Origin of the sequence: Phytomonospora endophytica (genome assembly GCF_014202425.1) — a bacterium.
GTDB lineage: Bacteria > Actinomycetota > Actinomycetes > Mycobacteriales > Micromonosporaceae > Phytomonospora > Phytomonospora endophytica.
In genome coordinates this window covers 283,064-338,848 of the sequence record NZ_JACHGT010000002.1, presented here as the reverse complement: position 1 = coordinate 338,848, position 55,785 = coordinate 283,064, and the positions used below count along the sequence as shown (strand labels likewise).

At 70.9% G+C, this 55,785-nt stretch carries 55 protein-coding genes (1 of these 55 running past the window's edge); 35 read left to right on the top strand and 20 right to left on the bottom strand.

The annotated features are described in order from the left end of the window. On the bottom strand, positions 1-427 hold the 5' portion of the coding sequence (gene ehuC, locus HNR73_RS04790) for an ectoine/hydroxyectoine ABC transporter permease subunit EhuC (RefSeq protein ID WP_184786038.1). 302 nt of this gene lie to the left of the window's left edge; only the first 427 of its 729 coding nucleotides appear in the window; its start codon is at positions 425-427; its stop codon lies beyond the left edge, outside the window. Between the two features lie 5 nt (positions 428-432). Continuing rightward, on the bottom strand, positions 433-1,329 hold the full coding sequence (gene ehuB, locus HNR73_RS04785) for an ectoine/hydroxyectoine ABC transporter substrate-binding protein EhuB (RefSeq protein ID WP_184786037.1): 897 nt from the start codon (positions 1,327-1,329) through the stop codon (positions 433-435). 287 nt (positions 1,330-1,616) lie between these two features. Here ehuB and HNR73_RS04780 point away from each other — a divergent pair, with 287 nt between their 5' ends. From HNR73_RS04780 to HNR73_RS04765, 4 genes are all read left to right on the top strand, one after another. Next, positions 1,617-2,429: a GntR family transcriptional regulator gene (locus tag HNR73_RS04780; protein WP_184786036.1), complete on the top strand. Its 813-nt coding sequence runs from the start codon at positions 1,617-1,619 to the stop codon at positions 2,427-2,429. Between the two features lie 1,142 nt (positions 2,430-3,571). Then, a complete protein-coding gene (locus tag HNR73_RS04775; protein WP_184786035.1) occupies positions 3,572-4,969 on the top strand; it encodes a gamma-glutamyltransferase in 1,398 nt (465 codons plus the stop codon). A 62-nt stretch (positions 4,970-5,031) separates the two neighbouring features. Then, positions 5,032-8,259, top strand: a complete 3,228-nt coding sequence (locus HNR73_RS04770; protein WP_239122021.1) for an ATP-dependent helicase — start codon at positions 5,032-5,034, stop codon at positions 8,257-8,259. 74 nt (positions 8,260-8,333) lie between these two features. Beyond that, the gene (locus HNR73_RS04765) at positions 8,334-11,441 is read left to right on the top strand and encodes an ATP-dependent helicase (RefSeq protein ID WP_184786034.1); all 3,108 of its coding nucleotides are present in this window, start codon (positions 8,334-8,336) and stop codon (positions 11,439-11,441) included. A gap of 719 nt (positions 11,442-12,160) precedes the next feature. On the opposite strand, the gene HNR73_RS04760 is transcribed toward HNR73_RS04765, so the two are convergent. Then, entirely contained in the window at positions 12,161-12,394 is a 234-nt protein-coding gene (locus HNR73_RS04760) for a DUF397 domain-containing protein (RefSeq protein ID WP_184786033.1), read from the bottom strand. Continuing rightward, positions 12,394-13,260, bottom strand: coding sequence for a helix-turn-helix domain-containing protein (locus tag HNR73_RS04755; RefSeq protein ID WP_184786032.1), 867 nt, complete (start codon positions 13,258-13,260; stop codon positions 12,394-12,396). Before HNR73_RS04755 ends, HNR73_RS04760 begins: the two co-directional genes overlap by 1 nt. Positions 13,261-13,381: 121 nt before the next feature. Here HNR73_RS04755 and HNR73_RS04750 point away from each other — a divergent pair, with 121 nt between their 5' ends. Next, entirely contained in the window at positions 13,382-13,804 is a 423-nt protein-coding gene (locus HNR73_RS04750) for a hypothetical protein (RefSeq protein WP_184786031.1), read from the top strand. Further along, the gene (locus HNR73_RS04745) at positions 13,713-14,171 is read left to right on the top strand and encodes a hypothetical protein (RefSeq protein WP_184786030.1); all 459 of its coding nucleotides are present in this window, start codon (positions 13,713-13,715) and stop codon (positions 14,169-14,171) included. The genes HNR73_RS04750 and HNR73_RS04745 overlap by 92 nt, the downstream gene beginning before the upstream one ends. On the opposite strand, the gene HNR73_RS04740 is transcribed toward HNR73_RS04745, so the two are convergent. After that, a complete protein-coding gene (locus HNR73_RS04740; protein WP_184786029.1) occupies positions 14,134-14,649 on the bottom strand; it encodes a hypothetical protein in 516 nt (171 codons plus the stop codon). The genes HNR73_RS04745 and HNR73_RS04740 overlap by 38 nt on opposite strands. A 76-nt stretch (positions 14,650-14,725) precedes the next feature. After that, positions 14,726-15,448: a hypothetical protein gene (locus HNR73_RS04735; protein WP_184786028.1), complete on the bottom strand. Its 723-nt coding sequence runs from the start codon at positions 15,446-15,448 to the stop codon at positions 14,726-14,728. Positions 15,449-15,532: 84 nt separating this feature from the next. Between HNR73_RS04735 and HNR73_RS04730 the strand changes: the two genes are divergently transcribed. The 4 genes from HNR73_RS04730 to HNR73_RS04715 all read left to right on the top strand — a co-directional run bounded on the left by HNR73_RS04730 (position 15,533) and on the right by HNR73_RS04715 (position 18,208). Further along, the gene (locus HNR73_RS04730) at positions 15,533-16,336 is read left to right on the top strand and encodes an SGNH/GDSL hydrolase family protein (RefSeq protein ID WP_184786027.1); all 804 of its coding nucleotides are present in this window, start codon (positions 15,533-15,535) and stop codon (positions 16,334-16,336) included. A 98-nt stretch (positions 16,337-16,434) separates the two neighbouring features. Beyond that, positions 16,435-17,217 (top strand): SGNH/GDSL hydrolase family protein, encoded by a 783-nt coding sequence (locus HNR73_RS04725; protein WP_184786026.1) that lies wholly within the window; start codon positions 16,435-16,437, stop codon positions 17,215-17,217. An 83-nt stretch (positions 17,218-17,300) separates the two neighbouring features. Beyond that, positions 17,301-17,690 carry a hypothetical protein gene (locus HNR73_RS04720; RefSeq protein WP_184786025.1) on the top strand — a complete coding sequence of 130 codons (390 nt, stop codon included), beginning with the start codon at positions 17,301-17,303 and terminating at the stop codon, positions 17,688-17,690. After that, a complete protein-coding gene (locus tag HNR73_RS04715; RefSeq protein WP_184786024.1) occupies positions 17,687-18,208 on the top strand; it encodes a hypothetical protein in 522 nt (173 codons plus the stop codon). The genes HNR73_RS04720 and HNR73_RS04715 overlap by 4 nt, the downstream gene beginning before the upstream one ends. Here the strand turns inward: HNR73_RS04715 and HNR73_RS04710 are convergent. Then, positions 18,192-18,965 carry a carbon-nitrogen hydrolase family protein gene (locus HNR73_RS04710; protein WP_184786023.1) on the bottom strand — a complete coding sequence of 258 codons (774 nt, stop codon included), beginning with the start codon at positions 18,963-18,965 and terminating at the stop codon, positions 18,192-18,194. The two genes, HNR73_RS04715 and HNR73_RS04710, sit on opposite strands and share 17 nt — an antisense overlap. Before the next feature lie 73 nt (positions 18,966-19,038). On the opposite strand from HNR73_RS04710, the gene HNR73_RS04705 reads away from it, so the two are divergent. From HNR73_RS04705 to HNR73_RS04670, 8 genes are all read left to right on the top strand, one after another. Further along, positions 19,039-19,836 carry a hypothetical protein gene (locus tag HNR73_RS04705; RefSeq protein WP_184786022.1) on the top strand — a complete coding sequence of 266 codons (798 nt, stop codon included), beginning with the start codon at positions 19,039-19,041 and terminating at the stop codon, positions 19,834-19,836. 50 nt (positions 19,837-19,886) lie between these two features. Continuing rightward, a complete protein-coding gene (locus HNR73_RS04700) occupies positions 19,887-21,197 on the top strand; it encodes a M16 family metallopeptidase (protein WP_184786021.1) in 1,311 nt (436 codons plus the stop codon). Then, positions 21,194-22,519, top strand: coding sequence for a M16 family metallopeptidase (locus HNR73_RS04695; protein WP_184786020.1), 1,326 nt, complete (start codon positions 21,194-21,196; stop codon positions 22,517-22,519). The genes HNR73_RS04700 and HNR73_RS04695 overlap by 4 nt, the downstream gene beginning before the upstream one ends. A gap of 33 nt (positions 22,520-22,552) precedes the next feature. Next, complete coding sequence (nudC, locus tag HNR73_RS04690; RefSeq protein WP_184786019.1) at positions 22,553-23,407, top strand: NAD(+) diphosphatase; 855 nt, start codon at positions 22,553-22,555, stop codon at positions 23,405-23,407. A gap of 149 nt (positions 23,408-23,556) precedes the next feature. Beyond that, positions 23,557-24,018: a hypothetical protein gene (locus HNR73_RS04685; RefSeq protein ID WP_184786018.1), complete on the top strand. Its 462-nt coding sequence runs from the start codon at positions 23,557-23,559 to the stop codon at positions 24,016-24,018. A 447-nt stretch (positions 24,019-24,465) separates the two neighbouring features. Continuing rightward, the gene (locus HNR73_RS04680) at positions 24,466-25,224 is read left to right on the top strand and encodes a hypothetical protein (protein WP_184786017.1); all 759 of its coding nucleotides are present in this window, start codon (positions 24,466-24,468) and stop codon (positions 25,222-25,224) included. Positions 25,225-25,313: 89 nt separating this feature from the next. Further along, positions 25,314-26,072, top strand: coding sequence for an SAM-dependent methyltransferase (locus HNR73_RS04675; RefSeq protein ID WP_184786016.1), 759 nt, complete (start codon positions 25,314-25,316; stop codon positions 26,070-26,072). A gap of 75 nt (positions 26,073-26,147) precedes the next feature. After that, positions 26,148-26,618 (top strand): carboxymuconolactone decarboxylase family protein, encoded by a 471-nt coding sequence (locus HNR73_RS04670; protein ID WP_184786015.1) that lies wholly within the window; start codon positions 26,148-26,150, stop codon positions 26,616-26,618. A gap of 57 nt (positions 26,619-26,675) precedes the next feature. On the opposite strand, the gene HNR73_RS04665 is transcribed toward HNR73_RS04670, so the two are convergent. Further along, positions 26,676-26,909 carry a mycoredoxin gene (locus HNR73_RS04665; protein WP_184786014.1) on the bottom strand — a complete coding sequence of 78 codons (234 nt, stop codon included), beginning with the start codon at positions 26,907-26,909 and terminating at the stop codon, positions 26,676-26,678. Positions 26,910-26,995: 86 nt separating this feature from the next. Here HNR73_RS04665 and HNR73_RS04660 point away from each other — a divergent pair, with 86 nt between their 5' ends. From HNR73_RS04660 to HNR73_RS04640, 5 genes are all read left to right on the top strand, one after another. Further along, positions 26,996-29,113 carry an ATP-dependent DNA helicase UvrD2 gene (locus tag HNR73_RS04660; RefSeq protein WP_184786013.1) on the top strand — a complete coding sequence of 706 codons (2,118 nt, stop codon included), beginning with the start codon at positions 26,996-26,998 and terminating at the stop codon, positions 29,111-29,113. 169 nt (positions 29,114-29,282) lie between these two features. Next, entirely contained in the window at positions 29,283-29,771 is a 489-nt protein-coding gene (locus tag HNR73_RS04655) for a hypothetical protein (protein ID WP_184786012.1), read from the top strand. Between the two features lie 175 nt (positions 29,772-29,946). Next, a complete protein-coding gene (locus tag HNR73_RS04650) occupies positions 29,947-30,285 on the top strand; it encodes a WhiB family transcriptional regulator (RefSeq protein ID WP_184786315.1) in 339 nt (112 codons plus the stop codon). Between the two features lies 1 nt (position 30,286). Beyond that, the gene (locus tag HNR73_RS04645; RefSeq protein ID WP_184786011.1) at positions 30,287-30,541 is read left to right on the top strand and encodes a hypothetical protein; all 255 of its coding nucleotides are present in this window, start codon (positions 30,287-30,289) and stop codon (positions 30,539-30,541) included. 199 nt (positions 30,542-30,740) lie between these two features. After that, on the top strand, positions 30,741-30,965 hold the full coding sequence (locus HNR73_RS04640; protein ID WP_184786010.1) for a hypothetical protein: 225 nt from the start codon (positions 30,741-30,743) through the stop codon (positions 30,963-30,965). Positions 30,966-31,218: 253 nt separating this feature from the next. On the opposite strand, the gene HNR73_RS04635 is transcribed toward HNR73_RS04640, so the two are convergent. Further along, on the bottom strand, positions 31,219-32,529 hold the full coding sequence (locus HNR73_RS04635) for an ABC1 kinase family protein (RefSeq protein ID WP_184786009.1): 1,311 nt from the start codon (positions 32,527-32,529) through the stop codon (positions 31,219-31,221). A 238-nt stretch (positions 32,530-32,767) separates the two neighbouring features. Here HNR73_RS04635 and HNR73_RS04630 point away from each other — a divergent pair, with 238 nt between their 5' ends. Both HNR73_RS04630 and HNR73_RS04625 read left to right on the top strand, forming a co-directional pair. Beyond that, positions 32,768-32,929: a DUF5679 domain-containing protein gene (locus HNR73_RS04630; protein ID WP_184786008.1), complete on the top strand. Its 162-nt coding sequence runs from the start codon at positions 32,768-32,770 to the stop codon at positions 32,927-32,929. 355 nt (positions 32,930-33,284) lie between these two features. Next, positions 33,285-33,821: a M48 metallopeptidase family protein gene (locus HNR73_RS04625; RefSeq protein WP_184786007.1), complete on the top strand. Its 537-nt coding sequence runs from the start codon at positions 33,285-33,287 to the stop codon at positions 33,819-33,821. A 68-nt stretch (positions 33,822-33,889) separates the two neighbouring features. Here HNR73_RS04625 and HNR73_RS04620 read toward each other — a convergent pair whose 3' ends face one another. Beyond that, a complete protein-coding gene (locus tag HNR73_RS04620) occupies positions 33,890-34,855 on the bottom strand; it encodes a hypothetical protein (protein ID WP_184786006.1) in 966 nt (321 codons plus the stop codon). 53 nt (positions 34,856-34,908) lie between these two features. Then, entirely contained in the window at positions 34,909-36,168 is a 1,260-nt protein-coding gene (locus HNR73_RS04615; protein WP_203685941.1) for a zinc-dependent metalloprotease, read from the bottom strand. Positions 36,169-36,285: 117 nt separating this feature from the next. Between HNR73_RS04615 and HNR73_RS04610 the strand changes: the two genes are divergently transcribed. The 7 genes from HNR73_RS04610 to HNR73_RS04585 all read left to right on the top strand — a co-directional run bounded on the left by HNR73_RS04610 (position 36,286) and on the right by HNR73_RS04585 (position 44,549). Continuing rightward, positions 36,286-37,320 carry a YlbL family protein gene (locus tag HNR73_RS04610; RefSeq protein ID WP_184786005.1) on the top strand — a complete coding sequence of 345 codons (1,035 nt, stop codon included), beginning with the start codon at positions 36,286-36,288 and terminating at the stop codon, positions 37,318-37,320. Between the two features lie 42 nt (positions 37,321-37,362). Then, positions 37,363-40,266, top strand: a complete 2,904-nt coding sequence (locus HNR73_RS04605; RefSeq protein ID WP_184786313.1) for a UPF0182 family membrane protein — start codon at positions 37,363-37,365, stop codon at positions 40,264-40,266. Positions 40,267-40,406: 140 nt separating this feature from the next. Beyond that, positions 40,407-41,534: an RICIN domain-containing protein gene (locus tag HNR73_RS04600; RefSeq protein WP_184786004.1), complete on the top strand. Its 1,128-nt coding sequence runs from the start codon at positions 40,407-40,409 to the stop codon at positions 41,532-41,534. A 58-nt stretch (positions 41,535-41,592) separates the two neighbouring features. Next, positions 41,593-42,216 (top strand): DUF1707 SHOCT-like domain-containing protein, encoded by a 624-nt coding sequence (locus tag HNR73_RS04595; RefSeq protein ID WP_184786003.1) that lies wholly within the window; start codon positions 41,593-41,595, stop codon positions 42,214-42,216. 80 nt (positions 42,217-42,296) lie between these two features. Further along, on the top strand, positions 42,297-42,425 hold the full coding sequence (locus tag HNR73_RS39470) for a hypothetical protein (RefSeq protein ID WP_260336934.1): 129 nt from the start codon (positions 42,297-42,299) through the stop codon (positions 42,423-42,425). Between the two features lie 115 nt (positions 42,426-42,540). Next, positions 42,541-43,878, top strand: coding sequence for an FAD/NAD(P)-binding protein (locus HNR73_RS04590; protein WP_184786002.1), 1,338 nt, complete (start codon positions 42,541-42,543; stop codon positions 43,876-43,878). A 74-nt stretch (positions 43,879-43,952) separates the two neighbouring features. After that, a complete protein-coding gene (locus tag HNR73_RS04585; protein WP_184786001.1) occupies positions 43,953-44,549 on the top strand; it encodes a hypothetical protein in 597 nt (198 codons plus the stop codon). On the opposite strand, the gene HNR73_RS04580 is transcribed toward HNR73_RS04585, so the two are convergent. From HNR73_RS04580 to HNR73_RS04565, 4 genes are all read right to left on the bottom strand, one after another. Next, positions 44,500-44,904: a hypothetical protein gene (locus HNR73_RS04580; protein WP_184786000.1), complete on the bottom strand. Its 405-nt coding sequence runs from the start codon at positions 44,902-44,904 to the stop codon at positions 44,500-44,502. The genes HNR73_RS04585 and HNR73_RS04580 overlap by 50 nt on opposite strands. A gap of 239 nt (positions 44,905-45,143) precedes the next feature. Next, the gene (locus HNR73_RS04575; RefSeq protein WP_203685937.1) at positions 45,144-46,082 is read right to left on the bottom strand and encodes a TolB family protein; all 939 of its coding nucleotides are present in this window, start codon (positions 46,080-46,082) and stop codon (positions 45,144-45,146) included. Then, complete coding sequence (locus tag HNR73_RS04570; RefSeq protein WP_184785999.1) at positions 46,079-47,317, bottom strand: MFS transporter; 1,239 nt, start codon at positions 47,315-47,317, stop codon at positions 46,079-46,081. Before HNR73_RS04570 ends, HNR73_RS04575 begins: the two co-directional genes overlap by 4 nt. Before the next feature lie 82 nt (positions 47,318-47,399). Continuing rightward, entirely contained in the window at positions 47,400-49,610 is a 2,211-nt protein-coding gene (locus tag HNR73_RS04565) for a metallophosphoesterase (protein WP_184785998.1), read from the bottom strand. Between the two features lie 144 nt (positions 49,611-49,754). Between HNR73_RS04565 and HNR73_RS04560 the strand changes: the two genes are divergently transcribed. Continuing rightward, a complete protein-coding gene (locus HNR73_RS04560) occupies positions 49,755-50,648 on the top strand; it encodes an XRE family transcriptional regulator (RefSeq protein WP_184785997.1) in 894 nt (297 codons plus the stop codon). Here HNR73_RS04560 and HNR73_RS04555 read toward each other — a convergent pair. The 4 genes from HNR73_RS04555 to HNR73_RS04540 form a co-directional block, all read right to left on the bottom strand. After that, entirely contained in the window at positions 50,624-51,811 is a 1,188-nt protein-coding gene (locus HNR73_RS04555) for an MFS transporter (RefSeq protein WP_184785996.1), read from the bottom strand. The two genes, HNR73_RS04560 and HNR73_RS04555, sit on opposite strands and share 25 nt — an antisense overlap. 123 nt (positions 51,812-51,934) lie before the next feature. Next, positions 51,935-52,165 (bottom strand): hypothetical protein, encoded by a 231-nt coding sequence (locus HNR73_RS04550; RefSeq protein WP_184785995.1) that lies wholly within the window; start codon positions 52,163-52,165, stop codon positions 51,935-51,937. Positions 52,166-52,263: 98 nt separating this feature from the next. Then, positions 52,264-53,574 carry an NAD(P)/FAD-dependent oxidoreductase gene (locus HNR73_RS04545; RefSeq protein ID WP_184785994.1) on the bottom strand — a complete coding sequence of 437 codons (1,311 nt, stop codon included), beginning with the start codon at positions 53,572-53,574 and terminating at the stop codon, positions 52,264-52,266. Positions 53,575-53,649: 75 nt separating this feature from the next. Continuing rightward, a complete protein-coding gene (locus tag HNR73_RS04540; protein WP_184785993.1) occupies positions 53,650-54,561 on the bottom strand; it encodes a DUF6292 family protein in 912 nt (303 codons plus the stop codon). Between the two features lie 81 nt (positions 54,562-54,642). On the opposite strand from HNR73_RS04540, the gene HNR73_RS04535 reads away from it, so the two are divergent. Then, positions 54,643-55,002 (top strand): hypothetical protein, encoded by a 360-nt coding sequence (locus HNR73_RS04535; protein WP_184785992.1) that lies wholly within the window; start codon positions 54,643-54,645, stop codon positions 55,000-55,002. Continuing rightward, complete coding sequence (locus HNR73_RS41350) at positions 54,920-55,234, top strand: putative DNA-mimic protein (protein ID WP_505862633.1); 315 nt, start codon at positions 54,920-54,922, stop codon at positions 55,232-55,234. Before HNR73_RS04535 ends, HNR73_RS41350 begins: the two co-directional genes overlap by 83 nt. On the opposite strand, the gene HNR73_RS04525 is transcribed toward HNR73_RS41350, so the two are convergent. Beyond that, positions 55,231-55,779, bottom strand: coding sequence for a GNAT family protein (locus tag HNR73_RS04525; protein ID WP_184785990.1), 549 nt, complete (start codon positions 55,777-55,779; stop codon positions 55,231-55,233). The genes HNR73_RS41350 and HNR73_RS04525 overlap by 4 nt on opposite strands. Positions 55,780-55,785: the final 6 nt, after the last annotated feature.

Sequence of the window (55,785 nt, the reverse complement as noted above, 5' to 3'; positions counted from 1 at the left end):
CCTGCGGGACGATGACCAGGCGCAGCCGCTGGAGCGGCGTCATGTTCAGCGCGATCGTGGCCTCCCACTGCGCCTGCGGGACGGCGTTGAGGCCGCCGCGCACCACCTCGGCGCCGTAGGCGCCGTAGTTGAGGCCGAGCGCGATGATGCCGGCGTAGACCGGGTCGTCGAGCTGGAAGCCGGTCACGATCGGCATCGCGTAGACGAACCAGAACAGCTGCACCACGAGCGAGGTGCCGCGGAAGAACTCGACGATGACGCGAGAGGTGCCGCGGACCATGATCGAGCGCGAGCGGGACATCAGCCCGAACAGGAACGACAGCACGAGCGCCAGCACCGCCCCGCTCGCGGTCAGGATCAGCGTGATCCTGATGCCGCTGAGCAGCTGGGGGAGGGCGTCGGCGAAAGTCGTGAAGAAGTCACCCATGTCAGTCAGCCCTTGCAGAGCTCCGCGGTGGTCAGGTCCGCGGGCGGGATCTCGGCCTGCGTGAACCCGAAGGGTTCGATCAGCGCCAGGTAACGGGCCGAGTCGGCCTTGAGCTTGGCGAGTTCGGCGTTGAAGGCTTCGAGCAGCGAGGTGTCGGCCGAGCGGAACACCGCCGCGCCCGCGCCGGTCTGCGGCACGCCCTTCAAGGTCGGGACGAAGCCCTCGGTGACCTCCACGTCGGCGCTGTCCTTGGCCATCCAGCGCAGCGACGGGGTGGTGAGGGTGAACGCGTCGGCGTCGCCGGCGAGGATCGCCGACAGGCCGTCGGGCTGCTTGTCGACGGTGACGAGGTTGTCCTCGGACACGCCAGCGTCCTTGGCGTTGGCGGCCTCGGCGGCACCGCTCATCACGGCGAGCTTGATCCCCGCCTCGGCGACCGACTTGTAGTCGGTGAGGCCCTTCGGGTTGCCCTTGGGCACCAGCAGGCCGGCGGTGGAGATGTACTCGGGCTCGGCGAAGGCCGCCTGGCCGCAGCGCTCGGGCGTGATGAACATGCCGGCGGCGACCGCGTCGAACTGGCCCGAGGTCAGCGCCGGGATGAGCTGGCCGAATTCGACGAGTACGCCTTCCATCTCGCCGACGCCGAGGGCCTTGTACACCTCGGCGGCGATCGCGGGAGCCTCGCCGGCGAGCTTGCCGTCCTGCTCGAAGCCGTACGGGGCCTCGGCGGCGAAGCCGACCTTGACCTTGCCGTCCTTCTTGATGCGATCCAGCGTGTTGCCCGCGCCGGTGTCGGGGGTCTTGCTGCAGGCCGCGAGCAGGCCGGGCACGGCCAGCGCGCCGCCGGCCAGGAGCGTGCCGCGAAGAAGATCGCGACGGGACCAGTTCTTCTGGGCGGTCATGGTGCCGTCCTTCCAATCCTTCAGCGCCCTGCATGGGGGATATGTCAGGGCTCGTCACACTTGGCATGGGCCGTTGTGTCAAGAGACCGTATCAGGCATCGTATGTTTGTCGACAATACGATGATCTAACTTTGGTAACAACCGGCCCCGGTGCCGTCGGCCCGTCGAATCCACCGCCGCGTCATCGCCGACGGAACGCGGAACCGGGAGTCGCGCAGGGTAAATTTTCGGCTCGGGGCGCTGCCGCGCCCCCGAGATCGTCTTGCGTTCATAGGAGGTGTTGAGGTGTGACCCGGCCATCACCGCCGAGCCTGACCTCGGCTGAGCGTGCGCTCCCCAACCGGCTCGCGCCCGTGAGCCGTTACTCGACGGTCGATCTGATCGCCGAGCGCATTCGCGAGGCGATCGTGCAGGGCGATCTGCCGCCCGGTTCGCCGCTCGGCGAGGCCGAGATGGCCGAGCAGCTCGGTGTCAGCCGTGGGCCGCTCCGCGAGGGCATGCAGCGCCTCGTGCAGGAGGGCCTGCTCACGACCGTGCGCCGCCGCGGGCTCGGTGTCGCCAGCATGAGCGCCGCCGACGTCGCCGACGTCTATCAGATGCGGGCCGCCGTGGAACGGTCCGCGTGTCTGCGTCTGCTCCGTTTGGGCGCTCCCGCGCTGGCCGCGACCGTTCGGGCGCTGACCGGCGAGGTGCGCAAGATGTCGCGTGCCGCGAAGAAGGGCGCCGCCCGCCAGCTCGGCGACGCCGACCTGGCCTTCCACCGCATGCTCGTCGACTCGGCGGGCAGCCACCGGCTCAGCCGCAGCATGCGGACGCTGCTGATCGAGACGCGCCTGTCGACGTTCTCGATGCAGCACGGCCCGAGTGCCGGCTTCGTCGTCCGCGCCGACCTGGCCGAGGACCACGAGGCGATCGTCGACGCCCTCCGCGACCGCGACGAGACGCGCCTGCTGGCGCTGATCGAGTCGCACATGGAGGGGGCCGTGCGCCGCCTGACCGGGCAGAGCGTGCTCGGCCCGGACATCGAGACGCTTCAGGCACCGGTGCCCGACGAGCCGCGCGAACTCGACCCCCTCGAACTGCCCGAGGGCGTGGTCTAGGGGGCCTGCGCGTCGTCTCGTGCCAGGGCACTGTGTTGTCCGTGGGTGTGCGTGGGTGTGCGTGGGTGCGCGTGGGTGTGCGTGGGTGTGCGTGGGTGTGCGTGGGTGCGCGTGGGTGCGCGTGGGTGCGCGGGTGCGGGGACCTGTGTCCTACTCGGAGCTTTTCGCCATCTGTGTTGCCCGTGCGAGCGTGGGTGCAGGGGCGAGCGCGCCGAGCTGACGCACGCGGAGGAGGTACTGCCCGTGCGAGCGTGGGTGCAGGGGCGAGCGCGCCGAGCTGACGCACGCGGAGGAGGTACTGCCCGTGCGCGCGTGGGTGCAGGGGCGAGCGCGCCGAGCTGACGCACGCGGAGGAGGTACTGCGCGCGCGGGTGCGGGGTGGCTGCGCGATTTCCACACCCTCGGGTAACCGGCACTGCCCGTGCGAGCGCGGGTGCGGGGGCGTCCCCGGGCGAAGCCGTGCCGGTTCAGCGGTCGAGGTGACGTCCGCCCGGCGGGACGGACGCCCGTGGCGCTTCTCGCCCGTCGGCCGCGACACGCGCCCGCCGGGCGTTTCCGGGCGGGTGCCCACCGCCGTGATGGCTGTATATCGCTGCACCGGAGGGTCGCCGGGTGTCGCCGCCGACCGCCGAGGCCTGCCGGGGGTGCAGCGGACGGTGGCAACGCCGCGTCGCCCGATCGCGCACGTGGGTTCCCGTCGCGCCCCGCCGGCCAGCCGCGCCGAGCTTTCGCCATGCCGCCATTCGCCCGGGCAGGACTCTCGCCGCGACTCCCGGCGCTCGTGCCGGCCAGCTTTGCGAGCGATCCTCGCGTAGCCGTTTTTGTCGTACTCAGCCCGTATCGTGATTTTTGGGGCCCCTTTGGGGCGAGCGGGGGAGTGCGTTTTTCGCACGGCCGTCCGCCGCCGCATGTTGCCCTCAACAGCCCGAGCCTGCTCCCGCACCCACCCGGGCAAGCTCGACTTCGCCCGTTCGTTCGCTTGCTTGCCCGCTTGCCCACCCCGGGCCCCCGCACCGGCACCGGCACCGGCACCGGCGGCCGAGCCCGCCCCCACCCCTCAGGCGGTTTCGTTCGCGCCGCCCAAACCCACACAGTCCTACACCTGACAGCCTCCCCCGTCTCGGCTGGTTACGCTGCCGCTCATGGGCCGCTTTGGGGGTATTGCCGCTGGTCATCCGGCCACTGTGGATGCGGGTGCCGATGTTCTCGCTGCTGGGGGCAACGCCGCTGATGCCGCGGTCGCGGCGGTGTTCGCGTCGTGTGTCGGGGAGACGATCATGACGGGGCTGGGTGGTGGCGGGTTCGCCACGTATTTCGATGCCGCGTCGGGCGTGGTGACCTGCCTGGACTTCTTCACGGCGATTCCCGGTGTCGAGGGCGGTGTGGCGTCGTCGATGACGGCGATCGATGTCGCGTTCGGGGGTGTCCCGATGCGTTTCTCGATCGGTGGCGCGAGTGTCGGCGTCCCGGGCGTCGTCGCGGGGGCGGCCGAGTTGCATCGCCGGTGGGGTCGCACGCCGTGGACGCGGCTGCTGGAACCGGCGACGTCGCTCGCCGAGCGCGGTGTCCCGTTGCCCGACGAGCACGCGTCGACGCTCCCGTCGGTGGCTCCGGCGCTCGTCTCGGGTGAGGGCCGCGCGGCCTATGCCCCCAACGGCGAGTTGTTACGCGGCGGCCAGATCCTCTATCACCCGGGCCTCGTCGACGCTCTCGACCGCATCGCCCAGGCGGGCCCCGGCGACTTCTACACCGGCGTCCTCGGCGCGCAGCTCGTCAACGACGTTCGTGCCGCCGGCGGCGCTCTCGGCCCTGGCGACCTCGCCGCCTACCGTGTCCTGTCTGTCCCGGTGCGGCGGACGGTCTTCACCGGCCGTGTCGTCTGCGGCCGCGACGACCTCAACCACACCATTGGCACACTCGCCGCCCTGCCCGAACTGTCGCGTCTCGACGAGGGCGACCGGGCGGTCGCGGTCGCCGACGCCCTCGCCGGTCCCGACCCGGGCGGCCCCGGCGACACCACGAACATCTCGGTCATCGACCGGCACGGCAACGCCTGCGTCGTCACCACGACCCTCGGCATCGGCTCGTCGGTGTGGATCGGCGGCTACGGCGTGCACCTCAACTCGATGCTCGGCGAGGGTGAGCTCCTGCGCGGCCCGCTGACCCCGGGCCACCGCATGGGCAGCATGATGTGCCCGCTCGTGGTCCTCGACGGCCGCGGTGTCACGGTCGCGGCGGGTTCGGCGGGCGCGTCGCGGATCCGCACGGCGCTGCTGCACGTCCTGGTCAACCACCTCGTCCGCGGCGATTCGCTCGACGATGCCTTGTCGCGGCCGCGCTTCCATGTCGCCGGGCCGCTCGTGCACACTGAGCCCGGTGTCTCGACGGACGCGCTGACCTCGCTGGTCAAGGCCGGTTACGACCTCAACGAGTGGTCGACCGACCGGCACTACTTCGGTGGTGCCAGCGCGGTGACGCCGACGCAGGCCGCGGGCGATCCGCGCCGGGCGGGCGCGGGGAGGGTCGTCGCCGGCGTGTGATCAACCCCCATTCGTACGTGTCGCGGCTCGCCTATGTCGGACGGCCGTGGTTGGCTGGCGCGGTGAGTTCGCGCTTCGCCTTCCGGCGGCGGATCGAACAGGGGTCGGACCTTCCCTTCGAGCCGGATGAGACGCAGCGGGCCGTCATCGCGCATGATGCCGGTCCGCTCCTCGTGCTCGGCGGGCCCGGGACGGGCAAGACGGCGACGCTGGTCGAGTCGGTCGCCGCGCGGGTCGCGTCGGGTGTCGCGCCGGAGCGGATCCTGGTGTTCACCTTCGGGCGGCGTGGCGCGCAGCGTCTGCGCCGGGCGGTGTCCGCGCGGGTCGCGGGGCAGGCGGGCGGCACGGTCGGCGAGGTCAACGTGCACACCTTCCACGGTTACGCCTTCGCGGTGCTGCGCATGGCGGGCGGCCCCCCGCCGCGGCTGCTGACCGGTCCCGAGCAGGACCTGGTGATCCGCGAGATGCTGGCCGAGGCCGATCCCGCCGACTGGCCGGAGTCGCTGCGCGCGGCCGTCCCGACACGCGGTTTCGCCACCCAGCTGCGCGACCTGCTGCTGCGCTGTTCCGAGCGCGGTATCGGCCCGTCGCGGCTGGCGGCGCACGGGCAGGCCGAGAACCGTCCTGAGTGGACGGCCGCGGCGGCCTTCTACCACTCCTACATCGACCAGCTCGCGCTGCGCGAAGGCGGCGCCCGCTACGACACCGCCGAGATCGTGCGGGCCGCCGCGGCGCGGCTGCGCGTCGACCCGGAGCTCGCGGCGGCGAACCGTCCCGACTACGTCTACGTCGACGAACTCCACGACACCGACCCGGGCCAGCTGACGCTCCTGCGCGAGATCACCGGTCCGGGCGCGCATCTGGTCGCCTTCGGCGACCCGGACTCGGCGACCTTCGCCTTCCGCGGCGCCGACCCCGAGGGCGTGCGGCGCTTCCCCGACCAGTTCCCGGCCGTCCACGGTGACTCGGTTCTTTCGAGGAGCGCGCCGAGCGCGATCCTGTCGACCTGCCATCGTGCCGGGCCGTCGCTGATCGGCGCGGCACGCCGGGTCTCGCGTCGCCTCGCCGGTACCGGCCCGCACCGGGCGCGCGGCGCCGGACCGTCCACCGTGGACGGCGGGGTCGCGGTCCGGATGTTCGCCAGCGGCAGCGCCGAGGCCGCGCACATCGCCGACGCCCTGCGCGTCGCCCACCTCCGCGACGGCGTGCCCTGGTCGCGGATGGCGGTCCTGGTCAAGTCGACCGCCGGGCACCTGCCGGTCCTGTCCCGTGCGCTGCGGCAGGCGCAGGTTCCGATGACCGTCTCCAGCGAGGACCTGCCACTGTCGGCGCAGCCGCTCGTCCGTCCACTGTTGACGCTCATCCGTTGCGGTCTCGACCCCAAGCGCCTCGACGAGGAGACCGCCGTCGGGCTCCTCCACTCTCCCTACGGCGGTGCGGATCCGCTCGGGGAACGCAGGTTGCGTCAGGGATTGCGGGCCCTCGCCGCCCAGACCGGTGACCGCCGCGGCTCCGGCGAACTGCTCGTCGAAGCGCTGCGCGAACCGGGCCTTCTCGCCGCCCTCGACACCGAGCTTCTTCTGGCGGCGCGAACGAAACCGCCAGAGGGGCATGGGATCGGGCTCGGCCCGCCGCCGGGGCTGAAGGCTCTTGACCAACCCGAGTGGGTCCGTCCCTTGAGGACACTCGCCGACCTGCTCGCCCTGGTCCGCGACAACCAGGGCACCGTCGAGGAACTGCTCTGGATCCTCTGGGAGCACTCCGGTCTGGCCGCGACCTTGAGCGAGCTGGCCATGGGCGGTGGGCCGCGCGCCGCCGCCGCCGACGCCGACCTCGATGCCATGATGACCCTCTTCGACGGCGCCGCGAGCTTCTGCGACCGTCTGCCCGGCGCCGGTCCGGAGATCTTCGTCGAGCACGTCCTCGGCCAAGACCTCGCCGCCGACACCCTCGCCGCCCACGCCGAACGCGGCGAGGCCGTCCGCGTCGTCACCGCCCACGCCGCCAAAGGCCTGGAATGGGACCTCGTGGTCATCGCCGGTCTCCAGGAGGGCGTCTGGCCGAACCTGCGACGTCGTGACGGCCTGCTCGCCGCCGACGCCCTCGTCGACACCGACGCGGGCCGCGCCGCCAAGGCCGTCAACCGCGCGTCCGTTCTCCTGGCGGAGGAACGGCGCCTGTTCTACGTCGCGGTAGGCCGCGCTTCCCGCCGCCTGCTGGTCACCGCCGTCGACGACGAAGAGGAGAACGTGCCCAGCCGCTTCGTCGAGGAGCTGGGCGTCGCGGTCGAGGAGGCCGGTGCCCCCGACCGCCCGCTGACCCTGCCCGCTCTGGTGGCACGACTGCGATCCGCCGCCGTCGACGAGGCCGAACCGCCCGCCCGGCGCCGGGCCGCCGCCGCGCAGCTGGCGAAACTGGCCGCCGCGGGTGTCGCCGGCGCCGACCCGGAAAGCTGGTGGGGCCTGGCGCCCCTGTCCGACGAACGTCCCCTCGCCGTGGCGGGGGAGACCGTGCGGGTCTCGCCGTCGACGGCCGAGAACGTCCTCGAATGCGGCCTGCGCTGGGTCCTGGAACGCCACGGCGGATCCGAGGCGTCCGGTGCGGCACAACAGATCGGGAACCTCGTCCACGCCGCCGCCGAAGACTCCGTGGCCGCCGCCGACGTCGGCGAGGCCATGCACACCTACGTCGGCGCCAACATGGAGTCGATGCCCGTCGACGCCCCCTGGCTGACCGCGAAGCAGCGCGAACGCGTCGCGAAGATGGTCGACAAGTTCGCCGACTGGGTGCGCGACAACCCACGCGAACTCGTCGCCGCCGAACAGGGCTTCAAGGTCCGTCTGTCGGAGGGCGACGTGACGGTCGAGTTGACCGGAACCGTTGACCGCCTTGAGAAGGACGCGCAGGGCAAGCTCTACGTCGTCGACATCAAGACCGGCGCCGGGGCACCGCCCAGCGCCACCGACACCGAGCAGAACCCGCAGCTCGCCGCCTACCAGGTGGCCGCCGAGAACGGCGCCTTCGCCGAGGTCGAAGGCGTCGGCGAGGGAGCCGAGTCGGCGGGCGCGGCCCTGCTGCACATCGGCAACGACGCCAAGAGCGCCAGTGTCCGCGAACAGGGCGCACTGTCCTCTTCGGACGATCCGCGCTGGGCCGAGGGCCTCGTCCTCAACGTCGCCGAGAAGATGGCGGCGTCGACGTTCCAGGCCCGCCACACCGGCAAGTGCTCGCACTGCAAGGTCAAGGACGCGTGTCCGATCAGTGGCAAGGGAAGGCAGGTGACGGATTGAGTGGGTCTCCCGGTTTGACGGAACAGCCTCAGCCTTCCCCGGCCCCCCGGTACTCCGCCGTCGAACTGGCCCGCATGCTCGGTGACACCGACCTGCCCACCGAGCAGCAGGCCGCCGTCATCGAAGCACCGCTCACGCCGACGATCGTCGTCGCCGGCGCCGGGTCGGGCAAAACCGCGACCATGGCCGCGCGCGTGGTCTGGTTGATCGCCAACGGTTTCACCCGCCCCGAACACGTCCTCGGGCTGACCTTCACCCGCAAGGCCGCCGCCGAGCTGGGCCTGCGCGTCCGCCGCCGCCTCGCGCGCCTGGCCGGACTGTCGATCCTGCCCGACATCGAAGGCGACGACGCCGGCGAACCCACCGTCGCCACCTACCACTCCTACGCCGCCAGGGTCGTCGGCGAACACGGCCTGCGCGCCGGGATCGACGCCCAGACCAGGATGCTGTCGGAATCGGCCGCCTGGCAGCTCGCCGACTCCGTCGTGCGCGCCTACGGCGGGGACATGAGCCACGTCGACCTCGAACTGTCCACAGTGGTCGACCGCGTGCGCTCGCTGGCCGGTGAACTCGCCGAGCACCTGTGCACCTCCGACGAGCTGCGCCGCTTCACCGACGACATCGTCGAGAGCATCGAGGAGACCGTCGGCACACGATCCAATGAGGACATTCGCAACACACTGGCCGCCCAGCACGCGCGGGTGCAGCTGCTCCCACTCGTCGAGGCCTACCACGACCGCAAACGCGAACTCGGCGCCTCCGACTTCGCCGACGTCATGGAACACGCCGCCCGGCTCGCCGTCAGCGTGCCGGAAGTCGGGGAAGCCGAACGCGACAAGCACCGCGTCGTCCTGCTCGACGAGTACCAGGACACCAGCCACGCGCAGGTCGTGCTGCTGCGATCCCTGTTCGGCGACGGGCACCCGGTCACCGCCGTCGGCGACCCCTGCCAGTCCATCTACGGCTGGCGAGGTGCCAGTTCGGGGACCCTCAACCGCTTCAACGACTCCTTCCCACCCGCCGAAGGCGCCGCCGCGTCACGTTTCGAGCTCACCGTCTCCTGGCGCAACCGCGCGCGAATCCTCACCGTCGCCAACGCGATCTCGCGGCCCCTGCGCGACGGCGGGCACTCCGTCGCGGCCCTCTCACCGGGCGCCCCCGGCGCCGGAGACGTGCGCTGTGCCCTGCTGCCGACGGTTCTCGACGAGGCCGAGTACCTCGCCGACGCCGTCGAGGAGCTGTGGGGCGCGGACTGGCCCTCCGTGCCGCCCACCGAGCTGCCGAGCACCGCGTTCCTGGTCCGCAAACGCAGCCAGATCCCGCTGCTGGAACGGTCCCTGCGCGACCGGGGCCTGCCCGTCGAGATCGTCGGCGTCGGCGGACTCCTCGACGTCCCCGAAGTCCGCGAGGTCTACTGCACCCTGCGGGTTCTCGCCGACCCCGGCGCCGGTGGGCAGCTCATCCGCCTGCTCACGGGACCTCGTTGGCGCCTCGGTCCGCGAGACCTCGTCGCTCTGTACCGCAGGGCCACCGAACTCGCGGAGGAGCGCGGCTTCAACAAGAGGAGCCGCAACACCGACCGCGCCGAGGAGACCGCGCTCGCCGAGGCGATCGCCGATCCGGGCGACGAGGAGAACTACACCGAGGTCGCTTACGAGCGCATCACGGCGCTGCGGGACGAGATCGCGGCACTCAGGTCGCGATTGTCCCAGCCGCTGCCCGAGCTGATCGCCGACATCGAACGCACGACGGGACTCGACGTCGAGGTGTCGTTGCATCGCGGCGACCGGACCCAGCTCGACGCCTTCGCCGACCTGGCGGCGAAGTACTCGTCGGATTCCCAGATCGCGTCCCTGACAGGCTTTCTGGCGTATCTGGCCGCCGCCGAGGACACCGAGCGCGGCCTTGAGACCGCGCCTGCCAAACCCCAGCCGGGCGCCGTGCAGATCCTCACCGTCCACGCCGCGAAGGGCCTGGAGTGGGACCTGGTCGCCGTCGCCGGGCTCGCCAAGGGCGTGTTCCCCAGCGACAGGGCCCGATCCAGCTGGCTCACCTCGGCCGGTGAACTCCCCATCCCGCTGAGGGGCGACGCCGACGACCTGCCGGAGCTGGAACTGTCGGGAACGACTGCCGCCAAAGCGATCAAGGCCTTCAAGGCGGCCTGGCGCGAACACGACTTGGCCGAGGACAGAAGGCTGGCGTACGTCGCCTTCACCCGCGCCCGGCACACTCTGCTGGCCAGTGGTTTCTGGTGGAGCGAGACCGGCGCGAGGGCCTGTGGTCCGTCGGTGTTCCTGGAGGAGCTGAGGTCCGCAGAGGCCACCGTCGATCAGTGGGCCGAGCGCCCGACCGACGAGCGCAACCCCATGTTGGACAACCCGGTCAGTGCGACGTGGCCCGTGGCGGCGCCCCTGGGCGAGCGGCAGTCGGCGGTTGCCGAGGCGGCCGCGCTCGTTCGGGCCGCCGCCACCGAGTCCTCCGACCCCGCGCCGGAGGAATCAGAGGAAGACGAGGTCGCCACGGCCTGGGCACTGGAAGCGGAGTTGCTGCTGGCCGAGCGCGACAAGGCCGCGTCGGGAACGACGGAGCTGTTCCTGCCGGGACAGCTGTCGGTGTCGCAGCTGGTGGCGATGCGCAAAGACCTCGACGGCTTCGCGGAGAAGCTGCGCCGGCCGCTGCCCGAGCAGCCCGAACCCAGGACGCGTCGGGGGACGGCGTTCCATGCGTGGGTCGAGGAGTACTACGGCGTGCGGCCGTTGCTGGATCTGGACGATCTGCCGGGAGCGTCCGATGAGGACGGAGCGCCCGACGCCGAACTCGAACGCCTGAAGGAACGCTTCGGGGTGAGCCGGTGGGCCTCGCGCCTGCCGGTGGCGGTCGAGGTGCCGTTCGTGACGCTGGTCGGTGGTGTGCCTGTTCGGGGGCGGATCGACGCGGTGTTCAAGGCTGCGGATTCGGAGCAGTACGACTATGAGGTAGTGGATTGGAAGACCGGCCGCGCGCCCAGGGGGTTGGAACCGAGGCGGGTTGCGGCGGTGCAGTTGGCGGCCTACCGGCAGGCGTGGGCTGGGCTGAGGGGTGTGGAGCCCGAGCGCGTGCGGGCGTGCTTCTACTACGTCGGCGAGGGGCGGACGGTCGAGGTGGGGGAGCTGCCGGAGCTGGAGGGCTTGCTGCCGGGGTAGGGGTCTCGCAGGCCTCACTTCCGTTTCCTGGCTGGTGTTGCGTGTGTCCTCGTGTCTCGCGCTCGTTTCTTGTGGCTTGTGGCTCGCGTGTGTGGAGGCCCGCCTTCGTTCCTCGTTGTTCGCCGAGAACTGTCGCAGCCTCGTGCGATCGTTGTAGACGGGGCGATTCGAGCTGGCCGCATATATGGCGCCACCTAGCCCACCCCTCCCGTGGTCTCCCGTCTCTTGGTCGCAACCCCAACCCGATCGTCGGCCGCGGATTGCGTTGTGTCCGGCGTTAGTGCAAACCCGGTGAATAGCAGCTGCGCTGCGTAGGGTTCCCGACCAAGGTGGGGACTCTGTCCCCAGTCCCCTGCTGGGGACTCCGTCCCCAGACCCCGGGCCTCCCTCAAGAGACTCGAAAGACCGGGGCTCTTCCGGGTGGGTGCGTGGTGGCGGTTTAGGGCAGAGAAGTGGCCGGAGTGATTCCTTACCGGTGTCTCCGTCTTACGGCCCTTTCAAGGGCACATGAAGAACCTGTCGGGGTCAAGGGAAAGAGCGCCCTTGACCCCGACAGAACCTCCATGTCGTCCAATCAACGGCCGACCGACGGAGACACACCTAGAAGGAGGGGAGTATGTCGCGCTGACGCGCGACCAAAAGGGCCATCCCGGGCGGTGAGGGGTGGTCCTGCTGACGCTCCCACCGGTACGCGAAGAGAGGTGCCCGGCGTTCGGAACTCAGGCGAGGCCCGTGATGAAGCCGCGCCAGGTCTCGCGGTCCACCGTGAGGACCGGGCAGGTGGGGAAGGCCGCCAGCTTGGAGTCGCGGATGAGGACGGCGGAGGGGGCGGCGACTTCGACGCAGTTCCCGCCGTTACCGTGGCTGTGGCTGGACTTGCGCCAGGCCGCCTCAAGGCACGCGCCCCCGTTGCCGGTGCTGTGGCTCGATTTACGCCATACAAACTGTGTCATCAGAGTTCCCTTGCGAGCTTTCGGATCATCGACACGGATTTCGCCGGCGAAAGTGCAGCCTCTGCGAGTCCTTCGAAGAGCGAGTCGTACACCGCAACCTCATTGTCCTCTTCCAGGTACAAACCACCTACGTGCGTTTCCAGGTACACCACACCGGCGTCCCCTGGCGCTGAGAATTCCAGGACGTGGAAGCTGCCTTCGAGTCCTGGTTCAGCTCCGCTACTGAAGGGGAGAACCTGCACTGTGGTGCCGTGATCAGAGTGCAGCCTTGCAAGGAATTCGAGCTGTTCACGCATGACCAGTCGCCCGCCGATCCTGCGGTGAAGGCAGGCTTCGTCAACGATCGCGTGCAGGAAGAGCGGGTTTTCAGGGCTGTGCAGGCGTCCCTGGCGGCGCAGCCGGTTCTCCACATACTCGTTGACGAGGCGTTCATCGCGTTGCGGATCCTCACGGAAGATCGCCTCCATGTAGCCGCGCGTCTGGAGCAGGCCCGGCACTACGCCGAGCTCGAAATTCCGGACAGCAGTGGCGCCCCACTCCAGCCCGATGAAGGCCGAGAACCAGCCCGGCACCCCTGCAGCCCCGTCCCACCACCCCTTCTCCTTGGCTTTCGCCGCCAGGTCCAGGTACCAGACCTGCCGTTCGGCTGGCACCTTGTACATCTGGAGCATCACCAGCAGGTCCGAACGGCGCGGCAGGTTTCGCCGCGTCTCCATGTGCCCCACGCGTCCCGGCGTGCAGCCGAGTTCGCGGGCGACGTCGGCCTGGCTCAGGCCCGCTCGGGTTCGCAGTTGCCGCAGTTCATTCGCGAGCAGGCGGGCGGCGACCGTCGGGCTGCCTTCTTGCGCTTGCTTACGCCGTGGCATCTGTCGGGTTCCTGTCAGTAGACGCGTGGTCGTGACACGCACGAAGGCTAGGTACTTGTTCGCTAGGTGGCCTAAAACTATCGTCTACTGATAGCACTCGGCAACCGTAGAGGAGCACACGGTGATCAACGAAGAGCCGTCCCAAGAGGTCACGTACGAATACCTCCTCTGGGAGATCTGCAAGTCCCCCGAGGACGCGTCCATCCACTTCATCCTCCGGGATTCCAAGACCCTCCCCGTCGCGTCCCTCCGCCCCCTGCGCGCGAACCTCGTCCCGTGGGCCATCTCCTCCCTCTCCGCCACCTTCCACGACCTCGGCCTCTTCTACGCCGTCCTCGCCCCCGCCGACCCCGAAGGCGAACACACCGCCCTCCCCGTCGACTCCCACTACCTCACCTGGGGCACCGGCACGATCGCCGCCTTACTTGGACACCGCGCACTAGCCTCGCGGAATGCCCAAACCCCAGCCCAAGCCCGCCACCACACTCGTCTTCCCGCCCCTCTACATCGCGCTGGCCGTCGCGACCGTCGTCCTGTCGCTTGAGTCCCCGTACCGTCCACGCGCCACCGAGACCGGCCCCTACGACTACGGCTCGGTCTGGACCATCTCCGGCCGTGTCACCGGCGCCACGAGTCTCTCGGCCATGGCGATCCTGTTCCTCGTCAGCCTGGCCGGCGTCGCGGCGTTCGCTCACCGGAGTCGTCACGCGGCCGCGCCCGTGCCCGTCATCCTCGCGGGGCTGCTGTTCGCGGCCCTGCTCCCCGCCCACCCCGGCATCGTGTCCGACGACCCGCCGCTGACCACCCCCGGCCGCTACCTCGTCGCCGTCGCCTGCGCGTCGATCGCGGTGGCAGCCGTACACATCGCGGTCCTCAGGCGCTCGCCGCGTCCCGCACGCTCTTCGCCGTGACCTCCACCGACGCACCCCCGTCCACGACCAGCCCGCACGCCGCCCGCAGCGGTTCCACGTGCTGTTCGTGCTGTGCGCGCCTGCGCGGGTAGTTCCGCAGCAGCACCTCCAGGGGGAAGCCGCCGCGTACGCACTTCCGCTCGATCTTGCGCGCCAGTCGCAGGTCCGCGGCCAGGTCCACGAACACGTCCAGGCGGCGGCACTCGACCGCCACCATCCGCGCGAACATCCCTTCGACGACGACCACCCGGCCTGTCCCGAGCGCCGCCGCCGTGTCCTCGTTCAGCCGCGCGAAGTCCACCGACGCCGGGTCGCCGACGTCGATCCACGGCCCGCTGCCATCGGGGTCGTGGGACCAGATCCCGCCTTCCGCAGGTGATCCGAAGTAGTAGTCGTCGCCGTGCAGCACGGTCGCCGTGAGCGCGGCCGCGAGCGTCGTCTTCCCCGAACCCGCTCCGCCGGTCAGCGTGATCAGCATGCACCGAACCTAGGGGCGCCCAGGTGCTCGTGCGCGGCGGGCGCGATGAGGTCGGCCGCAGTCGCCTGACCGGTGCTCACAGCACCCGCACCGACTCGAACACCTCGTGCAGCACCCCGTCGAGGTCTCCCCGCGCGTCGGGCACCGTCACGTACACGACTCCCACGCCCCGGTCGGTGTCGACGAGCAGCGTCCCCTGCAGCTCGCTCTTCGACTCGAAGCGGTCGTCGATGACCTTGTAGCGCGTGATGTTGAGCCAGGCGGCGCGTCCGTCGATCTCGCGGTCGCCCTGTTCGACGACGTCGGTCCCGGCGGCGCCGTCGCGGTAGCCGGTCATCGCGATGATGTCGGCGACGGCGAGCGCGCCCAGGCAGCCGAGGTCGGTGACGAGGGCGTCGCCCACGACGTTGGGCATGCGCGTCGAGGAGATGACGGCCCAGTTCTGGGTTCCGTCATCGCCGGTTTCGGCGAGGAGCATCTGCCCGCCGTCGAAGGCGAGCTGCAGTTCGGGCGTCGACCACTGCAGGTCGAAGGGCTGCCAGGGGTCGCCGAAGGTGCGGTAGGCCAGCCCGGCTTCGGGGTCTGTGGTGACGGCGTCGCCGGGTTCGCCGGTCAGGGGTTCACCCGTCGCGGCCGGGTCCACTGTGGTCAGACACTGCGAGATCTTCTCGGTGTAGGCGTCGATCTCGACGGGCTCGTCGTCGGGGCTGCCCGAACCGGTCGAGGTGCAGGCCGACAGCAGCAGCGCAAGCACCGATATGACGGCTGAAATTCGGGCGCGTTCACTGTTCCAGGACACTTGATCACCCTTATGCTAAGTGGCGACCGTCACAGATCATCTACTGTGGACGGTCTTCGCGCCCCCGCGACGAAGGAGCCCTCCATGCCCGGCGTCACCCACCGGCTGAGACTGGCCGGCACGACTTTAATCACCGCGCTCGCCGTCCTCGCGGCGATCCTCACCGCCTCCCCGGCACAGGCGGCCGCCGCGAAGTACGTCGCCCTCGGCGACTCGTACTCCTCGGGTGTCGGCACCCGTGAGTACCTCGCCGACGACGGTTGCTACCGCTCGCGGCACGCCTATCCCTATAAGGCCGCCGCCGAGATCGGCGCGACGTTGAGCTTCCAGGCCTGCTCGGGCGCCAAGACCGCCGACGTGCTCAGCAAGCAGCTGGGCACCCTGGCGGCCGACACCGATCTGGTCACGATATCCATCGGCGGCAACGACGCCGGGTTCTCCTCGGTGATCACGCAGTGCGCCAAGCCGTGGCCGTACACGTGCACCAAGGAGATCAACGCCGCCAACGCCTTCATCCGCGACACCCTGCCCGGCCGACTGAACAACGTCTACGACCAGATCCGGGCGAAGGCGCCCAACGCCCGCGTGGTCGTCGTCGGGTACCCGAGGCTCTTCAACGGCGAGACCTGCAACGCCCTCGCCCGCATCAGCGCCGGGGAGCAGTCCTCCCTCAACGCGACCGCCGATCTGCTGGCCACGACGACGAAGGCGCGCGCCTCCGCGCACGGCTTCTCCTTTGTGGACCCTCGCGATCCCTTCGAGGGGCACCAGGTCTGCGACGACTCCGAGTGGGTCAACGGACTGTCGAACCCGATCGTGGAGTCCTACCACCCGAACCGCAACGGCCAGACCGCCTACACCGGCCTGGTCAAACCGCTTCTCGTCTGAGGATTCCCTGGGACCTGAACTTCCACTAACCTGGCGTCGACCTGTATTACCAACCGGTAACAGGTCGACGCTTTTCCCTCGCCCCCAAGGAGACCGCAATGGCAAGACGCCTCCCGCGCCTGCTGGCTTTAACGGCCGCGCTGGCCACGGCACTCACGGTTTTGGCCGCCGCCCCGGCACAGGCGGCCGCCCAGGACTACGTCGCCCTCGGCGACTCGTATTCCTCGGGAACCGGTACCGGCTCGTACATCGAGACCGGTTGCTACACCTCGACGCACGCCTACCCGTACCAGCTCGCGCAGCAGATCGGCGCGAACTTCTCGTTCAAGGCGTGCTCCGGCGCCCGGACCGGGGACGTGCTGAACAACCAGGTGTCGGCGCTCAACGCCAACACCGACCTGGTCACCATCTCCATCGGTGGCAACGACGCCGGCTTCGCCGATGTGGTCACGCAGTGCAACATCCCCTTCAGCAACTGCAATGACGACATCGCCAACGCCAACAGCTACATCGCCAACACGCTGCCGGGCAAGCTCGACGCCGTGTACGACCAGATCAGTTCCCGGGCGCCGAACGCGCGAGTCATCGTCGTCGGCTACCCGAAGCTGTTCAAGGGCAACAACTGCTCGGTCATCAACGGCATCAGCGCCGCCGAGCGCACCGCCTTGAACGACACCGCCGACCGGCTGTCGGGCACGATCGGCAACCGCGCGGCCGCGCACGGCTTCACCTACGCCGACGCGAGGTCGACGTTCGGCGGGCACGCCATCTGCGACTCGCCGTCGTGGATCAACGGGCTCAGCTGGCCGATCATCGAGTCGTACCACCCGAACCGCCTCGGGCACGACGGGTACACCTCGCTGGTGGCGGGGAAGCTGTAGCCGCGAGCGAGAACCGAGAGGTCGAAGCCGCGTCCCGGGTTGTTCGGGGCGCGGCTTTTCGGTGCGGACGGCAAGATGGACGGATGCACGCCTACGACGGGCCCGCGACCCTCAGGTGGTTCGCGAACAGCACGTTCGACATCGCCGAAGCCGTCGACGCCCGCGTCGACGAGACGCCCGACGGCTGGGACGCCAGGGTCCGCGCTGACGCGGAGGCCCTCACCCTGTTCCACGCACTCGGAGCCCCGGTGACGCTGGAGTTCCCCGACGGCAGCGCGTTCGACGTCGAACTGGCCCCGAGCCGCCCGACGGGGGCCGACGTTCTGCCGAGCGACGCCGAACCGCGCGGGTACGGCGGGTGGGTGGAGGTCGCGGCCTTCACCGGCGCACCGACCACCGTCGACGTCACCTTCACCTGCGGCACCGGCTCCGCGCCCGCAATACGGCGAGCGACCAAGCCGGGGAACCCATGACCCGCTTCGGCATCCCCGGCTACCGCCCCGAGTGGCTCGAAGGCCGCACCGCCCTCACCGCCGCTCACGGGCGAAGACTCGCCGCTCTGGCGGGACGCGTGCTCGCACACGTCTGGCTGCTGTGGGATCTCGACGACGGCACGTGGTTCGCCGACGCGCCGGTCCTGCTCGACTTCGGGAGCGAGCGGGTCGCCGTCGACCACCAGAAGTTCGGCGACCTCTGCATCACATGGAACGTGATCGACCCCGCCGCGCCGGTCGACTATCCCGACTTCCGCTTGGCCTGGCGCCCCGAGCCGCTGCCCGGCCTCGCCGAACTGCGCGGCCGAGGGCTGAAGGCCGTCGAGTTCTTGGAGTGGTGGCCGCCGGAACGGCCCGCCGCCGCGCCCTGGGGAACGGTCGACGTCGGTTTCGACCTCTCGCCGGGCTGGCTGACGGTCTTCAACGCGCTGGACGAGAACGGGATCCGCCACGAGCCGCCCGGGCCGGAGTGGCGGCGGTTCAAGGTCGACGGCTGAGCCGCGACGCACCGGACCGTTCCCCCACCTCCGCGACCGCCATGCCCACCGTCCCCAACGCCACCCGCGCCACGACCTCCCCGTCGGGCGCGATCACGCTCGTCGGCCCCCAGCCCACGTGGGTGTCGCCGCGCTCGCCGGTGACGTCGGCCGAGGCCAGCCACATGCCGGTCTCGCGGACGCGCTCGGCGCGGATGGCGTGGTGCCGGTCCTTCCAGTAAGGCGCGACTTCGCGGCGCATCATGTTCTGCGCGGGGACGAGCAGCAACCGTGCGCCCTGGGCCGCGACGGGAGCCGCGGCCTCGGCGAACCGCGAGTCGTAGCAGATGTTGACGCCGAAGCGCACGTCCCGGGCGACGAAGGTCGGGTAGGCCTCGCCCGCCTCGAAGAGAGCCTCGCCCGGAACGAGGTGCGTCTTGCGGTAGACACCGCGCGACCTTCCCCGCTCGACGACCACCGCCGAGTTGAAGTAGCCGCCGCGGCCTCGCTCGATGACGCCGAAGACGAGCGTCGGCGTGACGGGCGTGAGCCGCCGCAGGACCGCGGCGAATCCATCGGAGTCGAGGGCGAGGGCGTGTTCGCGCAGGTGCGGCTCCTCGACGAGGTAGCCCTGCAGGAAGCCCTCGGGGAACAGCAGCAGGTCCACGTCCCGCTCGACGGCCTGCACGGCGAAGTCCTCCAGGCACGACAGGGCTCCGTCGACGTCGCCGACGATCTCCGGGGTCTGGCACGCGCCGATCCGCAGGCTTCCGCGCATGCCACCACCTTAGGTCGCTGTGACCTCCCCCACGCCCCCACGCCGACTGGCCGTCACCGGTAACACTGTCTGTGTGCACGTCACCCTCAACCCGCCGCCCCCGCCACCGTCGAAGCCGCCCGCCGGCATCGACCGGCGCATGCTGCGCTGGTTCCTCGGCGCGGGCATCGCCATCGTCGCCGTCGGCCTCGTCGTCGTGATCGCGATGGCGAGCCAGGGCGCGTTGCCGGGCAAGGCCCCCACCTCCGCCGACGACTACGAGGCCCCCGACGAGGACCTCCCGCCCCTCGCCGCGATGTGCCCGCCCCTGGCCGAGGCCCCCGAGCTGGGCGAGGAGCCCCCGCCGCCCGAGGGCGAGCGCACCGTCGACGAGTCCTCCGGCATCTCCTACAACGCCTACGGCGACCCCTGGCTCCCCTGGAACCAGAACTGGGACGCCGGTGAGCTGGAGGTCGCCTACACGACCGGCCAGTACTTCGTCACCGAGAACTACTCCGGCGGCGAATACCTCGCCTCGATCCTGTCGGGCTCGGTCGCCGCCCGCGTCAACGACGGCTCCGACCTCGACCTGGAGTGCACGGCCCACCAGGTCGCCGCCGACGTCCGCGTCTCCTACTACCCGCAGCCCAACGAGATGGAGGTCCTGCGCGACGAGATGGTCGACATCGGCGGCCGCGCGGCCTGGGTGATGCGGATGCGCTTCACCTTCGACGAGCCCGGCCTGTCCGCCAAGGACGAGCTGGTCGGCCTCGCCCTCATCGACGTCGGCCGTCCCGAGGCGGCCGTCCTCTACGTCTCCATCCCCGGCAGCCACGGCGAGGAGTTCGACTGGGTCGTCGACGACGTCCTCGACTCCGTGCGCGCCTCCTGAACGTCGCGCCGGGTCACCCCGGCGCCACGCCTCCGAGATAGGGTCATCGCGTGGCTTCTCCCCAGATTCGCATCCCCGCGACCGCCTACCCCGTGGAGCGTTTCACGCTCCCGAACGGGCTGCGGGTGGTCTTGAGCCCGGATCGCAGCGCGCCCGTCGTGGGCGTCTCGGTCGTCTACGACGTGGGCATCCGTAGCGAGCCGGAGGGGCGCACCGGCTTCGCGCACCTCTTCGAGCACCTCATGTTCCAGGGCTCGCAGAACCTGGAGAAGCTCGCGCACTTCCGCTACGTCCAGGGTTCGGGCGGCACCTTCAACGGGTCCACCCACCTCGACTACACCGACTACTACGAGCAGCTGCCCTCCAACGCCCTGGAGCGCGCGCTCTTCCTCGAAGCCGACCGGATGCGCAGCCCGCGCATCACCGAGGAGAACCTGGCCAACCAGATCGCGGTGGTCAAGGAGGAGATCCGCGTCCGTGTGATGAACCAGCCCTACGGCGGGTTCCCGTGGATCAAGCTCCCCCCGGTCATGTTCGACACCTTCCCCAACGCCCACGACGGCTACGGGTCCTTCACCGACCTCGAAGCGGCGACCGTCGACAACGCCACCGCCTTCTTCGAGAAGTACTACGCGGCGGGCAACGCCGTCCTGTCGGTCTCCGGCGACTTCGACGTCGCCGAGGCGACGCGCCTGGTCGAGCGGCACTTCTCCGACGTGCCCGCGCGCCCGGCGCCCGACCGCCCGGACTTCTCCGAGCCGGACCTGACCGCCGAGCGCCGCGACTCCTACACCGACGAGCGCGCGCCTCTCCCGGCGATCGCCGCGGCCTGGCGGGTCCCGAACCCGATCACCGACCTGACCGGCTACCTCCCCTACGTGGTCCTCGCCGAGGTCCTCACCGACGGCGACGCCTCCCGCCTCGTCGAGCGGCTCGTCTCGCGCGACCGGATCGCCACCAGCATCGGCGGCTACCTCGGCTTCATGGGCGAGCCCTTCGCCGTCCGGGACCCCACGGCCCTCGTCCTGTCGGCGCACCTGCCGCCCGGCGGGGACGTCGACAAGCTCCTCACCACCGTCGACGAGGAGCTTTCGCGCCTCGCCAACGACGGCCTGTCCGCCGAGGAGCTCGCCCGCGTCCAGGCCCGCATCGCCACGCACCTCCTGCGCGACGACGACTCGGTCCTCAACCGCGCCCTGCACCTGGCGACCTACGAGATCCAGCGCGGCGACGCCGGACTCGCCGGTGAACTGCCCCGCCAGCTCGGCGAGGTCACCCCCGAGCAGGTCGTTTCGGCGGCCGCCACCCTGCGGCCGCAGCGCCGCGCCGCGATCGAGGTCATCCCGGGAGGAGACCAGTGAGCATCACCGAGGTTCCGGACCTGGCGCCGGAGACCACCCTCACGCTGCCCGAGACCGCCGAGCGCGTCCTGGGCAACGGCCTGACCGTCATCGCCGTGCACCGCCCGAGCGTGCCGCTGGTCGAGCTGCGTTTGCGGATTCCCTTCGCGAAGGCCGACGTGGCCACCGCCTCGGTCCTGTCGCAGACGCTGCTGGCCGGTACCGCCGACAAGTCGATGGTCGACATCGCCGCCGAGCTCCAGGCCGTCGGCGGAGGGCTGTCGGCCGGGGCGGACCCCGACCGGCTCCTCATCGCCGGCAACAGCCTCGCCGAGGGGCTCCCGTACGTCCTCGACCTCCTCGCGGAGGTTCTGACGGGCGCGACGTACCCGTCGGTCGAGGTCACCACCGAGCGCGAGCGCATCGCCGACCGTCTCAAGGTCGCCGCGCAGCAGCCCGCGCACCTGGTGGCCCGCGCGGTCAACAAGCGCGTCTACGGCGACCACCCCTACGCCGTGCAGACCCCCGAGGCCGAGGACGTCCTGGCCGTCGGCACGCCCGAGCTGGCCGCGCTGCACGGGGGCCGTCTGCATCCGCGCGGCGCCACGCTGGTCATCGTCGGCGACGTCGAGCCGCAGGCCGCGCTCGACGCCTGCGAGCGGGCTCTGGCGGGCTGGAACGGCGGCGGTGACGAGATCACGCTGCCCCCGATCCCGAAGCTGGTCACCGGCCCGCTGACGCTGATCGACCGGCCCGGATCGGTGCAGTCCTCGCTGCGGATCATCATGCACGGCGTCCCGCGCACGCACCCCGACAGCGCCGCCCAGCAGCTGGCGAACCTCGTCTACGGCGGCTACTTCTCCTCGCGCCTGGTGGAGAACATCCGCGAGGACAAGGGCTACACCTACTCGCCGCGCTCCAGTGTCGAGCACTCCCTGGCCGGCACTGAACTGTCCATCTCCGCCGACGTCGCCACCGAGGTGACCGGTCCCGCGCTGTGGGAGACCTGGTACGAGATGGGCCGCTTCGCCACCGTCGCGCCCGGCAAGGAAGAGGTCGAACAGGCCCGCCGCTACGCACTGGGCACCCTGCGCCTCGGCACGTCGACGCAGGCCGGCCTCGCCGGGCTGGTGTCGGTGCTCGCCGGGTACGGGCTGCGCCTCGAATGGCTCACCGGACACGCCACGCGTCTCGCGGAGGCGACCGTCGACGACATCGCCCGCGCGGCCGCGAACTACTTCGCTCCGGCGAAGTCGGTAGCGGTCGTCCTCGGCGACGCGAGTGCGGTCACCGGGCCGCTGTCGGCGATCACCGAGATCACCTCCGCCGACGCGGGGGCGTGACCTGTGGTTCCACCCCTTGGGGGCCACGAGGTGATGCCACTGCTGTCGCGGGGAGTCGTCGACCGGGCTGCGCACCGCCGCACCGATGAGGCCTGGCTGGCCTCGGCGTGGCTGTCGGCGCGCATCCTGCTCATGGACACCGACGGGCGCGTTCCCGTCGACGCCGAGGGCCGCCTTCGCTACGTCGAGGCGGCCGACGCCCCCGACGGCGAGCGCTGGTTCCTCGGCCTCGGGGAGGGCGGCACGCCGTACTTCGCGGTGCGCTTCGACGTCGGGCCGGAGTCGTCGACGCTGCGTGAACTGGCCATGGAACTGTCCGATGTGGACGCCGAGGTGTGCGCGACGGCGCTGGCGCTGGTCAACTGGCACGGCACGCACGTCTACAGTCCCGTCAACGGGCGGCCCGCGAGCACCTCGCACGCGGGGTGGGTGCGGCAGCCCGAGGACGGGCCGCCGATGTGGCCGAGGACCGACCCGGCGATGATCGTGCTGGTCACCGACGGCGCCGACCGTTGCCTGCTGGCGCGCGGTCCGGGCCGTCCGCAGAACTGGTTCTCCTGCCTGGCCGGGTTCGTCGAACCCGGCGAGTCGGCCGAGGCGTGCGTGGCGCGGGAGGTCTTCGAGGAGGTCGGCGTCCGCGTCCACGGGATCGAGTACGTGGTGTCGCAGCCGTGGCCGTTCCCCGCTTCGCTGATGCTGGGCTTCTTCGCGGTCGCCGACCCCGACGACCCCATCAACCGCGACCCCGGCGAGATCGCCGAGGCGCGGTGGTTCACGCGCGAGGAACTGCGCGACGCCCTGGAAGGGCGCTCGACGACGATGGCGACGCCGGGGAGCATCTCGGTGGCCCACCACCTCATGGACCGCTGGGTGCGGATGGGGACCTAAGTCCCGTCCGGTTCACCTGATCGGCTGAATCTCACAAATCACGCCGACCGCTGCCACGCGGGAGGCCTCTCGCGCGCTGTATCTACGTGACGGCCGACTCACCGTCGGTCGCCGCGCGTCCGTACAGACACGTCAGAGAGAAGCCCACCGTGTCGAACACCAGGAGAACGCTCCGCCTCGCACTGCCTTTACTGGCCGTCGGGGCCTTCGCCGCACTCGCCCTGGCCGTGGGGCCCGCCGCGGTCGCCGGAACCGGTGACCATGGCGGCCACCCGTCCTGCCCGGCCCCCGCGGCCGACAAGGGCGGCCACCCGACGTGCAAGCCGACCACGTCACCGCCCACGACTCCACCGACCACACCGCCCACGACCCCGCCCACGACCCCGCCGACCTCACAGCCGACGAGCCCGCCGACGACCTCGCCCAGCGAGTCGCCGTCGTCGAGCCCGTCGAAGTCCACCGCGAAACCGACCACGACGCCTCCGGGCGGACTGGCCAAGACGGGTAGCCCGGCGGCGACGATCATGCTCGCCGGATCACTGCTCGCCGGTGCCGGAGCGGTCGCGCTGATCCTCGCGCGCACCCGCCGCTCGGCCCGCGAGAACCACTAGCCCTCGGGGGACGTCCCGGGGGAGCAGCCCCGGGATCGGGACTCGCGATCGCACGTGGGGGGATTCGCGGTGCCCGCGTTCCCTCGTGGTGGTGGGCGGCGTTCGGGGTGAACGCTTTCGGCGAACCGGGGTGCAGGCTCCTCGCCGGTCCCTCGCGACCCGCCACGCCGGGAATCGCCGCGCCCGTCCGTGCCTTGCCCGCCGCCTGGCCGGTTTCCTGCTCCCGCACGGTGTCCATGGCCGCGAGATCAGCCGCCCGCCGCCGGTCGGCGCGTTCGCCCGCATGACCGGCGTGATCACCTGGCCGTTCGCTCGATTGCCCCTCACACGTCAAGGGGATTTCCTTGGCACCAGCGGAATCCCAGTAACGCGAGAACCCTTCGGAGCGCTGCACCTTTTGTGGCGTGCCCACACCGTCGAAATCTTCCGCATCAGAGAGAAGCCCCCGTGTTCACACGCAAGAAAGCCCTGCGACTCGGTGTGCCCACCGTGGCGCTGGCCGCTCTCGCCGCGCTCGCCCTGGCGTTCGCGCCTTCGGCCTCCGCGTCGACCGAGATCTCCATCAACCCGGGCAACGTGCCCACCACCGCCGAGGACGCCGAGAACAGCTGCGACCAGATCCCTGGTGGACAGTCGCTTCCCGGTCAGGACGGCTGGGTGTTCGTACTTCCGGGCAACAAGGGCGACTTCGTCACGGTCACCGCCGTTTTCGAAGACGGCGATGGTGCCGAGCACAGCCTTTCCGGGACCGTCATCGACGCGCCCGGAACCTCCAAGGCATACGTGCTCACGCCCATCGGCTGGACCCTGATCGACGCCACCGCGACGATCACCGGTACCTCGCCGAAGGACCAGTTCAACCTGACCCACGCCTGCCCGGGCACCGAAGGCGGCGGCCCCAGCCCGTCGACGAGCCCGACCCCGTCGAGCACCCCGTCGACCTCGACGTCCCCGTCGACGAGCACCAGCCCGAGCACCAGCACGTCCCCGTCGGACTCGGTCAGCCCGACCGTGCCCACGTCGGCGCCGACCACGAGCGTTCCCGCGCCCACCACCACGACCACCTCACCGGGCGGCCTGCCCGTCACGGGTGCCGGGCTCACCGGGATCCTCCTCGCCGGCGCCGTCCTCGCGGCCGCCGGAACCGTCGTCCTGCTCGTCGTCCGACGCCGCCGTGCCGCGGCCGGAATCGACGATCTCGACTAAGGCCTTCACTCCCCGCCCCCGCCGTGGTTGTCGGCGGGGGCCCCTTTTTGCGTTGCGATGTCCGCCACGCGCCTATACCGTCCCCGGCGATGACTTCTGAACCTCCGCGTCTGACGCGCATGCGATTCCACGGCCCGCTGTCCGACGCCCGCGCGAAGCGGCTCGTCGCCGGCCTCGCCGCCACCGGACCCGCCACCGTCCTCGACCTCGGCTGCGGCTGGGGCGAGCTGATGCTCGACCTCCTCGACGCCGCCCCCGGCGCCAAGGGCACCGGCGTCGACCTCGCCGCCGACGACCTCGAACGGGGCCGCCGCAACGCCGCCGAGCGCGGCCTCGGCGACCGCGCCGAGTTCGTCGAGGTCTCCGCCACCGGCTACGAGCACGAGCCCGCCGACGTCGTGCTGTGCCTCGGCTCCAGCCACGCACTCAGCGACGCCACCCCGCCCGAGCACACCGCCGCGGCCCTGGCGGCGCTGCGAAAGCACGTCGCCCCCGGAGGACGCGTCCTGCTCGGTGAGAGCTACTGGGAGCGGACCCCCACACCCGTGGAACTGGCCAACATGTGGCCAGACGCGTCCGCCGGGGAACTGCTCCCGCTCGCCGAACTCGCCACCCTCTCCGTCGCGGCGGGCTTCCGCGTCGCATGGCTGGAGACGGTGACCGTGGGGGAGTGGGAGGAGTTCGAGGCGGCCTACCTGGCCGACAAGGAACTCTGGCTCGCCGACAACCCCGGGGACCCCAAGGCCGCCGAGATCGCCGCGGGCGTCGAACGGCACCGCCGGTCCTTCCTCGCCGGGTACCGGGGAGTCATGGGACAGGCCTACCTGACCCTCGTACCGGTCGCCTGACCAGGGCCGTCACATTCCCTGCGTGGCATCCGTCATGGCGGTGGAAGTGAGAAACCACCGGAGAGGACCACCGCCATGACCGCCACCACCACCCCGAGGTTCACCAACCCCGCCCCGCTCGTCCCCGCCATCGCCGACGTCGCCGCCGCCGTGAGCAAGGTCAACGACGGCGTGATCCCCCAGATCACCGCCGACCTGATGCACCTTCGCGTCGGACAGCTGCTCGGCAGCACCTACTTCACCGCCCGGATCCTGGGCGCGTCGAAGGACACACCGCAGCGGCTCGGCGCCGTCGCCACCTGGCGCGACGCCCCGTACTTCACCGAGGCCGAGCGGGCCGCGCTCGCCCTCACCGAGGCCGTGCACACGCCCGGCCCCGACGGCGTGCGCGTGTCCGACGAGCTCTTCGCCGAGGCGTCGAAGCACTACGACGAGCGCGAGATCGTCACCCTCGCGGCGATCCTCGGGCAGATCGGCTTCTTCGTCCCGGTGGCCCTCATCGGCCGCCCCGTCCCCGGTGTCGCCCCCGCCGAGCAGTGGCGCTAGGCACGACCCACGACGAAGGGCCCGCGCGTCGCGCGGGCCCTTCGTGGAGTTCGGGTCCTACTTCGCCAGCTGAGCCTTGACTTGCACGATCGTGGGATTCGTCATCGCCGTGCCGTCGGGGAATCGAACCGTCGGAACCGTCTGGTTGCCCCCGTTGACGCTCATCACGAAGTCCGCGGCCTTCGGGTCGGCCTCGATGTCGACGACCTCGTAGGCGATGCCTTCCCGGTCCATCTGCGTCTTGAGACGGCGGCAGTATCCGCACCATTCGGTCGAGTACATCGTCAGCATCACTGCACATCCTTAACAACTCAGGGGACCTCGGAAGAGGCTACGCCAGGTTGCAACGTCGGACGGACCTGAAATGATGGCGTGCTGTGAGCTACGACCGCGCCGAACGAGTACTCGCAGGACTGGACGACGAGCAACGAGCCGCCGTGTCGGCCCCGGCCGGGCCGGTGTGCATCCTCGCCGGAGCGGGGACGGGCAAGACCCGCGCCGTGACGCACCGCATCGCCTACCGCGTCCTGCGCGGCGACGTGCGCCCGCAGCACGTCCTGGCCGTGACCTTCACCGCGCGAGCCGCCGGTGAACTGCGCGACCGGCTGCGCGGCCTCGACGTCGACGGCGTGCAGGCCCGCACCTTCCACGCCGCCGCCCTGCGTCAGCTGCGCTACTTCGCGCCCCGGCTCCTGCACAGCCGCGAGGTCCCCGACCTGCTCGACTCGAAGGCGAAGTTCGTCGGCATCGCCGCCGCCCGCGTCGGCCTGTCCTTCTCCCGCACCAAGCTTCGCGACCTCGCCGGCGAGATCGAATGGGCCAAGTCCAGCCTCGTCGAACCCGACAACTACCAGACCATGGCCCTGCGCGCCGGGCGCGACATCCCCGGCGACGCCGCCGAGGTCGCCAAGATCTACGTCGCCTACGAGGAGGCCAAGACCCGCGCCGGGGTCATCGACTTCGAGGACATGCTCTCGCTGACCGCCCGCGGCATCGAGGAGCACGACGACATGGCCGAACAGATCCGGGCCCAGTACCGGCTGTTCATCGTCGACGAGTACCAGGACGTCAACCCCCTCCAGCAGCGGCTCCTCACCGCCTGGCTCGGCGACCGCGACGACCTCACCGTCGTCGGCGACGCCGCCCAGACGATCTACTCGTTCACCGGCGCCACCGCCGACTACCTCCTCGACTTCACCCGCACCCACCCGTCCTCGACGGTCGTGCGCCTCGTCCGCGACTACCGCTCCACGCCGCAGGTCGTCAAACTCGCCAACGACACCATCGCCGCGGCCACCGGCGCCCAGTCGAAGCTCCGCCTCCAGCTCATCGGCCAGCGCCCCGACGGTCCCGTGCCCCAGACCCTCACCTTCGACGACGAGCCCGCCGAGGCCGCCGCCGTCGCCGCCCGCTGCGCCGAACTCATCGCCGGCGGCACCCCGCCCGGCCAGATCGCCGTCCTCTTCCGCACCAACGCCCAATCGGAGGTCTACGAGGCCGCCCTCGCCGACGCCGACATCCCCACCGTCGTCCAGGGCGCCGCGCGCTTCTTCGACCGGCCCGAGGTTCGCCAGGCCGTCGTGGCGCTGCGCTCGGCCACGCGGACGTCCCACGAAGGCGAAAGCCTCCCCGAGACCGTCACCGACGCTCTGGAGGCCGTCGGATGGCGCCCTGGCGGGGCACCCGGAGGCGGGCAGGCGCGCGAGAAGTGGGAGGCCGTCGCCGCGCTCGTCCGGCTCGCCGAGGACCACCACCTGATGACGCTGCAGGAGTTCGTCGACGAACTCGCCCGGCGCGCCTCGGTGCAGCACGTGCCCACGGTCGACGGTGTGACCCTCGCCTCCCTCCACGCCGCCAAGGGCCTGGAATGGGACGCGGTGTTCCTCGCCGGGCTCGCCGAGGGGACCCTGCCGACGACCTACGCCCGCACCGCCGCGCAGGTCGAGGAGGAGCGGCGGCTGCTCTACGTCGGCATCACCCGTGCCCGCGAGCAGCTGTGGCTGTCGTGGTCGCTGGCCCGCTCGCCCGGCGGCCGGCCTCGCCGGCCCTGCCGTTTCCTCGCGACCGCGCTGACCGCCGACCGGCCCGAACTGGCCGCGCAGGCGGCGAAGTCGCCGGGTAAGAAACGCTCCGCCAGGACCGGGCCTATCAAGTGCCGGATCTGCGGAAAGACCCTCATCGACGCCGAGCCGCGCAAACTCGGCCGCTGCCTCGACTGCCCCTCCGACGTCGACGAGGAGCTCTACGACCGGCTCGTGGCCTGGCGCACCCTCGTCGCCACCAAGGCCGGGCTGCCCGCCTACACCGTCTTCACCAACGCCACCCTCACCGCGATCGCCGAACAACGGCCGACCGCGCTGACCGCCCTGACCAAGATCAGCGGTGTCGGCCCGCGCAAGCTGATGGTCTACGGTGAAGCGGTGATCGAGCTGGTCGCGGGCGCGAAACCCGGCGACGTATCGGCCGAAGGGTTGAGTTCGGCAACGGATTCATAAATACGGTTGCGCTCTTCGACACGACAGGCATAGCCTTCAACTCGCTGCGGCAGGACGGGTGTGATCTCCGGCCGCGGAGGGTGTCGGGTTAGGGTTGACACCAGGCAATACCGTAAGACCCCCGCGAGCCCCAGAAGAACTTCGAGTGTGAGAGCAGGAGGTGTTTCCAATGGCAAGCAGTGACTTGAACGCGCGTCAGTGGACGCACGTCGACGCCCTCATGCTCGCGTCGGTTCGGGATGCCAAAGCGCAGTCGAGCCTGATGGACCTCGGTGTCCTCGGTTCGCTCGCCGGCGGTGCGGCTCAGGCCGGCTGCGGCAGCCTCCCCGTCTCCGAGGTGGTGCGTCGTCTCGCGCCCGTCGGATTCGCGTTCCAGGGGACCAGTGCGCCCACCTTCGTCTCGCCCGCCGCGCTACAGCGGATCGAGACCGAGGCCGTCGCGAACGGTGAAACCACCGTGAGCGATGTCGCGCCGATCACCTTCGAGCTCCAGGGGACCACTGTGCCTTCGGCGCACGAGGTTCCCGCGAGCACGGGCTTCGCCGCGGCGAACGCCCCGCGTACGTACAAGTCCATCGCCACCGATCTGCGACCGGTCTCGGTCAAGGGCGGTAGCAGCGGTGTCCCACCTCGGGGCAGACCGGATGAAAAGGGCTGACAAGCCCATCCGGACTCACCTTGAGGCCGCGGACCCGCTACCGGGATCCGCGGCCTTTGTTTTGCCCTCTTCTCGGTCCACACGAAGGAAACAAGGAAACAACGTGACAGTCCACCAGCTTCACCACGACCGAATCGACACCGAAAGAGAGGTGACCGGGGTGTTCACCCTTGGTCTGGACCTGACCTCCGACACCGCCGTGACCGACGGCCGTCAGCTGCCCTGCCGGCAGAACGACGCCGACCTGTGGTTCGCCGAGACCCCGACCGAGCTCGAGTACGCCAAGTCGCTGTGCGGCGACTGCCCCGTGCGCGTCGAGTGCCTGGCCGGAGCCCTTGAGCGCCAGGAGCCCTGGGGCGTCTGGGGCGGCGAGATCTTCGAGCGTGGCGCGATCGTGGCCCGCAAGCGGCCCCGTGGCCGTCCGCGCAAGGACGACGCCGTGACCGCCGCGAAGGCGCAGGCCGCGCTGGCCAGCCGTACCGCGGACCTCCTCGTTGAGAAGGCGGCCGCCTGACATGTACGTGGATCTGGGCGTCAAGCCCGCGGAGAAGAACGCGATGCCGGACCGGGTGCCGAGCATCGAACCCACCAAACGACCGGTCCTCGTGACCCTGCGCACCAAGAAGGACAGCACCATGAATCTTCTCAACGAAGCCTTGGCGCGAGCGCGAATGCGCGAGCTCTGGCGCGACGAGACTCGCGGCTACGTCGGCCGGCACCGCGGTGCCCGCGACATCGCCGCGAAGGCCCGTAAGCGCGAGAGCCTCTAAGCCGCCTAGCGAACTTCACAGCAAGTGATCCGCCGGGGTCCTGCAACCGCAGGACCCCGGCATTCGTGCAACAGGAGGACGTACATAGATCAACATCAAGGTGTCCGCGAGTTGACACGTGACGTGGAGCGCTTTGTCCCGGGTCGCGTCGGGCGAGCGGCGTAGCGTCGAGTGCGAGGCAGCAGGGAGGTTGTTTCAGGTGTCCACGACATCAGAGAACATCGCCGCCAAAGATGCGGACGGCGAGTTGACCCGCCACTGTGGTCGCTGCGGGCGCGCCGCCACGGTGGACGGTTCGGGGGAGACGCTGACCTGGACCCGCGAAGCGAGCCGCCGGGGGACGGTGTGGATCTGCACGACGTGCACGCGACGTAACCTGGCGGCGATCGAGGGCGGGCTGGAGGATCCGGCGTACTGGGTTTAGGTGGGGCGGGGTTCGGGGGATGTGGTGGGACGCACGTGTTCTGGCGCCGTCCGCGCGCGGCCGTCCTCGCGACTTACGGATGGAGCTTCCGCGTCACCGCGGCCTGTTCGCTCAGGCGGCCGTGTGCTCGGGCCGCTTGCCTCGGGCGCCGGGCCCTCCGCCCGAAGTCAGGCCGGTGGCGTGACATCCGCCCGAGCCCTCGAATCACCGTCTCGGCCCCGCCGCCTTCCGGCGGCGCGGAAACCCGTCCGCCCTACTCCGCGAACCCCGGCAGCCACGTCTCCACGACCTCGCGGTAGGCCGCCTTCGCCTCCAGCTGGCACAGCACCCCGATCGACCCCAGCGTCACCCGGTGGATCATCAGGTACGACGGCGGCAGGTTGAGCTTCTTCCCCAGCTGGTACGCCTCGCTGCGCGGGTTGGCGATGCGTGTCGCCTCGGCGCGCAGCCAGGCCCGGCTGAAGCGGAACTCCGGTTTCGCGATCGGCTCCAGCAGCGGCAGCAGGTAGTCCAGCACCGCCTGCGCGTCGATCTCCAGGTCGGCGGGCACGAAACCCTCCTCGCGCAGCCCTTCGAGCACGGCGTCGGCCTCACCGTCGAGCGCCAGCCGGGTCAGTCTGCCGATCGTCTTCGGCAGTCCGTACGGGAGCCGTGCGACGGCCCCGAAGTCGAGCACGCCGAGGCGGCCGTCGTCGAGCATCCGGAAGTTGCCCGGGTGCGGGTCGGCGTGCAGCAGCTTGCAGCGCTTCGGCGCCGAGAAGTGCAACGTCGCCATCCGGCGGCCGGCCAGGTCGCGGGCGTCCTCGTCGCCGTCGGCGATGACGTGCGCCATCGGCGTGCCCTCGGTCCACTCGGTGACCAGGACCCGCATCGAACCGGCGACCACCGACGGGACGTAGATCTCGTCGTCTTCGGCGTAGGCCTTCGCGAAGGCGCGCTGGGCCTTCGCCTCCAGCGTGTAGTCGAGCTCCTCGACGACACGTTCGCGCAGCTCGGCGACCAGCGGCTTCACGTCGAGTCCCGGCTGGATCGCGCTGAACAGCGCGGCGAAGCGCCCGAGCTGCTTGAGGTCGCTGACCAGCGCGTCGCCGGCGCCGGGGTACTGGACCTTCACCGCGACGTCGCGGCCGTCCTTCCACACCGCGCGGTGCACCTGGCCGATGCTGGCCGCCGCGGTCGGCTTGTCGTCGAAGTCACTGAAGCGCTGCCGCCAGCGCGGCCCCAGCTCGCTCGCCAGGACCTTGTGCACGCTCGCGGCGGGCAACGGCGGCGCCGCCTCCTGAAGCTTCGTCAGGGCCGCGCGGTAGGGCCCGGCGAGGTTCTCCGGCAGGGCCGCCTCGAAGACCGACAGCGCCTGCCCCAGCTTCATCGCGCCGCCCTTGAGCTGCCCGAGGACGCTGAACAGCTGCTCGGCGGTCCGTTCCTGCACCTGCGCGCTGATGACCTCGCTGGCCATGCCCGTGATGCGCTTGCCGAAACCGAGGGCCGTGCGGCCCGCGAAACCGAGGGGCAGGGAGGCGAGCCGCGCCGTTCGGCTGATGGCACGGCGTGGGATGTCGCTCAACGTGTCCCGCCCTCCTGCTTTCGCGTCGGCGCCCCGGGGAGGGGGCGCGCCCACAATGCTGCCACGTGGCCGTGCGTGAGGCACGTGGACGGCCCTCGCGCGACGGGCGACACGCGAAATACGCCCCGTACGCACGAATTACGCCTACGCATGGCATTCTGTGCGAGTTGTACGCGTACGCGGCACAACGGTTGCGCTCGCCGACGACGGCGGGTGGAGGTCGCAACAGGAGGCAAGGGTGGCTACGGATACTCAGACATACAACGGCTACTGCGTGAAGTGCCGTGAGAAGCGCGACTTCGAGGGCACGGTCAACGTGACCGACTCGGGTCGTCGCATGGCCAAGGGCAAGTGCCCGGTGTGCGGAACGACGATGAACCGCATCCTCGGCAAGGCCTGACGGCGCCAGGGGTGGCCGACGGCCCCGTCCGGCTCCGGTGCGAACCGGGGACGGGTGGGGCCGTCGAAACGCCGCGCGCGGGATGATACGTCGCGGGAGGGCCCTCGTGTCACCCCCGACCGACACGTCACAGGCGTCACGGCAGTCCCGTCAGCACCGCCGCGTGCAGTGTGAGCCCGCAGGACAGGTCATGTGAGGGGTTCTCATGTCCCCGTCGGGACCGGCCGGAAAGTTTCCACATAGTGGGATGACCATGGAGACGCGTCCGGGATTCTTCGCCCAGACAGCCGCAATCCACCGCAAGTTGAAAAGTCAACCCTTGCGCTGTGGTGGCAGTGGTTGATTAGCGTACGTCATGGCCCGGAAGGCAGTTCCCCTGAAGGCCGCGCCCGCCGTCGAAGTACGGCGCAGCGCTCGCCGTCGCCGCACCGTGTCCGCCTATCGCGACGGCGGACGCGTGGTGGTGCTCATCCCCGACAAGTTCACCCGTCGCGAAGAACGCGAATGGGTCGACCACATGCTCGGCCGGCTCGACGCCCGCGACAAACGGACCGGCCGCCACGGTGACGACGCGCTCATGGAACGCGCCGTCAACCTCGCCGAGAAGTACCTGCCCGAGCACCCGCGCGCGGCGACGCCCGCGAGCGTGCGATGGGTGAAGAACCAGCAGGGCCGCTGGGGCTCCTGCACCCCCGAGGACCGCACCATCCGCCTGTCCGAGCGCCTGCGCACAACACCCGGATGGGTCATCGACTACGTACTCCTGCACGAGCTCGCCCATCTGGTGATCCCCCGGCACGGCACCGACTTCTGGGCGCTGCTGGAGGCTTACCCGAAGACCGAGCGCGCGCGGGGCTACCTGGAGGGGATCGCCGACGCCTCGGCGGCCTGACGGCGCCGGACCCGCGCTCGGCACCGAAGCCGGACGCGACCGCCGTCGGCTTGCCCTGAGCCCGTCCGTCAGCGCATGTGCTGGACGCTCTCAGCGACGCGCTTGCGGATCGCCTCGGACCGTACCCGCGACTCCAGTCCGCGCATCGTCTCCTTCGCGCCCGTGCACAGGAAGAGCGCGTCGACGGCCGTCCTGGCGAGTTTCTGGCTGAGCACCGGCCGCGTCCCGGCCGCCGCCACGATGATCGACGCCAGCAGCGGGACGGTCCACTCCTCGTCGGCGTGCCCGGCCATCACGACGAGCCCGCGCAGGATGTCCTCGCCCTGGCTGAACCGGCCGTGCTCCTCCAGGTGATCCGGGATCGCCTTGACGATCTCCACGACGGCGTCGAAGTTCCTCCCCGCCAGTTCCCTCATGCGCCACTGCCAATGGAGCCCCGGAGGGCCGGGCTTGTCGCGCGTGCAGTGGAACAGCAGCGCGTGAATCGGCCGCCGCAGCGGGATCGCGACCCGGTCGGCGAATCGGGGGTCGAAGCCGGCACCGATCTTTCGCACGCGGGCGATGTTCGCCTGGAGCCAGCCGACGCGGGTGCTCAGCCCGGCGTCGAGCTCCGCCCGCCTCAGCTGCTCGACCCGGTCGGCGGCCAGGGGCAGCTCGTGGAGCCAGAGGGCTTCGAGCGCGCGGACGATCAACGCGGCCGTGTGAGGCGTCAGCGGCGCGGTGTCGCCGATCCAGAGCGCCTCGTCGGCCTTCCAGCGCACGTCCTCAAGGAGAGCGGCGTCGAGGAGCCGCGCGGCGTCCGGCTGATCCAGCCGATACCGCAGCAGCGCCCAGAGGATCACCCGAGGCCGGTCGTCGGGATGGTTCACGGCGTACTCGACCGAGGCCGCGCCGTAGCCGTCGGCGCCCCGGGTGGCGTCGACCGCGTCGGCGGCTTCGAGCACCGAGGGATGCAGCGAGGGCAGCCACTCCGGGACCTCGTCGACGCCGAGACGGTGAACGTACGCGGCGGGGGCTACCAGCTCCTCGTTCATCCGGGCAGTATTCCGGGCCCGCGCCACCGTGGAACGGTGTCGCGGGCCTCGGCTCACGCGTCCTTCTTGTCCGGCCCCTCGTCGTCGCCCGCCGAGTCCGAGCCGCCCTCGGCGGCTCCGCCGCCCTCCTCGAAGAAGGACATGTCGATGTCCCCGAGGTCGAACTGCCCGCTGACGTACCCCTCGGGGTCGGCGAGCGCCTCGGCGTCGGGCAGCAGGTCGGGGTGCTCCCAGATCGCGTCGCGCCCGTCGACGCCGCGCTCCTCGGTGAGCCGCTTCCACAGCAGCGTCGCCTCGCGCAGGCGCTTCGGGCGCAGTTCCAGGCCGACGAGCGTCGCGAAGGTCTGTTCGGCCGGTCCGCCGGCGGCCCGGCGGCGCTGGAACAGCTCCCCGAGCTGCGGGAGCGACGGCAGGCGGTCGCCCGCGGCCTGCTCGACGGTGTGCGTGACCCAGCCCGCGATCAGCGCCAGGACCGTCTCCAGTCGCGCCAGTGCGGCCTTCTGCGCGGGGGTGTCGGTCGGCTTGAGCACCTCCGACAGGTCCAGCCCCTGCATCGTCTCGGGACGCGACGGGTCGATCTCGCCCACGGCCTCCTCGACGGCGTTGGGGTCGATGTGGATCCCGGAGGCGTAGGCCTCGACGGTCCCGAAGACGTACGCCTTCAGCCACGGCACGTGCGCGTACAGGCGGTGGTGCGCGGCCTCGCGCAGCGCCATGTAAAGGCGCAGCTCGTCGTCGGGAAGCTCATGTCCCTCGCCGTAGGCGGTCAGGTTCGCCGGCAGGATCGCCGCCGTCCCGGCCGGCCCGAGCGGCAGCCCGATCTCGGTGGAGGTCAGCACCTCCGTCGCGAGCCCGGCGAGGGCCTGCCCGAGCTGGGTGCCGAACATGACACTGCCCAGCCCCTTCATCAGGTCGGCCATCGGCCCGAGCATGGCGCGCATGTCGTCGGGCACGAGATCGCCCATCGACGCGACCATCTTCTGGGCCACCGGGTCGCACAGCCGTTTCCACGTGTCGACCGTGTTGGCGATCCAGTCCATGCGGCTCCAGGCCGCGGTCGTCGTGATGCCCGAGGGCAGCGTCGTGACCGGACCGAGCCACAGGTCGGCGAGGCGGAGGGCCTCATTGGTCTTGGTGCGCGCGACACCGTCGACGCCGGGGTCCTCGGCGCGTGTGGCGTTGTCGGCCAGTTGCCGGGCCATGTCCCAGTTGACCGGTCCGGACTGCGAGGTCGAGGCGGCCATCATCTGCTGCAACTGGGCGAGCATCTGCTTGACCTTGGGGTCGTTGGGGTCCGGCATGCCACCGGGCATGTTGAAGCCGAACGGGATATCGCTGCTCACCGGAACAACGGTACGTCAACGAAGCTGAGAAGTTGACCCGAGCGGGCTCAAGTCACGCCCCGCGACGGCGCTGGCTACGCTTCCCCAATGAAACGTCGTGGCTGGACGGTGCTGCTGGGCGCCGTGTTCGTGGCTCTGCTGACGTGGCAGTCGCTGTCGGTGAAGGTCGCCTACGTCGCGCTCGGCCCGGGCCCGACGGTCGACACCCTCGGCAGCGTCGACACCAAGGACGGCGAGCAGCGCATCATCACCGCCTCGCCGGACCATTCGACCGAGTCGACCGGTGAGTTGCAGCTGGTCACGGTGCGTGTCTACGACGAGGTCGAGCTCGCGCGGGCCATCTTCTACTGGCTGTCCGACGAGTACGCCGTCGTGCCGCGGGAGCTCATCTATCCCTCGGACCAGACCGACGAGCAGATCGCCCAGCAGCAGACCGAGCAGTGGACCCAGTCGCAGTCGAGCGCCGAGACGGCCGCCCTGCGGGTGCTGGGCCAGCCGGTGCGCGTCGTGGTCACGCAGATCACACCCGGCTCGGCCGCCGACGGCGTCCTGGAGGCCGGCGACGTGATCACCGCCGTCGACGGCTCGCCGGTCACCTCGGCGCAGAACCTGGCCGCGCAGATCGCCACGCAGCCTCCCGGCACCGAACGCGAGATCACCTTCACCCGCGACGGGAAGTCGGAGAAGGCGAAGGCGACCCCCGGCGACGGCGGCCAGGGCAGCGCGTTCCTCGGCGTCTCCCTGGAGCAGCAGCAGGACAACCCCTACGACGTGAAGATCAACACCGCGGGCCTCGACATCGGCGGTCCCTCGGCGGGCCTGATGTTCGCGCTCGGGATCATCGACCGCGTCGACCCGGCCGACCTGACCGGCGGGCTCAACATCGCCGGTACGGGCGAGATCGACGACGACGGTGTGGTCGGCCCGATCGGCGGCGTCGCCGAGAAGGTCATCGCGGCCAAGGACAACGGCGCCACCGTCTTCCTCACCCCCGAAGCCAACTGCCCCGCCGCGAAGGGCAACGTGCCCGATGGCCTCACCCTGGTGAAGGTGGGCACTCTTGACGAAGCCCTCAGCGCTCTTTCGGCGCTGCGGGAAGGGAAGCAGCCCCCGCTCTGCTGACGACGACGACCGGCAACCGCTAGTGAGGAGTCACCCGTGGCGATGCGCAACCCGCTGCCGCGCATGAACCGACGAGGCCGTTATGTCCTCATTCTGCTCGTCGGTCTCATCGCGCTGCTGACGGCCACCGGCTGGATGGTGGGCATCTGGACGGACTATCTGTGGTACGACGAGGTCAAGTTCACCGAAGTCTTCAGCACGACCCTGCGCAGCCGCGCGCTGCTGTTCGTCGTCTTCGGCGGGCTGATGGCGCTCTGGGTGGGGCTCAACCTCTGGCTGGCCTACCGTTTCCGGCCTTCGGCGGCGATGCTCACCTCGCCCGACCAGCAGGTCCTCGACCGTTACCGCCGCGCGCTGAGCCCGCGGCTGAAGCTGTGGACGGGCCTGGTCGCCGGCGTCGTGGGGCTGTTCACCGGCCTGGCCGCCCAGGACCAGTGGCAGTCGTGGCTGCTGTTCACCAACTCCCAGACGGTCGGCGGCGAGCCCGACCCGCAGTTCAAGCTCGACATCGGGTTCTACCTCTTCGAGTACCCGTTCTGGACCTACATCCTCAGCGTGGCCTTCACCGCGACGATCATCGCGCTGATCGGCGCCCTGGGCGCGCACTACCTGTACGGCGCGATCCGCCTGTCGGGCCGCGGTGAGCGGATCTCGACGGCCGCGCGCGTGCACCTGTCCTCGCTGATCGCGCTGTTCGTGCTGCTCAAGGCGGTCGCGTACTGGTTCGACCGCTTCGGCCTGGTCATCACCGAGAACAGCGTGACCGGCCTGACCGGCGGCGGCTACGCGGAGATGAACGCGCTGCTGTTCGCCAAGGAGATCCTCATCTTCGTGGCGATCATCGGCGCCGTCGCGGTGGTCATCTTCTCCAACGGCTTCGGCAAGACGATGCTGTGGCCGGCCTGCGCGATCGGCCTGGTCGTGGTGTCGGCGATCGCGATCGGCGGGATCTACCCGGCGGCGGTCAAGTCGATCACCGTGCAGCCGAACGTGCCCGGCAAGGAGGGCAAGTACGTCCAGTGGTCGATCGACGCGACGCGTGCCGCCTACGGCATGACCGACGTGAACCCGATCGAGACGACCCTGACGGCCAACGGCGACGCCAAGACGATCGACGCCGACGAGTTCACGGTGCCCAACATCCGGCTGCTCGACCCGAGCATCGTGTCGGACACCTTCAGCCAGAAGCAGCAGGCGCGCGGCTTCCACGGCTTCTCCGACAAACTCGACGTCGACCGGTACATGGTCGACGGGAAGCTCCAGGACTTCGTGGTCGGCGTCCGTGAGCTCAACCCGGAGAAGTACTCGGCGACCCAGAGCGACTGGACGGTCCGGCACACGCAGTACACCCACGGGTACGGCTTCGTCGCGGCTCCGGCCAACGAGATCTGCGGCGACGGCGAGCCCTACTTCGTGTCGGGCTTCCTCAACGTCCCGGCCGAGGGGCAGGACACCACGAGCTGCCGTTCGGCGACCGACCTGATCCCGACCGACCGGCCGCAGATCTACTACGGCGAGCTGATGACGGACTACGCCGTGGTCGGCCAGCCGGAGGGCTCGGCCCCCAGGGAGTACGACCACCCGGCCGGCAGCGAGGACGTGCTGACGACCTACGAGGGCTCCGGCGGGGTCTCGATGTCGTCGATGTGGAACCGCATGCTCTACGCGTGGGAGTTCCGGGAGACGAAGTTCCTGCTGTCGGACGCCTTCAACGACGAGTCGAAGCTGCTCTACAACCGCAACCCGCGGGACCGCGTCGAGAAGGTCGCGCCCTTCCTGACCGTCGACGGCGACCCCTATCCGGCGGTCGTGGACGGCAAGATCGTGTGGATCCTCGACGGTTACACGACCGCGTCGACGTACCCGTACTCCGACAAGGTGAACCTGTCCGACGCCAGCACCGACACGCTCACCGGCTCGGGGACGACCCAGCAGGCCGGGCGGGACGTCAACTACATCCGCAACTCGGTGAAGGCGACCGTCGACGCCTACGACGGCACGGTGAACCTGTACGCCTACGACGAGGCGGATCCGGTGCTGAAGGCGTGGAACGCGGCCTTCGGCGGGATCGTGAAGCCGAAGGCGGAGATCCCGGCCTCCCTGGCGGCGCACTTCCGCTACCCGGAGGACCTGTTCAAGATCCAGCGGGACCTGCTCCAGCGCTTCCACGTGAAGGACAGCCAGACCTTCATCCAGGGCAGCGACGCGTGGGAGACGCCGGTCGACCCGGCCAAGCCGGGCGAGGGCAAGCAGCCGCCGTATTACGTGGTCGCGAACTATCCGGGGCAGACGGGTGCGCAGTTCCAGCTGACGTCGACGATGACCCCGGCGACACGGGCGAACGTGACCTCGGCGCTGCTGTCGGCGTACTACGACGAAACGGGCGCGCCGAAGCTGAGTCTGTACCAGGTCGGCGACAACGTCTCCTCGTCCTTGCAGACGCATCAGAACCTGACGTCACTGGACACGGTGGTGCAGGACCTGAGGCTGTTCGAGACGGAGAAGACGAACGTCGAGTACGGGAACATGCTGGCGCTGCCGGTCGGCAACGGCGTGCTGTACGTGGAGCCGTTGTACCTGCGAAGGCAGGGGACGGGTGCGGGCACGACGTTGCCGCAGATGCGGAAGGTGCTGGTGTCGTACGGGCCGTACAACGCCTATGCGAACACGTTGCCGGAGGCGCTGAAGTCGATCGTCGAGCAATACACCGGCCAGACGCCGCCGACGACCGATCCGGGCACGGAGGAACCGCCGCCGCCGACGGAACCGGGGGCCACCGATCCGGCGGTCACGGCCGCGGTGGCCAAGATGAACCAGGCCATCGAGGATCTGAAGGCGGCCCAGCAGTCGGGTGACTTCGAGGCCTACGGCAAGGCCCTCGCCGCGCTCGACGCGGCGATCAAGGAGTACGACGCGGCGGTGGCCGCGGCGACGAAGGGCGGTTAGGCCGCTGCGGCGGTGAGGAAGGCGGCGGGCTTCGGCCCGCCGCCTTTTTCGTGGGTGGGCCACCTGCGAAATCACCCATTGCCCCCATCACCCCCCACTGGCATCATCGTTTCCACCTCGTTCCAACACAAGGAGACAAGATGCGACTCTTACGCACGGTCCTGACCGTCCCGCTCGCCCTCGCCCTCGCTCTTCTCGCGTTCGTTCTCGTCCCCGCCGTCCCGGCCCAGGCGGGCGACACCCCCGGCAGCTACTCGAACTTCTCCTTCGACGGCGTCTCCGGTCTCTCCGACGTCGCCTACACGATCACCGTCACGCAGGACCCCGGCGCGCAGTCGCAGGTCTACTGGTCGAACCAGGTCTCCTTCACCAACGGCCGCGGCGGCTACGCCGGCATGCAGACCAACGCCGGTCCCGACCGGCTCTTCCTCTTCTCCGTCTGGGACGCCACCGAGTACCGGGTCGGGTCGGCCGGCAGCTTCTGCCAGCGTTTCGGCGGTGAGGGGGAAGGCGTCAGCTGCCGCATGTGGCACACCTGGACCGCCGGCCACTCCTACCGCTTCCACTACCGGGCCGAAGGCGACGGCTGGATCGGCCTGACCGTCACCGACACGACCTCCGGCGCCTCCTTCAAGCTCGGCGGCATCCGGGTCGGTGCCGATCAGCTCAGTCCCGGCTCGGTCTCCTGGGTGGAGTACTACCGCTGGAGCGACGCGCGTTCCTCCTGTGCCTCCGAGCCCTATTCACGCGCCCGTTTCGATGCGCCGACGGGCAACAACGGCACCCTCCGCGCCCGCATCAGCTCCACCAGCGAGAGCACCTGCCAGGACATGGTGACCGTGACCAACGGCGGCGACCACTCCGTCCACACCAACGGCGTCGGCAATTCCGTCATGGGCCCGCTGACGGGCGTCGACGGCAAATGCGCCGACGTCGAAGGCGGCTCGGGGACGTCGGGCACGCCCGTCGTCCTCTACGGCTGCACCGGCGGTGCCAACCAGACCTGGGTCCTGGCCTACGACGGCACGGTCCGCTCGAAGCTCTTCACCTGCCTCGACGCCGGCTCGGGCGCGGCGACGGCCGCGACGTGCACCGGGTCGGCGGGCCAGAAATGGACCGTGCAGAACGGCGGCCTGGTGAACCCGTCGACGGGCAGGTGCCTCGATGTCGAAGGGGGCGGTTCGGCCGACGGCGCCCGCCTGATCCTCTACGCCTGCCACGGAGGCGCCAACCAGAAGTGGGCGACGCCGGTCCGGCCCTCCGCCTAGGCGCGGGCGGTGCGTCCGGCCTCGCGGGCGCACCGCCTTTGGCCTTAGGCTGTGCGGCATGTCGAACCTGCCCGACCCCATCGACCGCCGTCATTTCCGGGCGGCCGACAGCGACCGCGAGAAGATCGCCTCGCTCCTGCGCGAGGCGGCCGGGGACGGTCGGCTGAGCCTGGACGAACTCGACGATCGGCTCGCCGCCCTGTACGAGGCTCGTACCTACGCCGAACTCCAGAGCCTCGTCGCCGACCTCCCCTACGAGGAGCTGTCCACCCGCGCCCGGCAGCGCGCCTTCGACGAGATCGCGCTGGGCAAGATCCCGAAGCTGGCCGTCGCGTTCCTCAGCGGCTTCAAGAAGCAGGGCGCCTGGAGCATCCCGGGCAACTTCACCGCCATCACCTTCATGGGCGGCGGCCAGATCGACCTGCGTGAAGCCCGCTTCACCGAGGGCGAGGTCACCATCCGGGTCTTCGCGATGATGGGCGGCGTGCAGATCACCGTGCCCTCCGACGCCGACCTGGTCGTCGACGGGTTCGCCGTCATGGGCGGTTTCGGGCACCGCGAGGGAAGCCAGCAGTACCGGGGGCCGCGCATCCGGATCACCGGTTTCGCGCTGATGGGTGGCGTGGAGGTGCGGCGACGGGACCGCCGCGAAGGTAGACAGGGGCCTAAGTCCACGTCGTGACGGGTGCTGTACCCAGCGTCGACGGGCCGAAACGATCTTAACGTGGGATCGGTACCACCGATCTCACGAGAGGCCCGCCGATGTCCCTGCCGTCCCGTCCCCCCAGCGCCCGCTCCCTGTGGCCGCTCGTCATCGCCCTGCTCGGGCTCGTCATCGTCGGGACGGCCGTCGCCGCCCTGGTCTGGGCCCTGACCGGGCACGTCGCGTGAGCCGCGTACGCTCCCACGGTGATCTCCACGCGCGCCGCCGCGCCCTTCCCGGTGCGGCGCTCGCGCGAAGTCCTATCTAGCCAATAGGATTAGTAGGAAACGAGGGGCGGTGGTCATGCGTACAGTCCAGGTAGCGGTGATCGGCGGCGGAGCCGCCGGGGTCTTGACCGTGGTGGCGTTGCTGGGCACGCCGGTGCACGACGTGGTCCTCGTCGACCCGTCGCCCGGCCGCGGTCTGGCCTACGGGCCGGCCGAGGCCTGCCACCTGCTCAACTCCCCGGCCCGCGCGATGAGCGCCTACGAGGACGAGCCCACGCACTTCCTGGAGTGGTGCCAGGGCACCGACCCGTCGAGCGGTCCCGGCGACTTCATCTCCCGCGCCCGCTACGGCGACTACCTCGCCGAGACCCTCGGCGTGGAGGAGGCCGCGGGGCTCGGCCGGTTGAGTCTGCTGCGTGAGCGCGCGGTCGGCGTCGCCCGGCACCCCGGGCGCGGCATGGTCGTCACGACGGCGTCGGGCGAGCGCGTTCACGCCGACCACGTCGTGCTGGCGCTCGGGCAGGGACGTGCGCGCCGGCTGTCGGTGATGGAAGCGGTTCGCGACGACCCACGCTACATCGAGGACCCGTGGGCGCCGGGCGCCTTCGACCGGGTGCCGAGTGGTGAGCCGGTGCTGCTGGTCGGGACCGGGCTGACCGCGATCGACGTGGCCTTCAGCCTCTCGGAGCGGGGTGTGGCCGGGCCGCTGGTGGCGGTGTCGCGGCACGGGCTGCTGCCGCGCGAGCACACGCGTGGCGCCGCCGAGGCCGTGCGCGGACTCGCCGCGCCGGAGCCGACGGCGTCGCTGGCCGGGCTGACCCGGCGGGTGCGCGCGCTGGCCGCGTCGGTGCCGGACTGGCGCGCGGTCGTCGACCTGATGCGCCCCTCGGTGGACGCCTACTGGCGAGGGCTCGGCCCGGACGGCCGGGAGCGTTTCGTGCGGCACCTGGCGCGCTACTGGGAGATTCACCGGCATCGCATGGCGCCCGCCGTGGCCGAGCGCGTCGCGCGCCTGCGCGCGACGGGGGCGCTGCGGATCGAGGCCGCCGCGATCGTGTCGGTGTCGCCCGCGCCCGACGCGCTCTCGGTGCGGCTCGGCGGAGGCGAGACCCCGCGACGCTTCGGCGCGATCGTCAACTGCACCGGCCGCGACCGTCTCACCGTCACCGGCGATCCGCTCGTCAACGGCCTGCTCGCCGACGGGCTGGCCGCGCCCGGTCCCGGCGGGAACGGTCTCGGCGTTGCCCTCGACGGCGCCGTCCTCGACGCCGCCGGCCACCCGAACCCGGCACTGTGGACACTCGGGCCGCCGCGCTTCGGGCACCTGTGGGAGACCACGGCCGTGCCCGAGATCCGTTACCAGGCGAAGGTTCTGGCCGACCACCTCGTCACCGGAGCGCCCCTAGGGGTCTGAGCGGGGACCTTCCCCGATCCCACCGTCCATTTTGATACGTAGGCTGACTACACATCAAAGTGGACGGAGGAACCATGGACCGCTTCAACCGCACCGCGCAGGGCGCCAGCCTCATCGCCGGGCCCCTGCTCACCGTCGTCGCGACCTTCCTGTGGGACGCCGACGGACGCCACGGCGTCACCGGCGGCGCCCTCGCCGCGCTCTCCTCGGTCGTCTGGCTCTACGGGCTGCTCGGCCTCTGGGACCGGCTGCGACCCGAGCGCCCCGGCTGGGCGACGCTCGGGTCGCTCGCCGCGATACTCGGCACCTTCGGCGGGATCGCCTTCGGCCTCCAGGGCTTCTACGAGGCCGCCTTCGGGCTGAACGGCGAACAGTCGCTCGCCGCGCTCGCCGAGCATCCCCTCGCCGCCCAGCTCGTGCTGTGGCTGCCCGGACCGGCCTTCCCGCTGTCGATGGTCGCGCTGGGACTGACCCTGGCGATCACCCGCAAGGCTCCACTGTGGACGGCCGTGCTCCTCGGCGTCGCCGGTGCGCTGTTCCCGGTCAGCCGGATCCCGCGCATCGAGGCCGTCGCCCACGTCGCCGACCTGCTGCTGTTCGTGCCTTCGGCCTTCCTCGGCGTCACGATGATCGCCGCCGCTCTCTCCGGTAGGACGAGGTCCGCGCGATGAGGCCGGCGAGCAGGACGATCGCGAGCGCCGCCGTCGTGTACGGATCGGACGGGCTGCCCCCGAGGTCGCGGTCGACGAGATGCGAGATCGCGTGCGTCACGGTCCCGACAGCACCACCGAAGAGCCCGGCGAGCAGGACGTCTGTCCAGAAGAGACACCCGAACAACGCCGCGGCGAGCCCGAGCTGGAAGGCGCCGACGTCGTGGAAGAGGTGGAGGTTGAACGGCGGGAAGGACGCGACCGTGTCGTAGAAGTTCGCCGGCCAGAAGAAGGCCCAGACCCCACCGACGAGGAACTGGAGCCCCCCGATCGCCAGGGCCACTCGCGCGACGACTTCGGCTCCGCTCTTCTTCATGACGGTCTCCTTCGCTGATGCGGACGTGAAGGAGACACCGCCCGCCTCCCGTTTCGTGACATGGGGAGGCGGGGGTCACAGGGGGCGCGGCTCCTGGGGGTGCCCCTGGTGCTGGGGGAGACCCGGGAGGTGATGTGCGCGCGGCTTCGACCGTGACCTTCGGCTGGGCTCGCCGAGGTCAGACCCCACCCGCCGGGACGCGCCCGCCAGACGCGTCCCGGCGTCGACCCGCCCCGGGTCTAGGCCGTGCCGATCGCGGCGGGTGAGGACCCCGCGAACAGCATCCGCGGCTCGCCCGAACCGTCCGCGGGGACACTGAAGACCGCCGGGCGTCCTTCGTGCGGCTTGGCGTAACCGATCTCGCCCCCCGGCAGCCAGGCGGGCTGGTCGTCGACGTGCCCGGTCTCGGCGAGGGCGACGTCGGTGCCCGACGCCAGGTCGAGGACGTGCAGGCGCCAGCGTTCACCGGTCCTTCGCTTGTAGGCGATGTGGGTGCCGTCGGGTGACAGCGACGGGCATTCGACGTTCTCGCGCATCGCGGTCAGCGTGCGCGCGGCCATGTCGCCGCGCATGAGCCATGTCCTCCCGCCGGTCGACATGGTCGCGTAGAAGGTGACATCGTCGGCGGCGAAGGTGATCCCCCAGTAGTTCACGTCCTCGGCGGTCACCCTTACCCCGTCCACAAAGGACGTGTAGTCCTCCAGGGAGCCGTGGTGCTCGCCGGTGCGGAGGTTGTAGATCCCCGCCGTGGTGGAGAAGCGCCCGTGGGCAAGGTAGGAGTCCCCTTCGCGGAACACCGTCCACGCCACCAGGTTCCCCGACGGCGACACCCGCGTCCGGCTCGGCGTCCCCCAGATCGGCAGCCGCAGCCGCTCCGCCAGCCGCACGTCGTAGACGACCAGCTCGGCGGAGAACGCCGGCCCGAGTCCGTACAGGCACGACAGCGTCCCGGCGGCCGCGTAGGTCCGCTGGCACGCCGGGCCGGTCGCGTCCGAACCCGTCTGCCGAGTGAGCCCGTCGCCGGACACGTACACAACGGACCCCGCCGCGGTCAGGTCGAGCGGGGGTCCGGCGGCGGCCGTGCCCGCCGACGCGCCACGCCACACGACGTAGACCGCGCCGACGGCCAGCACCAGCGCGATCGCGCAGGCCCCGGCGATGATCCTGCGCCTTGTCACGCCGCACCTCCACGTCGTTGCACGAGAACGCCGACCGCGACCGCCGCCGACAGGACCGCCGCGGCGACGCCGAAGGCCGCCCCGAGCGTCGCCGTCTGCGCGAGAACACCGAAACCGACGGCTCCGGCCGAACGGGCGAGCGCCTGCGTCGTCTGCACGACCGCCATCCCCGTCGACCGGATCTCCGGCGCCAGCAGGGATCCGGCGTGCGCCATGAGCACGCCGTCGGCGCACGCGTAGAACAGCCCGTGCAGCAGCAGGACCAGGACCGCGAAACCCCAGCCGCGCACGCCACCGGCCAGCAGCAGATAGCCCCCGGCGAGCAGCACGTGCCCGCCGACGAAGACCCGCCAGCGCCCGGCGCGGTCGGCGAGCCGCCCGGCCGGTGTCGCGGCGAGCATGAACGTCAGCGCGGAAGCCAAGGGCAGCAGGGGAAGCGCGGCCGGTGGCAGCCCGAGCCGCTGCTGCACGGCCAGATAGAGGAACATGTCGCCGACGGTGGCCAGCCCGAGAATCCCGGTGAGCAGCCAGATCCGGCGGATCGCGGGCGCGGTCACGGCCCGCAGCGCACGCCGCAGCGACGCGCGCCGGTCACGGTTCGGTACGGCCGGGGCGCGCACGAAGAACACCAGCGCCAGCACCCCGGCCACCGCCAGGCAAAAGCTCCCGACGAAGACCACGTCGTAGCCACCGGCCACAGTGGACAAAAGCGCGAAGGCCAGCAGCGGCCCGAGCAGCGCCCCGGCCGTGTCGAGGGTCCGGTGGACGCCGAAGGCCCGGCCGAGCGCCGACGGCGGCGTCGACGCGGCGATGAGCGCGTCGCGCGGTGCCGTCCGCACGCCCTTGCCCAGCCGGTCGATCCCCACCATGACACCGATCCCGGCCATCGACGCACCCGCGAGCGGGAAGCCGAGCTTGGTCAGCGCCGACAGTCCGTAACCGGCGCCCGCGACCAGTTTCGGCCGCCCGAGCCGGTCGGCGGCGTACCCGCCGCCGAGGCGCAGCAGGGCCGTCGCGCCGGTGTAGAGCCCGTCGAGCATCCCGAGCTGGAGATAACCCAGCCCGAGGCCGTACATCAGGTACATCGGCAGGACGGCGGTGACCATCTCCGCCGACATGTCGGTGAGCAGGCTGACGACACCGAGCGCGACGACGGTGCCGGACACCTTCGCCGCCGCGCCGGGCGGCGCCTTCGCGCGCCCGGCCTGAGCCGAGCGGGTCGCGGACAGATACATCGGACAACCTCCGCGGAAACCGGATGGGACAGGGGATCGGCCGGCCGCCACGCGGAACCGCCGCGGCGGCCGGCCCACCGCGTCAGTCGCGCGTCGCCACGCCGTCGAAGACCGCGACCGAGTACCCCGACGACGCCGCGCCGGACGCGCCGGTCACCTTCACGTCGTCGACCTGGGCCTCGAAGAGACTCCCGCCGGAGGCGTCGGCCGCCGTCACCAGCAGCGTCACGCTCTGACCCGCGTACGCCGACAGATCGACCGTCGCCGTCTTCCACGCGCCCGCTACCTCCGCGGCCGCGCCGAGCTTCTCCCAGACCTTCGTCGTCGCCGAACCGCTGACCACGTTGACCCGCAGGTAGTCGGCGGTGCTGGAGTTGTCGCCGTGCGCGACGCTGTAGGCGAAACTGAGGCCGCCGCCCGCCGGAACCGTCAACGCCGGCGAACGCACCGACGTGACCCCTCCGTCGAGATCGTTGTCCCCGTAGGCGGCCCCGGCCAGCCGGCCGGTCGACAGCGCGTTGCTGCCACTGGGCGTCGTGCCCAGCTGCTTCACCTGATCGCTGTACGTCGACAGGGTCTGCTCGGGATCACCGCGCTCGAAGCGACCCGTCGTCGCCGTATCCGAACCCGAAGGGTTGACCGTCCAGCCCCGGTCGGACTCGAAGTCGTCACTGAACGACGTGCTCCCCGACGGCGAGACCGTCACCGAGACCGCCGCCGTCCGCGTCACACCACCCGACGTACCCGTCACCGTGACCTGATACGTCCCCGACGCGGCCGTCGCCGACGCCGACAAGGACAGCGACGACGTCGCGCTCCCGTTCGCGGCGGGCGTGACCGACGCCGGGCTGAACGCCGCCGAGACACCCGCAGGCAACCCGCTCGCCGTCAACGCCACCGGGGACGAGAAACCGCCGCTGCTGGACACCGTCACCGTCGACGACGCCGACGAACCCTGCGGCACCGACACCGACGACGGCGAACTCGCCACACCGAAATCGGGCCCCGCGCTCGCCTTGTGGCACGTGCCGGTGACGTGGTCGGTGAAGGTACGGCCCGCGACGGGCACGAAGTCCATCGTGTAACCGGTCGCGGTCAGCTGGAACTTCCCGACACCGAAGGTGTTGTTGTTGAAGACCTGCGAGGGACCGGCCGTCGTCGAACGCGAGGAGTACAGCGCTCGCCCACCGGTGCCGATCACGAAATGCCGCAGCCCGTTGGCGTTGTCGATCGCCCCACTCGGCGTCGCCGGCGCGAAACGCTCGTAGTGGTGGTCATGGCCGGTGACGAACAGGTCGGCCTTTCCGTTGTACAGGGCCGTGACCAGTGCGCCCATGCCGGTGTCGTCGCCGTGGTCGCCACCGGAGAACCGCGGGTGGTGCGTGTACGCCGCCGTGCACGGCTTGGTGTTCGCCGCCAGATCGGCCTTCAGCCACTGCTCCTGCGTCGAACCCGCGCCGTGCGCGATGTCGGAGTTCAGCGCGACGAAGTGCCAGTCGCCGACATCGTAGGAGTAGTAACCCTTCCCGCGCTCGCCCGCGCGGCCGGTGTTGTTGCCGGTGCCGTTGAAGTAGTCGAAGTAACCCTTGGCGCCGGAGGTGCCGTACTCGTGGTTGCCGGGAGTCGGGTACGTCTTCGACTTGAACGCCCCCCACGTCGGGGCGTACTGGTTGTTGAACTCCGACAGGGTGCCGCTCTCGTAGGCGTTGTCGCCCGCCGTGAACACCGAGACCGGGTTGATGCTCGCGATCAGGTCGTCGGTCTGGTTGCAGGCCGTGCCGCAGATGTCGCCGGCCCCGGCCACGGTGACCGTCGCCTGCGCCAGATCCGTTGCACCGTACTGGTAGGAGTCGATGGCGTAGCGGCTCGCCGGGTCGCTCAGGTCGGCCGACACCGACAGGCACGAACCGGGGAACGCGCGGGTGTGGAAGGCCTTGCCGGGCCAGTTCCTCGCGGTCAGTTCAAGGGATCCGCCCGCCGAGCCGGTGATCGTGACGGAGTCGCCGCCGCGCAGGTCGAGGGCGCTGAAACGCGGCCGCAGCCACGCCGCGCCCGGGTCGCAGACCGTGCGGGCCGCGGCCGCGCGGGTGGCCGCGCTGCCGGTGACGTCGGCCGGACGGGACGCCACGCCCGGTTCGGTGAGCTGGGTGACCTGGTCGATCTGCGGGACGGCCGCGGCGAGGCCGGTGACGTCGGGTGCCGGATTGTCCTTCGCCTGCGAGGCCACCGCCGTCGACGCGATTAAGAGCGCGACGGACGCGGTGACGACGAAGAGTTTTCGTCTGGTGCGCATTTCCTACCTCCTCATAGTGCCCGGGGCCGATTACATCGGGTGAACATGAGCGGGGTCAGCGGGAAAGCGGGCCGAATCCGGATAACTCTGTATGAAATCTGGGAGGTGGATCCGCGCAGCTCACGGCGGTAGCATCCGCGCACGATGACGAGCCAGTTCAGTACCGCGCTGCGAGCGGCCGTCGCCGGGAGCGGGCAGAGCCTGGCGGCGTTGTCGCGGCAGCTGCGCGCCCGCGGAACGCCCGCGAGCGTGAGCACCCTCAGCTCGTGGCAGACCGGTGAGAACCATCCCGAGCGGACCGCGTCGGTGGCGGCGCTGGCGAGCCTCGAAGACGTACTCGGGCTGACCACGCGGTCGCTGATCGGGCTGCTCCCGCCCCGCCGGAGACGCGGACGCTGGCGGCCACCGTCGAGCACGACTCTTCCGCACCAACGGATGTGGCGTTCGCCGGAGGCCGTCGAACGTGTCCTCGCCCGGCTCGACGCGACCCCCGACGACCTGTACGTCCCGGCGCGGGTGTCGCGGACGATGAAGGTCTACCTGGACGCCGACGGGAGCGAACGCGAGTCCCGGCACCGGCATCTGCTGCGTGGTGACGTGCGGCCGGCGTCGCGGCTCATCACGATCCTGCGCTCGGCCTCCCTGCCCCAGCCGCCGACGATCTTCGCCGCCGAAGGCTGCCGCCCCGGTCGCGGGAAGGCCGACGTGCCAGGGCTTCTCACCGCTTTCGAGCTGCTGCTCGACAGCCCGCTCCAACCCGGCGAACTGCGCCAGGTCGAGTTCGGCATCCGCTTCCCGCCCGGTCAGCGCGAATGTCACGCCGACCTGCGCGTCCCGCCGGGCATGCGCGACATCGTGCTCCAGGCGACCTTCGACCCGGCGCAGCCGCCGGCGAGGTGCTTCGGCTGGTACCAGGCCGCGCGCGGCCGACCCGAACAGGTCGCGCTGGACCTGGTGCGCGCGGGGGACGGGGCGTCGTTCCAGTACGTGGTGCTGGATCCGGCGCCGGGGATCTACGGGGTGCGGTGGGAGTGGTGAGGGGTGGGTGCCGTGCGCCCCGGTGCACCCACCCGGACACCCTTGACCCCCACCACCCCGCCCATCGCCACCACGCCTCCCACCATCATGAGCGCCGACGGTGAGGTCGCGTCGACGACGAGGCCGCCCAGGAACGCGCCCGCCGCCATGGTGGCCTGGAACGACGACGTGAACAGCACGGTCGCGCCTTCGGGGGCGTCCGGGGCGGCGCGGGCGAACCAGGACTGCGAGCACACGGGCACGGCGCCGTAGGCGAGGCCCCAGATCATCAGCGCGGCAAGGGTTCCGGCACCGTGCAGCATGGGTAGGGCGACGGTCGCGAGGGCGATGGCAGCGGCGGCCGTGGCGAAGGTGGCGCGCGGGGACCGGGGGACGGCCCATCCGGCGAGGAAGTTGCCGACGACGCCCGCGCCGCCGTAGACGAGCAGGTACGTCGCCACATCGCCGACTCCGACGTCGTGGAGGAGCGGCGTCACATAGGTGTAGGTCCCGAGGTGGGCGAGGACGATCGTCACGGTGAGCATCAGGGCGGCGCGCGTTCCCTTGCGGCGCGCCAGAGCGGCGAGTACGCCCCAGGTGGTGGCCGAGCCGTCGGCGGGAAGTCGCGGCGTCGTGGCGGCGAGCGCGGCGAACACCGCGAGGCCGAGCACACCGAGTGCCGCGACGGCGGTCCGCCAGCCGGCGAGTTCGCCGAGGACGGTCCCGGCGGGCACGCCGAGCACCGAGCCGAGGGGCACGGCGGCGAAGACGACCGACGTCGCGGCGGGCGCGGCGCGCGGCCCGACCAGTCGCGGTGCGAGCCCGGCGCCGATCGACCAGAAGCCACCGATCGTCACCCCGACCAGCACCCGCGCGGCCAGCAGCACCCAGTACTCCGGCGCCACGGCGCCCAGGAATCCGGCGAGCGCCAGCAGGAGCATGAACACCCCGAGCATCGCGCGCCGGTCGAGGCGCCCGGTCGCGACGGTGACGACCGGTGCCGCGACCGCCGCGACGAGTCCCGGCATCGTCATCGTCAGCCCGGCGGCGCCGGGGGAGACGCCGAAGTCGGCGCCGATCGCCGTGAGCAGGCCGATCGGGAGGATCTCGGTGGTGACTATCGCGAACAGTCCGGTGGCGAGCGCGGCGACGGCGAGCCGTCCACGCCATGGGGATGGGGGCATCGCTCAAGGACAGCGCGGCGGAATCCTGGGTGCTGGCGATCTTGCGACGTCCGCGTCCGCACGGCGGTGTCGGGATACCGCCGGAGCGCGACGCCGCGCAGCGCACGGCCCCGGCGGCGGGTATCAGCAGTAGTTACCGCATCGTTGCCAGGATCCGCAGCTGCCCGCGGCCTGGCAGGTTCCGGACCAGCAGCAGCGGCCGTAGGTGACGCAGAGAACCGGATCGGTCTTGTACAGGCGCGAGATCGAGCAACCCGAGTAGGCGGTGCAGGACGGGCAGGCCGCGGCGTGTGCGGAGTTCGACGGGACTAGGCGAGCGAGCAGCGCGTCGGCCGCACGGTGGAGAAGGCGCATGTCGTTGTCCTCCCTGGGATTCGGCCCTCGCAAGGGCGGTGCCCGTGATCGTCTCGTGGGCACCGCCCGGAAACCTTGAGCCGACCTTGAGCCGCGCCCTACGCCGCCTTGACGTGCTCCCGCAGCGCCTCCTGGAAGTCGCTCTCCGGGTGCTCCAGTCCGCCGAGCTGTACGGCCTCGCGGCGGAACAGCCCCGACAGCGCCCAGTCGGCCAGCACCCTCGCCTTGTGGTTGAAGGTCGGCACCCACGCCAGGTGGTAGGCGCGGTGCGCGAGCCACCCGAGGAAGCCGGTGAGCCGGATCCGGTACACCTGCGCGACGCCCTGGTGGTGGCCGAGCCCGGCGACCGAGCCGAGGTACGCGTGCCGATACTCCTTCAGCGAGCGGCCTTTGAGGTACGCGACCAGGTTGCGGCCCAGGAGTTTCGCCTGCCGCACGGCGTGCTGCGCGTTCGGCGCGGTGAACTCGCCGGGGCGGGTCAGGTCGGGCACGGCGGCGCCGTCACCGGCGGCGAAGGCGTCCGGGATCCCTTCCACGGTCAGGTATGCGGTCGCCTTGACCCGGCCGATGGCGTCGACGGGCAGGCCGCTGTCGGCCGCGAGGGGGCTGGGGCGCCCGCCGGCCGCCCACACGAGGGTGCCGGTGTCGACGGCGGTGCCGTCGCTGAGGGCGGCGACGCCGTCGGCGGCGGAGGTGAGCAGGGCGTTGAGCCGGACGTCGACTCCCCGTTCGCGCAGTGCGCCGATGGTCCAGACGCCCAGTTCGGGCGCGAGTTCGGGCAGGATCGCGCCCTTGGCCTCGACGAGGGTCCAGTTCAGTTCGGCGCGCTCGATTCGGGGGTGGTAGCGCAGCGCGTCGTCGGCGAGTCCCTGCATCTCGGCGAGGGCCTCGACTCCGGAGAAGCCGCCGCCGACGACCACGAAGGTCAGGGCGCGGCGCCGGATCGCCGGGTCGTCGGTCGACGCGGCGGCGGCGAGCTGGCCGAGGACGTGGTTGCGCAGGTGCACGGCCTCGCCGATGGTCTTGAAACCGACGGCGTGCTCGGCCAGACCGGCGATCGGCATGCCGCGGGTGATCGACCCGGCGGCGAGGACGACGATGTCGTAACCGAGTTCGTAGGCCGGTCCCCGGACGGGTTCGAAGCGGGCGCGGCGGGCGTCGTGGTCCACATTGGTCACTCGCCCGGTGAGGACCCGCATCCCCGGCAGGAGCCGGTTGAGGGGCGCGACGACGTGCCGCGGTTCGATGGCGCCGCCGGCCGCCTCGGCGAGGAACGGCTGGTAGGTCATGTATCCGCGCGGGTCGACGATGGTCACGTCGACCTCGCCGCGGCGGACGAGCCTGCGCAGACCGAGCGCGGTGTAGAGCCCGACGTAGCCGCCGCCGATGATGAGGATCCGCTTGTTCATGGCCGTCTCCTTCGTGTCTTCGACAGGTAGACGGCGCAGGGTGGGGCCGCGTGACATGTGGCGGAATGGCGTTGGTCACACGCCGAAGTACTCCGTCAGGCGCTCGGTGTACGGCCGCCGTTCCTCGACCGTCGCGTAGCCGGGAAGCGGGCGGGAGGCGTAGAGGCCGTCGCCGTCGTAGCGGGGGAAGACGTGGACGTGCAGGTGCCAGACGTCCTGGTTGCCGGCCGGTTCGTTGTGCTGGCGGGTGGAGACGCCGTCGCAGTCATAGGTGGACCGGACGGCGACGGCGACCTCCCGCACCAGGTCGGCGACGGCGTGACCGGCGTCGGTCGGCAGGTCGTAGATGTTCTCGTGGTGCCCGGTGGGTACGACGAGCACGTGGCCGCGGTTGTTCGGCCACCAGCGCGGCGACACGAAGGCGAGCGCGCCGGGCGTGCGCCGGACGATCTCGCCCTGGCCGGTGAGGGCGTTGCGTCCGCCGCCGGCGAGTGCGCAGAAAGGGCAGGCGTAGTGGGGCGGTTCGTGGCTGGGATACCTTGCCGCGCCTTGGAAGTGGTACCCGAGCAGGGCCCACTCGAAGGCGGCGTCGAGTTGCTCCGGACGACGCGGCCGGACCGGTTCGCGGTAGTTCAGGCCGCCGGGATCGTCGACGAGGGCGCGCACCGCTGCGACGACCTCGCCGGGTGCGGGCAGGAGCCCGAGCCGCAGATCGTGGACGTAGTGGCCGTAGCCGCGGGTGGCGCCGAGTTCGTGGGTGACGTCGAGGCACCAGCCGCGCGTCTCCGACCAGGAGAGCGAGACCCCGTAGGCGTCGTCGAAGGCCCACGCGGCCTCGCCGGTGAGGGGCCAGGAGAGCGCGCGCTCGCGCTCGGGATCGAGGTCGACGCGGGTGGCGTAGGGCTCGATCTCGACGCCGTGCGCGGCGAGCGCGTCCCGGACGGCGCGGAGGTAGGGGGCGGCGTCGGTGCGGTCGTGTGAGGGCATGGGGAGATTAAGCGCGGTCGCGGGTGGTGAGGCAAGGGTTTTCCGTGTTCACGTACGGCAGTGACGTCTTAGGCTCGCGCGATGCGGCTTCAGCTGTGCACCGGCGTGTCTGAGTCCGATGTGGACGACGAGGCCGCCTACGGCGCGGATCTCGTCGAGGGCGCGCGTTTCGCCGCCGCCCGGCACGGCTTCGCGGCCTGGGACGAGCCCGTGCCGGGGACGTTCCACCGCGCGCACGTCGACGACATCGGCCGGCTCCGTCGCGCCGCGGCGCACCTGGCGGTCCTCGGCAGGGTCCCCGAGGCGCCGGGATCGCTGTTCGACGACGAGATCGTGGAGCGGGCCTGGACGCGCGGGCCTGGACGCGCGGGCCTGGACGCGCGGGCCGGAGCATCGGGCCGCGCCCGAGATCACCGGTGTCGCGCGGATCGGCGCCTATGACCACTTCCTGCACCACACCGGTGAGCCGCTGATCTACTCACCGGCCGACTTCGCGCCGGTCGTCGTGGACAACGCCGCGCCCGGCGGGCTGGTGGTCTCGGCGCCGCGTCTGCTCGCCGAGGTCGAGCACCTCGCGCGGGTCCTGGGCTCCGCGGACGGCCTGGCCGTGATCGCCGAGGCGGCACGGTTGTCGATGCGGTCGGGGGCCGCGCTGGTGACGGCGTACGTCTAGACCTGCTGGGTGTTCCAGCGCAGGTCGCCGCGCGGCCAGTCGGCGAGTGCGGCGCGCACGGGCAGGACCATCGCGGGGACGTCGACGCGTTCGGCGGCGGGGTTCCACGGGTCGAAGGCGAGGGTCGTGGAGGCGCAGGGGCGGGCGTGCCAGCCGCAGGCGGTGTAGAAGCCGGTGAGGTGCGCGTCGCACAGCAGGAGCCCGAAGGGGACGGCCAGGTCGTCGAGGAGGGCGGCGGTCCGCGCCATCACCTCGCGGCCGTGCCCGGCACCGGCCAGGTCGGGCCGTACGCCGACGAGACCGACGATCGCGACGAGCTGGTCGGTGTCCCCGGCCCGGACGAAGCGCCGGACGACACCGGCGTGGGCGGCCACCTCGCCGTCGCGGCCGACGACGCGGGCTTCGGGCCGGGCGCCGAGCCAGCTGCGGGTGCCGGTGAACTTGCCGGGGTACTGCGGGTAGGCCGTGGCGAGCATGGCGGCGAGCTCGGTGTGGTCGGCGGTGCCGAGGTCGCCTTCGCGGGCGACGGTCCAGGTGAGGGGCATGGAGGG

Coding starts and splice junctions, on each gene's coding strand:
- HNR73_RS04745 (WP_184786030.1), top strand. CDS start 13,713: ATGCCCAAACCCCAGCCCAAGCCCGCCACCACACTCGTCTTCCCGCCC.
- HNR73_RS04595 (WP_184786003.1), top strand. CDS start 41,593: ATGTCGAACCTGCCCGACCCCATCGACCGCCGTCATTTCCGGGCGGCC.
- HNR73_RS39470 (WP_260336934.1), top strand. CDS start 42,297: ATGTCCCTGCCGTCCCGTCCCCCCAGCGCCCGCTCCCTGTGGCCGCTC.
- HNR73_RS04710 (WP_184786023.1), bottom strand. CDS start 18,965: ATGCGCGGAAGCCTGCGGATCGGCGCGTGCCAGACCCCGGAGATCGTC.
- HNR73_RS04620 (WP_184786006.1), bottom strand. CDS start 34,855: ATGAACGAGGAGCTGGTAGCCCCCGCCGCGTACGTTCACCGTCTCGGC.
- HNR73_RS04535 (WP_184785992.1), top strand. CDS start 54,643: ATGCGGCTTCAGCTGTGCACCGGCGTGTCTGAGTCCGATGTGGACGAC.
- HNR73_RS04740 (WP_184786029.1), bottom strand. CDS start 14,649: ATGCTGATCACGCTGACCGGCGGAGCGGGTTCGGGGAAGACGACGCTC.
- HNR73_RS04765 (WP_184786034.1), top strand. CDS start 8,334: ATGCTCGGTGACACCGACCTGCCCACCGAGCAGCAGGCCGCCGTCATC.
- HNR73_RS04655 (WP_184786012.1), top strand. CDS start 29,283: ATGGCAAGCAGTGACTTGAACGCGCGTCAGTGGACGCACGTCGACGCC.
- HNR73_RS04645 (WP_184786011.1), top strand. CDS start 30,287: ATGTACGTGGATCTGGGCGTCAAGCCCGCGGAGAAGAACGCGATGCCG.
- HNR73_RS04585 (WP_184786001.1), top strand. CDS start 43,953: ATGGACCGCTTCAACCGCACCGCGCAGGGCGCCAGCCTCATCGCCGGG.
- HNR73_RS04725 (WP_184786026.1), top strand. CDS start 16,435: ATGGCAAGACGCCTCCCGCGCCTGCTGGCTTTAACGGCCGCGCTGGCC.
- HNR73_RS04550 (WP_184785995.1), bottom strand. CDS start 52,165: ATGCGCCTTCTCCACCGTGCGGCCGACGCGCTGCTCGCTCGCCTAGTC.
- HNR73_RS04610 (WP_184786005.1), top strand. CDS start 36,286: ATGAAACGTCGTGGCTGGACGGTGCTGCTGGGCGCCGTGTTCGTGGCT.
- HNR73_RS04755 (WP_184786032.1), bottom strand. CDS start 13,260: ATGCCACGGCGTAAGCAAGCGCAAGAAGGCAGCCCGACGGTCGCCGCC.
- HNR73_RS04565 (WP_184785998.1), bottom strand. CDS start 49,610: ATGCGCACCAGACGAAAACTCTTCGTCGTCACCGCGTCCGTCGCGCTC.
- HNR73_RS04670 (WP_184786015.1), top strand. CDS start 26,148: ATGACCGCCACCACCACCCCGAGGTTCACCAACCCCGCCCCGCTCGTC.
- HNR73_RS04525 (WP_184785990.1), bottom strand. CDS start 55,779: ATGCCCCTCACCTGGACCGTCGCCCGCGAAGGCGACCTCGGCACCGCC.
- nudC (WP_184786019.1), top strand. CDS start 22,553: ATGCCACTGCTGTCGCGGGGAGTCGTCGACCGGGCTGCGCACCGCCGC.
- HNR73_RS04675 (WP_184786016.1), top strand. CDS start 25,314: ATGACTTCTGAACCTCCGCGTCTGACGCGCATGCGATTCCACGGCCCG.
- HNR73_RS04560 (WP_184785997.1), top strand. CDS start 49,755: ATGACGAGCCAGTTCAGTACCGCGCTGCGAGCGGCCGTCGCCGGGAGC.
- HNR73_RS04605 (WP_184786313.1), top strand. CDS start 37,363: ATGCGCAACCCGCTGCCGCGCATGAACCGACGAGGCCGTTATGTCCTC.
- HNR73_RS04760 (WP_184786033.1), bottom strand. CDS start 12,394: ATGACACAGTTTGTATGGCGTAAATCGAGCCACAGCACCGGCAACGGG.
- HNR73_RS04715 (WP_184786024.1), top strand. CDS start 17,687: ATGACCCGCTTCGGCATCCCCGGCTACCGCCCCGAGTGGCTCGAAGGC.
- HNR73_RS04625 (WP_184786007.1), top strand. CDS start 33,285: ATGGCCCGGAAGGCAGTTCCCCTGAAGGCCGCGCCCGCCGTCGAAGTA.
- HNR73_RS04720 (WP_184786025.1), top strand. CDS start 17,301: ATGCACGCCTACGACGGGCCCGCGACCCTCAGGTGGTTCGCGAACAGC.
- HNR73_RS04590 (WP_184786002.1), top strand. CDS start 42,541: ATGCGTACAGTCCAGGTAGCGGTGATCGGCGGCGGAGCCGCCGGGGTC.
- ehuB (WP_184786037.1), bottom strand. CDS start 1,329: ATGACCGCCCAGAAGAACTGGTCCCGTCGCGATCTTCTTCGCGGCACG.
- HNR73_RS04730 (WP_184786027.1), top strand. CDS start 15,533: ATGCCCGGCGTCACCCACCGGCTGAGACTGGCCGGCACGACTTTAATC.
- HNR73_RS04555 (WP_184785996.1), bottom strand. CDS start 51,811: ATGCCCCCATCCCCATGGCGTGGACGGCTCGCCGTCGCCGCGCTCGCC.
- HNR73_RS04775 (WP_184786035.1), top strand. CDS start 3,572: ATGGGCCGCTTTGGGGGTATTGCCGCTGGTCATCCGGCCACTGTGGAT.
- HNR73_RS04570 (WP_184785999.1), bottom strand. CDS start 47,317: ATGTATCTGTCCGCGACCCGCTCGGCTCAGGCCGGGCGCGCGAAGGCG.
- HNR73_RS04580 (WP_184786000.1), bottom strand. CDS start 44,904: ATGAAGAAGAGCGGAGCCGAAGTCGTCGCGCGAGTGGCCCTGGCGATC.
- HNR73_RS04545 (WP_184785994.1), bottom strand. CDS start 53,574: ATGAACAAGCGGATCCTCATCATCGGCGGCGGCTACGTCGGGCTCTAC.
- HNR73_RS04615 (WP_203685941.1), bottom strand. CDS start 36,168: ATGCCCGGTGGCATGCCGGACCCCAACGACCCCAAGGTCAAGCAGATG.
- HNR73_RS04665 (WP_184786014.1), bottom strand. CDS start 26,909: ATGCTGACGATGTACTCGACCGAATGGTGCGGATACTGCCGCCGTCTC.
- HNR73_RS04540 (WP_184785993.1), bottom strand. CDS start 54,561: ATGCCCTCACACGACCGCACCGACGCCGCCCCCTACCTCCGCGCCGTC.
- HNR73_RS04600 (WP_184786004.1), top strand. CDS start 40,407: ATGCGACTCTTACGCACGGTCCTGACCGTCCCGCTCGCCCTCGCCCTC.